This is a genomic window from Pseudovibrio sp. WM33, from assembly GCF_001623165.1.
Classification (GTDB): Bacteria; Pseudomonadota; Alphaproteobacteria; order Rhizobiales; family Stappiaceae; genus Pseudovibrio.
This window is the reverse complement of record NZ_LMCK01000015.1, coordinates 26,360-84,030: the sequence shown is the minus strand read 5'-3', so window position 1 is coordinate 84,030 and position 57,671 is coordinate 26,360. Positions and strand designations below refer to the sequence as shown.

The window sequence follows — 57,671 nt, the reverse complement described above, 5'->3', positions numbered from 1 at the left end:
TAGTCGTGGGCTTGATATTAAGAGCTGCGGAGAGGGCATAGGCGAGCCCAATGGCAGCCTCTATTCGAGCAAATGAATTTAGATTTAATCGAGCTGAGGCTCTCAATGAAGCATGAGCAGCAGCTCTGACTGAGATACGGTTTGCTTTTTTGAGCCAGTTTTCCTGACCAATATTGAGATCGAGATCACTAAGATCCAGCTTTGCAGACGGTATTTTAAAAGCCAGTTTTGGAAGAAGTTTGGAAAAAATGCTCAACTTTGCTGTGAGACGGGCCCACGCGCGAGGATTTCCAGAAAACAGATTTTCGCCAAAGGCTGATTGCAAAAGGCCGATGATATTGAGTGCAGACAAAATCCTGAAAGTAGCTTTTAGATCGGCTTTGAACCCAAGGTTCCAACGGCCAAAATCTCCAAGCGTGTTGGCAAGTGCTTTGACATCAGCTTTGGCATTCATATTCAGATTCTGTTTCAGACCTAGATCAACTAGTCCCATGAGAGGCAATGAGATTCTTACTTTGGGAAGGATGAGATTCAGTTTGCCAAGACTAATATTCGCATTCCCAAGATTAAAAGGGTTTAGTCCCAATCCTTTAATTTGCAAGACCAGCTGTGCTGCCAACCCTAGCTTGGCCAGAATATGACCAGGCAACGACGCCAAATTTGCAGCAAGTGGCAACGCAAATTTTGCACTCGTCTGTGCAAGCTTTTTAAGTTTGAGTTTAGCAGCAGGCAGACTCGCAGATTCCGTCAACCTTAAGGCGAGATCAGCCGCTGCCGCCAAACGCTGGTTTATGCTTGAACTTAACTGTAGAAGCTCTGCCAGACTTAGGAAGTTATAGGGATGAAATCGTAAAAGTGAACTTAAGGGTGTTGTTCGCAGTGATGGTCCGATAATGCGCGGTATTTTTGTAGCTTCTCCTGCCTTCAATACGAGAGGAACAAGCAGGTTGAGATTGACGTCGGGAATGATGTCTGGGCAAAAACAGAAGCAAGGCAATGCGGGGCGCTCCTTCGGCTTGTTCCCGTAAACAAAGGTCGCCCCATGCTACAAAAACTGCAGCATGGGGCGTTTAGATCAGATGGAAATCTTCTGTTCGATATCTTTCAGTGCAGCTTCAATCGGCTTTTTGATTGAAACTGATACACCGAGTGGGTTTTTCTCGAGCAAGTCGATCAGTGTATCTGAGGCCATATGCTTGTTAAGCGTTGTGATACTCGCAGAGAGCTTCTTCGCAACAGCAACTTTCTGCTTTGGATCAGCTGCGCCCCAGTCTTTCAGATCACCGAGCACCGCATCCAGATTCCCTTGGAGGACGCTGGCTGCACCAGTCAATGCTTGAGACGGGCCCTTAGCCTGAATGAGCCGCATACGTGGGTCTGTATGGGATTTCAGCTTGGCGAGAAGGCTACCAATTTCTGTTTCAACATTTGCACGCTGAACCTGGAACTCTTTGATCGCGGCGAAGACCTCTTTCTGGTCGACCTTCTCAGGTGTTGGAGCCTGCGTCAACAGAGCAAGCATCGCTTTCACGCCTGATTGCGTACCGGGATCGTCCAGCGCATTGACGGAGGCTTGAACCGCTGCAAGTTGCTGCCTCAGCTTGCCATTATATTCCTCATCCTTGCCGAGTGCTTTCTCAACTTTATGGGTGAGTGCGGCCAAGATCGACGTCAGCTTGTCGCGCAGAATTTCTTCTTGTGCTGCGTCTTCTGCGGCAGCCGCAGCGGCATCTTCAGCAAATGTGTCCTCATCTTCTTCAGTATCGTTCAGATTTTCGCCACTGGCAGCCAGCTCTTCATCGGTAAAGGCTTCATCACTGCCGGTGTCTGAAACTTCATCAGTCTCATGAGAGAACGTATCCAGCATATGATCTGGAGTCTCTGCACCTTCGTCCTCTGCGTGATCAGAGTGAACGGTGTTACCCTCTTCATCCTTCACATGGATCTTGAAATTTAGCTTTTGGCTGATTAGGAACTTACGCATCATCTTGATAAGCCCTTGGGTAGGTGGCTTACCAACGCATTCGATGGTCATTTCCTTACTTTTGATGGTCACAACCCCACACATGCTCTTGGGGTTCTGGGTCTCCTTCTTCACCGCGACCAAAAGCATCTTTGGCTTTTTCCGCGGGTGAATTATCAAAGCGTCGTCTTCCTTTGGATTCTTGTTTGGCGAATAAGCAAAGTTGACTTCTTGCTTACGTGCCTTTTGAATGCCTGCTTTTAGCTGTTGTAGTTCTTTAGGGTCCATTGGGTAACCTCGACGTTTGATCTTCCGACTACTTACTAAACTTCCTTTTGTGTACTTTACATAAAACTGGTCTCGACGGTTTTAAATAAAGAGTACTGTCTGGGCGTACGTCATCAGTGTTGAGCGTTTCAAAATCAAACATGGTACACAATCGCGCGATTACTTTAATGCCAAGGAAGGTGACGTAGCTGGCGCCCGTACACATTCTCGGTCCTAGACCAAAGGGAAAATAACTCCCAAGTGTCGCCTTTGCTTCTCCGCGCGAAAATCGATCAGGATCGAACATATCTGGATTTTCCCAGAATGAACGATGGCGATGAACAACCCATGGACTGATGATTACCATGGATTCTTTAGGGATTAGAGTGTCCCCGAGTGTTGTGTCTTCTCGTGCAACGCGGGAGAGATAAAGCACAGGAGGATAAAGACGCAGGACCTCTTTAAAGACGTCACGCGTAAAACGCAGGCGGGGCAAGTGCTCGTACGAGATACGGCCACAAGCCGTAACCAGCTGCACTTCTGTTCGAATGCGCTCAACAATCTCTGGGCATTGCGCAAGAATATAGACAGACCAACACAGCGCTGCAGACGTTGTTTCGTGGCTGGAGAGGAAAATGCTCGCGACCTGGTCAACAAGCTGTGACTTCGTGAACCGCTTGCCAGTCGATGGAACACGCGCATCCTGAAACACTTGAAAGAAGTTTTGAGCATTCGGAGGCTTGTTGTGCATGTGCTCGTCAATGATCTGTGAAATGACGGCACGCACGTCTTCTGCAGTCTTCAAAGCTGCTTCCGTAAACGCCGGCGGAGTTCGACCGGTAAAGCGCTTCAGGTCCAGTGCAGTGCCTGCAACTTGTTCCTCGTACTTCATAATAGAATCAAAGCACTGATATTCGAGTTGGATCTCAATGGGTTTTGAAAACACGCAACGGAAATTAACATCAGCAACCAGAAAGTTGATCTCTTCAGCGAGTTTGACGGCTTGACCAGTTTCAGCATGTTGCAGCATACGTTCAACAAACGAGCTGAGGGCCTCCTGCAGATAGCCAAATGAGATGCGGACGCTGGTATTTGAGAAAATAGGCGCAACCATTTCATGCTGGTCTTGCCAGTCAACACCTTCTGCAGAAACCAGACCATTATGCAGGATCGGCTTCAACAGCTCCGCAATTCCACCACCTTTTGGGAAAATCGCTTGTTGTTCTTCCAGAACTCTGGACAGCAACTTAGGCTCGTTTACGAGGAACTTACGCGGGTCATCATCGTCAAACTGAAAAATCGCGCACTCGTAGAGCTCCTTTGGGATGACGCCAAGGGGGTCAGAGCTCAAATAATTACTGAAGTTTCTCCAGCCTTCTGCGGCTTCTCCCGGATAGGGTGCTGGCGGACGATATAATGAAATCTTGTTTTCCATTATCTACATTCATGTTGCGGCGGAAATTAGAATACTTCCGCACATTTCCCAACATCATCAGCGCAAGCCGATAGGAGAAGTAGGTGAGAACCCATGCGCAATAGTGCTTTGCGGGAATATAGAACAGCCCTCTTAGAGATTTGCTTTCGGGACGCCGCAAATTTTGTTTGATTGCTAATCAAGAGAAAATACTCTGAGTAGCCAATGGCTTTGGTCTCATCTGACACAGCGGTAAAAGTAAGAACTATAGGGCTTTAGGCCTGATGTGGTGACAATAGAAAGCAAGGCAAAGCCACCAAAATATGGTTGCAGAAACCGTCTTCTAACCTTACTTGAATCTAAAAGAGATCCCCTCAGGGGAGGTGTTGACGTGTTATGACTTGGAAAAAGATGAGTTTGGAACGCCCGTACTGTTGCGCAGGATCAATCGGCATCCAAGCTCCACACGACGGGCACTGCGCTCGCCATCAGGCAGGGTTAAAGCTTCTTCCAGCAGATTCAACGCGACATGACCGGTCTCTTCCATGGGGACATGGATGGTAGAGAGGGAAGGGCTGGACAGTTTGCCAAATAATGCATTGTCAAAGCCCATAATTGAAATGTCGTTGGGAACGGAGTAGCCGTGGTTCTGTAGGGCATTCATCGCACCAAGTGCAACGTTGTCAGTTGAGCAAAAGAACGCAGAGTAAGGGGAGGGACCATTGTGTTTGCTCAGCCATTTTCTGAAGTTGGTCTCCACCACATCCTGCTGATTGTCACCAACATCAATAATGTCGGAGACAGGAACGTTGAGCCCAGCTTGTCTGAAGGCATCCAGAAATCCTTCAGTCCATTGCTTTGCGACGCGTCGATTGCCCCACGTGAGCAATGCAATCTTTTTATGGCCCAATTCCAGCAGGTGAACAGTCGCCAACTTTGCCCCAAACCGGTTGCTGGGAGCAACAGTATCCACTCTCATCGACTGATCTTGCCCACTCAGAATAACGGAGGCAGACGGCAGTTTGTAAAGCATATCGATGAGACATTACCTGTCATCCTGCATGACTGCGATGCCTTGGGGGCGGTGTTTCGCAACGGCCTCAACAATATTGTCCGGATTAGTTTCATTTTCTTCCTCGATCTGAGGATTGAGGCGAATACCACGGCTTTGGCATTCTTTCCTGAAGGCGTTCAGCCTGGTCCAGGCCACGAAGTTGCGATCGTATTTAAGGAAAGCTTTCTTGGTGCCAACCAGCAGCACTGTAGAGAGCAGGGAGATAGAAGCTTTGCGTCTCCGCTTGGCAAGATAACCTGTCTCACGCGCAATGCCTAACACACGTTCTTGCACTTCACTGCCGATAGGAGCAGAAGCGTTTAAAACGTGAGAAACAGTGCTGATTGACACGTTCGCAAGCTTTGCGATCTGCTTGATACCCGTTGCCACGCGACTTCCACCATTCATCAATAGGACAGGCAATTATTGAATGAAAATCTTTTCATGTGCAACGCCTACGTGCGCGCTGCTGTGTATCACTGAGAGGAACAGATTGATGAATTTTACTTATCCAACATGCATTTGATACTTAGACAATTTCACAATGACAATCGTTAGTATGATCTAACAATACGAATAAATTGAAGAAAATATACGTCGCTCAACTCGTGGCTGCGAATGAGCCAGATTGAGTGATGACCTCAAAGTAAGTTGAAGGACTAATCATGAAAAAGTTTTCATAAAGGCGTCTTGTTGTCAAACGGGACTCCTGTCGCCTTTGCCGGGTAACTGATTGTCAACAAGGTCATATTCGGGCTGCAGGTGCAGAGAGGTGGGCTTGTTGCATTAATAGAAGTAATGCGTTTTGACGGGGAGGATCTGGCAAAACGTGTTGGGGGAGAATTTGATGAAGAGCGTTACACTCACGTCGATTGCTGCTTTGACGCTGCCATTTCTGGCCGCCAATGGCTGGGCCTATAACGAGGCGCCCATGCTCAAGCAGTTGGTTGAAGCCGGTCAATTGCCACCGGTTGAAGAGCGTCTGCCGAAAAATCCACGCGTCGTTCCTGTCTACGACAGCATCGGCATCCATGGTGGCGTCCTGAAGCGTGCGTTCAAAGGCCCAACCGACCGTTGGGGGCCAACCAAGCTCATGGAAGAGCGTGCGGTTGAAACCTACATGGATGGGGACAAGAACCTGTCTCTGGTTCCTGGTTGGATCGGCGAATGCTCTGCAAGTGAGGACGCCCGAGAGTTCACCTTTACAATCCGCGAAGGTCTGCGCTGGTCCGACGGCGCACCTGTCACCACCCGCGATGTACGGTTCTAGTATGAAGCTGTCTTTCGCGGATGATTACACTTTCACCGTCTCCTTTGAAAAGCCATACCCGCTGTTCCTGACCGTGCTGGCCAAGGAAAGCACAGGCCGTCCGGGTCTGGATCGCCCTAGCTTCATCGAACCATTCCGCTACCTCAAAGACTACCACCCAGCCTACGCTGTTTCTGCCAAACTGGAGGCAGCCATTGCCAAGAATGGCGTCAAGAAGTGGACGGATCTCTGGGATTCCAAGGGCCAAATTCAGGCGTGGTGGTTTAACCCGAATATGCCGGTTCTCACCGCATGGCGCGTGAAAACACCGCCGCCCTCCGATACAGTGGTCATGGAGCATAATCCCTACTATTACGGCGTGGATGCAGAAGGAAATCAGCTTCCTTACATCGATCAGATCGAACACCGCCTGTTCCAGGACCCGCAAGCCATCAACTTCATGGCTATTCAGGGCGAAACCGACCTCCAAAACCGCCACATCAATGTGGCCAACTTCACCATTGAAAAATGGATCAAGGCGCTGACATGGTCGATCATTCCGAACCTCAACTCCAAAGATGAAGTCAAGCAGGCTCTGTTCGAAGACATTCGCTTCGGCGAAGCACTAAACATCTCTGTTGACCGCGAAACCATCAACGAACTGGCGTTCTCTGGTTTGGGTGAGGCGCGTCAGGCTTCGCCGATCTCTGGCTCTCCATTTTACGATGAAGAAGCTGAAGCGCGTTGGACAGAGTATGACCCGGACAAAGCCGCAGAACTTCTGGAGGCGATCGGCCTGACCGAGCAAGATGGGGATGGCTATCGTCTGAACCCAAATGGTCGTCGTCTCAGCCTCGTGCTGGAAACCCGCTGGGACATCCAGGGTGAGCTGCTCGAAGTGGTCCGTACCTACTGGCAGAATGTTGGCATTGAAGTTCTGGTGCGTATTATCGATCGCACCTTGTATCAGCAGCACGTTGATACGGCAGACTTCGATCTGGTCCTCGATATGTTTGATCGTTCCTCCGTCATTACAGCTGGCCCGCTTCGTTTCCTCGGTCGCTATGGCTTTGCACCAAGCTACTTCAACTGGTGGAGCACCAACGGTAAGGCCGGCGAAGAGCCGCCGAAAGATCATCTGATCAGAGAAGTCTGGAAAGCTTGGGAAAGCGCCCAGACCGCACATAACCTTGAAGAAGCAATGCCTATGCGCAGCAGATGGTGACCTTGCACAAGCAATACGGCTGGCATGTGGGGCTCGTTGGAGAAACGCCTGCAGTCTACGTGCGCAAAAACAGCCTGAAAAACTTCCCTGCGGGGTTCGTCCACGACGACGCTTTACGCGGCGTTGGCCTCGCATATCCGCAGCAGTTCTATTTCTCCCAAGATTAACCTGCCTTGCGGTTGAACTGGCGGCGGCGATTCCGATGCCGCCACCAGTTCACAACTTCAATGCTTCCTTGCAAGTACAATAAAACGGAAAAGGGATATAGCAGGTTATATTGCGCATCGCCTACTGTGGTCGATCCCGACATTGATCGTTATTACGATTGCCACATTCGTTATCATTCAGCTTCCACCGGGTGATTACGTAACAGCATACATTGCAGAACTGGTAGAAACTGGCGAAGTTATTGATGCGGAAACAGCTGCTCACATACGTCATGAGTTTGGTTTGGACCGTCCAATGTACGAGCAGTTCCTCACATGGATCGGCGGAATTCTGCTTCATGGTGACTTCGGGCTGTCTCTCGACTGGAAACTCCCGGTATCTGAGCTGATCTGAGACCGTATCGGTCTCACCCTGCTGATCTCCATGCTCTCATTGTTGATGACATGGGCGATCGCTATTCCTATCGGCGTATATTCCGCCACGCGTCAGTATTCATTCCTCGATCATCTGTTCACCGTTCTTGGCTTCCTCGAGCGCGGTATTCCGGACTCCCTCCTCGCCTTGGTGCTGATGTGGATGGGCTTCCTCTACTTCAACTTTCACGTTGGTGGATTGTTCTCGCCAGCCTACGAAAATGCACCGTGGTCCTTTGCCAAGTTCGTTGACCGTCTCTCCCACCTCTGGGTGCCGGTGCTTGTACTGTCTACCGGCGGTGCTGCTGGCCTGCTGCGCATCATGCGCGCCAATATGCTGGAAGAGCTGGGCAAGCCGTATGTTGAGACCGCCTACGCACAAGGCTTAAGCGAGCGACAGGTCGTCTGGCGCTACCCTGTGCGCGTTGCACTCAACCCGTTCATTTCCACCGTTGGCTGGGCTTTGCCTGCACTCATCTCTGGCGATGTCATCACAGCCGTGGTGCTGAACCTCCCAACAACCGGCCCACTGCTTCTGCGCTCCTTGCAGAATCAGGACATGTATCTGGCTGGTGGCTTCATTCTCATACTGAGCGTCTTCACCATCATCGGCACGTTGCTTTCAGACATCTTGCTGGTGCTGACCGATCCACGCATTCGTCATTCGTGAGGGCACTATGTCAGAGCAAACTTTAAGTGATACTGCTGTTGAACCTGCAGTCGAGGTGAAGGAGAACTCCTCCTACACCGCTAAGCCACTGACCCTGAGCTAAATGGGGGACGCTCAGCACTTTCTCCCGCGATGGCGGCGATATCGAGCGCATTCGCTTCTCCAACTGTACAGTCCAGTGTGAGCAAACGCCGGACGGGTTCTGGGGCAGTGGAGAGGCCATCACCATCAACGCCTTGCCACGTGTGGCAGGTGATGTCCCTGGCTACGTGCGCGATGTATCTGCCGATGGCATCACGGGGCGAGCACAAGGGACGATTAACATTGTTGGTCACGAAACCCAGAAGATCGAGAGTGTCTCGCTCAGCAACATCCAACTCACATTGGAAACCGGCAAGTTCTCGGATGCCTACTATCTCGATCTGCGCCCAAGCCCGCACGATGTGAACCTGCTTGATAATCCCGAGCAAGGCCGCCGCAACGCATGGGTTAAAAATGAGGCAGGGCAAGTCCTTGGCCTTGAACCCTATCTGAACGGATTGCCGGGCCTCTGGCTGGATCATGCCAACAACGTCCGTTGCAATGATGTCGTGATCCACAGACCCGCACCGCTGCCGAAGGGCTGGTCGACGGAAGAGGCGGAACTCGGCCACGTAACCAACGTTTGCTTCAGCAAACCTGCAAGTTCTCACTGTGTTGTTTAGGAATAGGACATATGCTGAAACAGTTTGATTTGAATGGAAAAACCGCAATCGTAACCGGCTGTGACACAGGCCTCGGTCAGGCTATGGCCGTTGGTCTGGCAAAGGCGGGCTGTGATGTGGTCGGCGTCAACGTGGTTGAGCCAAAAGAGACAGTGGACTTGATGGCGGAAACTGGCCGCAAGTTCTTCGATCTGCGTGCTGACCTGAGTAACAAGGAAGCGCTGCCGGGCATCATTGCTGATGCTGTCGCGGCCACTGGTCAGGTTGATATTCTCGTCAACAACGCAGGCATCATCCGCCGCGAAGAGGCTCTGGATTTCTCAGAAGACGACTGGGATGCGGTGATGAACCTCAACATCCGCTCACTCTTCTTCCTCTCTCAGCTGGTTGCAAAGCAGTTCGTGAAGCAGGGCAACGGTGGCAAAATCATCAATGTTGCTTCCATGCTTTCCTATCAGGGCGGTATTCGCGTGCCATCCTACACCGCCTCCAAAAGCGCTGTTCTGGGCCTGACCCGCGCGCTGGCAAACGAGTGGGCAAAGCACGGCATCAACGTCAACGCAATCGCGCCGGGTTACATGGCGACCAACAACACCACCGCCTTGCGGGCCGATCCAGACAGAAACCAAGCGATCCTTGAGCGCATCCCGGCAGAGCGCTGGGGCGAACCGACGGATGTCGCAGGACCATGCGTCCTGAGGCAGCCTCGTATGTCAACGGCTTCACCATTGCTGTCGATGGCGGCTGGCTCGCCCGCTAACTGAAACACAAAGCCAAAAGCAAATAACGCGCAGTTGAAAAACTGAGCGACTGGAAAAGTGCGCTCAATTGCCGAATTTTAGGAGATCACCATGGAAGTAAGACAAGCAATTCACAGCGACCAAGCTAAAACATTGGATACAGAAGGCCTGCGCCGTGAGTTCCTCATTGAAAGCATATTTGCTGCCGATGAAGTCACCATGACCTACAGCCACGTAGATCGCATCATCATAGGTGGTGTGATGCCACTGAACACAGAAGTCGTATTGGTGGCAGACTACGGCAAGAAGCTGGGCGTTTCCTACTTTTTGGAACGTCGCGAAATCGGCTTCATCAACGTGGGCGGCCCGGCTGTCATCACAGTAGATGGTGAAACCTACGAAGTCGCACAGGAAGAAACGCTTTACATTGGTATGGGCGCAAAAGATGTGTCTTTCAAAAGCATCGATAAGCAGAACCCGGCCAAGCTCTATTACAACTGCGCCCCGGCTCATAAAACCTATCCAAACAAGAAGGTCACACTGGCAGAAGCCTCTCCGGTCACTCTGGGCGATGCTGAAAACTGCAATGAGCGCACGATCAACAAGTACTTCGTGCCGGATGTACTCCCAACCTGTCAGCTGCTCATGGGCATGACCAAACTGCATCAGGGCTCCATCTGGAACACCATGCCAGCGCATACCCATGATCGTCGTATGGAAGTATATTTTTACTTCAACATGAAGGAGGATGCCGCAGTGGTGCATATGATGGGGGAACCGCAGGAAACCCGCCATTTATTCGTTCACAACGAACAGGCAGTGATCTCCCCAAGCTGGTCCATCCATAGCGGTGTCGGCACCCAGTCCTACACCTTCATCTGGGGAATGACCGGTGAAAATCAGGAGTTCACCGACATGGACCACATTGCAGTTCCTGATCTGAAGTAAACAACATCTAATCTTTGAAATGACTCAAGCCTCGCTCTGAAAAGAAGCGGGGCTTTTTGCTTGCCTGAAGGATGTTCGGTTCAATATCCTCAAGATCTAAGTATGGAAAAATAGGCGCAAATTGTCTCAGTTGTCGGACAGGCTCTTGCTTTTAGCGTGCTTCAGGCGGCCAGAGTGCATCCGCAATAAAGCCATATAACCTCTGATATTTTTGCACTTACCTCTCATTGTTCAGGTCAGACGCTCTTTCAGTATGCCTGAATTAAACTGGAAGAATTCCAGAAATTGACTCGCGCAAACGTTTGCGCAAACGGTTGCGTAACCCATGCGCGCCTGCTAACGTCTCTTCAATCGAGACAACGCGGAGGAACTGCTGCAATGAAGAAGGGTGTACTTTTAAACGCTCCGGTCTCTAGCATTATCTCTCATATGGGCCATGGGGATGGTCTGTGTGTTGGAGACGCCGGGCTCCCAATTTCCAAGGATGTCGAGCGCATCGACCTTGCCATTACAAAGGGTTTGCCAGGCATGCTGGAAACGGCAAGCGCGATCACAGCTGAGATGCAGGTAGAGCGGGTTGTCATTGCTGAAGAGCTGATTGAACACCAGCCAGCCTATCACATGCGCTTGCAATCATTGATTGCTGAAATCGCAAAGTGTCAGGGCAACAGCGTAGAGACCACAACTGTCTCTCATGAGGAATTCAAGGCATTAACTGGTAAATGCCGGGCGGTGGTGCGCACGGGAGAATGCACGCCCTACGCCAATGTGATTTTTTATTCAGGCGTAACGTTCTGAGGGAAATCTGAGATAATTCGGGCTTTGGGAGAGGACACCCAGTGACAACCCTTCTTGAACTTCAGGGAATTGAAAAATCCTTCTCCGGGATCAACGTGCTCAAATCCGTTGATCTGACGATCCAGGCTGGGCGCGTTGTGGCGCTGGCCGGTGAAAACGGAGCCGGTAAATCAACCCTGATGAAAATTATATCGGGCATCTATCAGCGTGATGCAGGCACGGTGATCTATAAGGGCAATGAGGTCAAATTCACCACGGCACGTCAGTCCATGGATGCCGGAATTGGCATTATCCACCAAGAGCTTAATCTGCTGCCTGAACTGTCCGTTACTGAAAACATCTATCTGGGCAGGGAACCCACCAAACTGGGCAAAATCCAGTGGGATGTGATCGAGCGGGAAAGCAAAAAGTACCTCGCTCAGCTGAAGCAGGATATCGATCCTAAAACGCCACTGGGCAAGCTCTCCATCGCACAGCAGCAAATGGTTGAGATCGCCAAAGCGCTCTCGCTGAACGCTGAAGTGATCATTATGGATGAGCCAACAGACGCGCTCACCGATATTGAGACAGCAATCCTGTTTGAAGTCGTGGACGAGCTGCGGGCGCAAGGCAAAGGTCTGGTGTTCATCTCACACCGTTTGGGCGAAATCTTCCAGATGTGTGATGACATCGCCATCCTCCGTGACGGTGAAATGGTCCATCAGGGGCCGGTCTCTGAAATCACCGAGGACGACCTGATTCGCCACATGGTGGGCCGTGAACTCTCCGATCAATATCCATTCGTACCAGCCGTTCCAGGTGATGTACGTATTGAAGTTGAAAAGCTTACTGCCCACGGCGCAAAGGAAGTCTCCTTTACTGCACATGCAGGTGAAGTTGTCGGCTTTGCAGGCCTTGTTGGAGCAGGGCGCACCGAGCTTGCAAAGGCGATCTTTGGCGCCAATCCAATCCAAAGCGGCACCGTCAAAATCGACGGCAAGGAAATCCGCCTCAAATCACCACAGGATGGTGTGAAAGCGCAGATCGGTTACGTCACTGAAGATCGTAAACAGGAAGGCCTCGTTCAGTCGCAGGAGCTTGGCGCGAACATGTCCCTCACAGGGCTGGACCGGTTCTGCAATGCGCTCGGGTTCGTCAACAAAGCCTCTGAAGCCGTCACCATCAGCGAATACATCGAAGCGTTCGCCATCAAGACCAGAGATGCAAACACAATCATCTCCAATCTGTCAGGTGGTAACCAGCAGAAGGTCTCCATCGCCAAGTCACTGGTGCCGGAACCCAAGGTCCTCATTCTTGATGAACCCACACGCGGTGTGGATGTTGGCGCAAAACGCGAGATCTACACGCTCATCAACAAGCTGAAGGCAGAAGGGCTCTGCATCCTGCTGATCTCCTCCGACATGCCAGAGCTTCTGGGTATCTCTGATCGCATCCACGTCTTGTCCAGCGGCAAGCTGACCGGATCGTTCGCACGAGCCGAAGCCACTCAAGAAAACATTATGCGCTGCGCCGTTGCTGGCCAAACAAACGGGTAAAACAGATGAAGCTCAACGACTTTATCAGTGAAAACAAGTCTCTGATTGGCCTTATCATCCTGATGGCCGCAGTGTCCTTCGCCAATGCCAACTTCCTTGGCATCGACAACATGCTCAACATCCTGCGTCAGACCTCGATCAACGCAGTCATCGCCATGGGCATGACCTTTGTGATCCTGACGGCGGGCATCGATCTGGCGGTTGGCTCCATTCTGGCCTTCGCTGGTGCCATCTGCGCAAGTCTCATTGGCATGGATACGCCGCTCATCATCGCACTGATCGCCACCATTATGGTTGGTGCGGGCCTTGGTGCAACAAGTGGCGTAATCATCAGCTACTTCAACGTTCAGCCGTTCATCGCAACGCTGGTTGGCATGACCATGATCCGCGGCGCGACGCTGGTCTATACGCAAGGCCGCCCAATCTCTACAGGTTACTTTGATGTGGCTGAAAGCTTCTACCAGTTCGGCGGTGGCTATATTCTCGGCATTCCGAACCCGGTGATCCTGATGGTGGTCATCTTCGCGCTCTGCTGGTTCGTTCTCAGCCAGACCCGTTTCGGTCGTTACGTTTACGCCATTGGCGGTAATGAAAACGTGGCTCGTCTGTCCGGTATCAATGTCAAAAAAGTCAAAATTCTTGTCTACGCCCTCAGCGGAGCGCTCGCTGCACTGGCAGGCATCATCCTGACAGCTCGCCTTGAATCTGCCCAGCCGACTGCTGGTCTGGGATACGAGCTCGATGCGATCGCAGCCGTGGTTCTCGGCGGCACAAGCCTTGCTGGCGGTAAGGGGCGGATCTTTGGCACCATCATCGGTGCCCTCATTATCGGTGTGTTGAATAACGCACTGAATATTATGGATGTTTCATCCTACTACCAGATGATCGCGAAAGGTGCGGTTATCCTTCTGGCGGTTGTCGTCGACAGCCGTGGCAAATCAAACGCGTGAGCAATCAAACTGAACCTCGGGAGGTTTCTATGAAAAAACTAGTAAGTTTGGCAGCAGGTGCTGCTCTTCTTCTCGGCTCCACAGCAGTATCAATGGCACAGGACACACTGGCTCTGGTCGTGTCCACCCTGAACAATCCGTTCTTTGTGACCTTGAAAGAAGGTGCTGAAGCACGCGCAAATGAGCTCGGCTACAAGATTGTTGTTCTCGACAGCCAGAACGATCCAGCAAAAGAACTGGCAAACGTGGAAGACGTGCTGAGCAAGAACGTTTCGATCCTGCTCATCAACCCAACAGACTCTGACGCTGTTTCCAGTTCCATCCGCGCTGCAAACCGCAAAAACGTACCAGTGGTCACACTCGACCGTGGCGCAGCACGTGGCACGGTGGAATCCCACGTGGCTTCCGACAACATCCTCGGCGGCGAAATGGCTGGTGAGCTGATCGTTGAAACCCTGCGTGGCAGTGGCAAGATTGTTGAGCTGGAAGGTGTTCCAGGTACTTCTGCTGCACGTGATCGTGGCACTGGCTTCAAAAAAGCAATGCACGGCGCTTCTGGCATCGAGCTTGTTGCTGTACAGCCAGCAGACTTCGACCGCACCAAAGGCCTGAACGTGATGGAAAACATCCTGCAGGCACAGCCAGAAATCGATGCTGTTTTCGCACACAACGATGAAATGGCTCTTGGCGCAATCAAGGCAATCGAAGCGGCTAACCGCGACATCCTCGTTGTTGGCTTTGACGGCACCGACGATGGCGTAAAAGCTGTTGAAGAAGGTACAATGCTGGCAACTGTTGCACAGCAAGCTGGCATGATTGGTTCCATCGGCGTAGACACTGCGGACAAAGTCCTCAAAGGTGAAAAAGTCGATGCGTATACCCCAGTTGCGCTGAAGCTTGTTACCAAGTAAGTGCAAGTAATCTGAATAAGATCGGGTTTGGCGTAAGCGCCAGGCCCGACCCTTAGAACCGGAGCGGAAATGGTCAGTATCAAGGATGTTGCACAAGCTGCGGGGGTATCCGCATCTACAGTGTCTCACGTGATCAACGAGACGCGCTATGTTGCACCCCTGACCAAGCAAAAAGTCGAGGAAGTTATTCAGGCTCTCGGCTTCCAGCCAAGCATGATGGCGCGCGCGCTCAAGGTAAAGCGAACCAACATCATCGGCATGCTGGTTTCAAGCAGTTCCAACCCTTTCTTCGCAGACGTGGTACGCGGTGTGGAAGAGGGGTGTTACCAACACAATTTCAGTCTCATCCTGTGTAACTCAGGTCATCAATCTGACAGGCAGCTGGCAAACCTCAATACCTTGCTTCAGCGCCGCATTGATGCCCTTCTGGTGATGACCACCAAAACAGACCCTGCGCTTTACCAGCAGCTCAGCAAGCTCGGCAAACTGCCAAAGGCAATCCTCGATTCTGCTCCGCACCCAAACGCCTGTACTTTGCAGGATGACTCCGTATTAGGTGGCAGGCTGGCAACAGAACATCTGATCAAGAGCGGCCTGACCAAAATTGGTTGCCTCATGGGACCGCAGGATCATCCGCGCTCCATTGAGCGTTACAAAGGCTATAAATCAGCCATGGAAGCGGCAGGTCTACCTGTTGAGGCTAAATGGCAATCCGCCGGTCTTCTCACCGCATCTGGCGGCTATGAAGGCATGAAGCAGATTTTGGAGGCTGATAGCCAGCCCGAAGGCATCTTTGCCTTCAACGACTTGATGGCGATGGGGGCCTATCGCGCTATTCAGGAACGTGGTCTGCGCATTCCCGAAGATATCTCCGTTATCGGATACGATGATGTTGAGTACGCGTCCTACATGGCACCCACACTAACAACAATCAAACAGCCCAGCTTTGAGCTTGGGCTGAGCGCTGCAGAAGCGCTGATCAATCATCTGGAAGAAAAAACAGAAATGCCACCGGTCATCAAGCTGGTGCCGGAACTGATCGTCCGCAGCTCTGTTGTTAACTAGGAAGTATTCATGTCCATCGTCATTGTCGGTTCCATCAATGTTGATATCACAACCCGTTCTGACCGGCTGCCACAGCCGGGCGAGACGCTGCATGGACACAGCTACGCCATCAACCTGGGCGGCAAAGGCTGCAATCAGGCTGTTGCAGCATCAAAGCTAGGTGGTGAGGCCAAACTGGTAGGCCGCATCGGTAAAGACGGGTTTGGCGACATCGCAGCCCAGCACCTGAAAGACATGGGCGTCTCAACCGAACATGTGCATTTGGATGAAAACCACGGCACCGGCATCGCGGTGATCGGTGTGGACGCAAATTCCGAAAACAGCATCACCGTGATTGGTGGCGCAAATCTTGCCGTTGACGAAAGCGATCTGAAACGCACATCAGATGTTCTGGAAAGCGCTAAAATCATGCTGATGCAGCTGGAAATTCCGGTCGCAACGTGCCTGAGCGCCGCTAAAAAAGTCCGCGCCTCAGGCGGTAAAGTGATCTTCGATCCAGCGCCTGCACCCGTCGATGGTCTGCCGGAAGGTTTCCTGCAAAACGTAGACGTTGTAACGCCGAACGAGACAGAAACCGAAATCCTCACAGGCTTCCGCCCATCCAATGCAGCAGAAGCAGCCCATGCTGCAAACCTGTTGCGCGAACAGGGTGTTGCAGCTGCCGTTGTGAAACTCGGCGCACGCGGCGTTTACTTCAAGGATGATGAGAGTGAAGGCTTCGTGGAGCCGTTCAAGGTGAACGCGATCGACACTGTGGCAGCAGGAGATTGCTTCAACGGCGGTCTGGCGTATGCGCTGGACAGCGGCAAATCTCTGGCTGAAGCAGTCCGTTTCGCAGCTGCTTGCGGCGCTCTCTCCACCACTAAACATGGTGCAGCCACATCTGCGCCAACTCTGGCTGAAGTCGAAGCCCTGATGGGCGCCTAAGGCTTATCAAAAAAGTAGAGTTGGGGTTGGCAGCCTTTTCGCAACCCCAACTGAATACACGCTAAACAGATGTTTAGCCGCGACCGCGATAGGTCGGCACGCCCTGTTCTGGAATCCAGACGCCTTTTGGCTCTTCACCGGTCTGGTAGAACACATCAATCGGAATACCACCGCGCGGATACCAGTAACCGCCGATGCGCAGCCAGATCGGGTTCAACGTGTCAACAAGGCGCTTACCGATGGACACAGTGCAATCCTCGTGGAAGGCACCGTGGTTGCGGAAGGATGTCAGGAACAGTTTCAAGGATTTGCTCTCAACCAGCCACTGGTCCGGCACATAATCAATCACCAGATGAGCAAAATCGGGTTGATTGGTGATCGGGCACAGGGAGGTGAACTCTGGCGCTGTAAAGCGAATTGCATAAGGCGTGCCCTGCTGCGGGTTTGGAACCCGTTCCAGAACCGCTTCTTCAGGGGACTGCGGCTGAACAGTATCACCGCCCAGCATGGTCAGATTTTTATAGATATCGTCGTTGCTCATTGTTCTCTCGAATTCTTCGTTCTCATGCATTTCCGTCATCAAAGGCTGATCATCAATTTGCCGGAATATGCTTTAAACGCCGCGCTTGTTGCCCCACAGCAGCACATGCAACTGTGGCAGAATGCGTGGCTTGAACCATTGGTCGGAAACAGTTTTGTCCACCAGCCAGTGCATGCGATCCATGATGCCGTCCATGTCAATGGTCGCATCATCATCCTCGGGTGGAGGAGGGGTATGATTCCCCGGTTGCAGGTACATCGGCAGATAAGGATAGCGCTCACCAACGTCCTTGGCCCAGTCGTAATCGACATCATCAAACACAACCACTTTGATCACACAGGTGGCAGAGTTGAGGGCCGCGTCCAGGCAGGCATCGAACTTGTCCCAATTGACAGTTTCACCAGAGGAAGGCGGCTTCGGGCTCAGCACCAGCGTGTCCAGATCTGCAAACCAGTCCCGTGCAACTGATCCCTGTGTCTCGATTGCGAATTTGTAACCCTTCGCTTTACCGAGTGAGATCAACTTTGAGAAATCCTGAATGGCAGGGTTGCCGCCAGAAAGGGAAACCGTGATCGGTTGATGACCGGACAGTTCCTCAATCTTGTGCCAGACGTCCGCACTGTCCATCTGGTCCCAGGTATGACGATAAGCGCTGTCCACCGCATGCAATGTATCACACCAGCTGCAACGATAATCACAGCCGCCAGCGCGTACAAACACGGTCGGTTCACCAATCAAAGCACCTTCGCCTTGTATGGTTGGCCCGAAGATCTCACTGATACTGAGTTTACTCATGGCCGATATTCCGCCCATGTTTTCGGCGTTTCACTCACACGCACAGCGCAGGTCTCCACCCAGTGCCCTTTGCAGAACTCGTAGATGGTCTTGGCGAGATACTCAGAGGTGACCTGATCGTGTCCGAACACCTCATTCAGGTGGCGGTGATCCAACTCATCATCAATGAAACGCTTGAGCGGCTTCAACTCAGTGAAGTCCACCACAAAACCGTGTTTATCCAGATTCTTGCTGGCAAGTTCAATCACCACAATGTAGTTGTGGCCATGCAGGCGCGCACAGGGATGTCCCTCCGGCATTTCGCAGAGTTGATGCGACGCCGAGAAGTGAAATTCCTTGGTGATTTTGTACATTATGGTTCCGCTCGTTCCACCACGGATTTCCAGTAGTCGGGATCCGCGTATTCTGTTGGGTCCTCAACACCTGCCAGATCAAAGGCTTCTCGCCGTTCGACACAGGTGCCGCACCGCCCGCAATGTTTCTCTCCGCCTTTGTAGCAGGACCACGTGTCCTCAAACGGCACGTTGATCCGGGCACCTTCTTCAACGATGGCACCTTTGGAGATTTCTACAAATGGCGTGTAAAGGCTCACATTGGCATAGCCGTCCAGAGCCAGCTTCTGCATGGCTTCAAAGCTTTTGATAAAGCCAGGGCGACAGTCCGGGTAGATGAAATGATCACCCCCATGAACCGCCGCAGCCACAGCATCGGCCTGCTGAGCAGCCGCAATGCCAAAGCCGATAGACAGCATGATTGCGTTTCGGTTGGGAACCACAGTGACCTTCATGTTCTCTTCGGCATAATGGCCATCGGGAACATCAACATCATCGGTTAGAGCGGAGCCGCTTAAATGCGCTCCTATCTGGCTCATGTCCAGAATATGATGTGGCACACCAAGTTGCTTTGCAGCATGCGCTGCATAGTCCAGCTCTTTTTTGTGCCGTTGGCCATAGTCAAAAGAGACGAGGCCGAGCAATTCGTTTTCACGCGCAACCTTGTAGGCAAGCGTGACCGAATCCAATCCGCCTGAGCAGATTACGATAGTCTTCATAAGGTTTAGTCCTTGTTTTCGCTGTTGCCGGGTAGGCTGCGACCGGCACTCATTGCTGAGCAAATCGGTAACTACCAGACTAAAACCTCAAGGAAAAGGACTAATTCACCCTCCGCATACATCTCATGGATAACCTGCTGAGTATAAATGCAAATCACACTTTAGAGTTGCGTGTAATGTGCCCTGCGACCACATGCGGTGCCGCAGGGTTCGTATGCATCAGGACGCGAGGGTCAGCAGTTTAACTTCAAGCTGCACCAGAACGGGCCTCAGGACATTGATGTCATTGTCCAGTTCGCTGAAGGGATGCCGCCTGTAAAGCTTGACCGCCTTGTCGCTGTCGAGCCGTGCCAGCAAGGGCCGCACAAGGCGTAACGCCTCTTCGCGGGCCTTTTTGCGCTCTTGAAGTGATTTCTTGCTGTCGCCGATGACCTGCGCATACGTTCGCAGCTCACCTGGTATGATTGGCTTTGATACGCAGGTGGTGAACCGCTTTAAACTGCCCGCATTGACATAATCTTCGCCAGCTTCTTGCTGGCTGGCAACACCGGTGATGAAGTCGCCTTCAGCAAACGCCTTTGCAGATTCCATACGCGTGATAGCTTTCTCTGCGGCTTTAACGACATCCTTGGCGATGTCTTCTCTAAAGCCTGTCAGCTCGCCGCGCATGGCATCATACATGCCCTTCAGCTCTTTCAGCCGGTCCATGTTTTCATCATAAGAGGAGTTTACTGCGCATTCCTGTTCAAGCAGCTTTACCTCTGTCAGTAGATCTTTGAAACGGGTCGGATCGAAAGTGGCCTCGTCAATACGGGGGAAGCCCTTCAAAAGTGCCTTTGCACCTTTCCAGCTCTTGGACTTCGCGGTGAGCATATCCAGCTCATCCTTCATAGGGCCGGAGGTTTCATTGAATTTGCCCTTGGCAACCTTGCGGTCAATCTCAAGCTGAACACCATTTTTGTAGTCTTCTTCGATTTTCTCAAAGAACTCATCCCGCTCAGGGGTGGTGACAGGTCCATCCACATCCTCGCCAAGCAGCGCTACACGAGCTCTCAGCTCTTCAACATACTTGTCCGCTTTAATCTTGACGGTATTCACCTGTGAGATGGCCTCTTTCACATCATCAACAGTGGCAGCGTTATGAGCGGTGACTTTCGCCTGTTTCAGTTCCAGCTCCAGTTCACCGTGATAGACTTTCTCCTGCTTGGGCTGCCAGATCTTCTTGAATCTCATGGCAAGCTCAGGGCGAGCTTTACCCAGCCTGGCAAGCAAGCCCGGAATTTCCTTGAATATCTTCTCAATCGGTTCCAGCTTCATCTCAAAGACCTCTCTGAAGGCGAGGGATTCCTCGAGCTGTCTCAGGAGTGGATGAAATCGTGTACCTTCCAGCTTGTTGCACCGACCGAGAGCCTTGTTGATGTTCATATCCGGTGCTTGTTCGCGTAAGAGACGGATATCCTCTTCAAGGTTCATCTTAGCTTCAACGTAATAAATCGCTTTCTTGCCGGATTTGGTGGTTGCAACTTTATCAAGCATCTTCTGCGTGCGTGTTTGAAGGTCATCATATCCGGTTGGATTGGAGTTGATGCCTTCCAGAATGTCTTCTGTCTTGATAAACTCTTCAAGTGCAATGGCTTCCATACCTGTCACACCCGATAACCGCATTTCATCCAAAAACTCAAAAGATTCCAAAAGCTTGTTGATCGTCGCACGGGGAACAGCCTTAACATCCTTGCCGCCGGGTCGCTTCGGCATTGTTGCCATGACATCTTTATCCAGCCCTTCAGTATCAACAGCGCGAGCACGGGCTTCAGTCTTGCTTTCTTTGGTAACCACCTGATGGTCTGCATCAAACACGACAAACTTCTCAAGCTGTTTTCGATAAGCTTGGGTGCGTACATCCAGATTTTTCTCGGCCCATTCCTCTTGTTTGATCCACCTTTCACGGCGTTCAGCCTTAGCCTTGAGACTCGCGATAACGCGCAGGGTTGATGAAAGGTCGCGGGAACTTTCACTTTGATAGTCACGGAGTTCTTCAAGCGTATCTGATGCAGCAGTTGTTGGCTGCGCCATGGTCATGCTTTCGCACAGGGTCTCAATATATTTGGCCGAGCTGCGCAGTTCCGGCAGAGCTTTTTTACAGGCCTCCGCATCAGACATAAGCTCTGTCCAGCGCGCATCGGATGGCCGTGACACCGCATCCTGATACTGGTTCATTTCAATGAGCAGGCTTGTTCCCAATCCAGTATAACCAGCGTCCTGCAAATTGAAGATGATCTCCTTCACCTTCTTAACATCCTGACCAATCAGAACCTGATCTTCGTTACTGACATAGGTTGCTGGATGCACTTGGGCATCTCGAAGAAGGTTTTTCATGTCTTTGAGCTTGCGTTCCACCTCAGCCAATGTCACTTCGCAAGCAGCAAAGTTGTAAACACCGCTTTGAACCAGGGCTTTGCCTAAAAGCATCCCAACCAGCTCATTCGCGGTTGTGAAAGCCTGTTTCTCCATATCCAAGCCCGTGAAGATCTGAACTTCCAGAAAAAGCTCTTCTTTCTGCAACCTGAAAGCTGCGATCTGGTCGCTGATCACCTTGCCGAAGGTCCTGTCAGGAGCATCAGGCATATCGACCATTTCAAGGGGATTGTTATCGAGTAAGGTCAGCTCCTCTTTAAGTTCATAAACTCGTTCAATATTCTCAAATGCCAATGTAGAAGCTGCATCACTTCGTACTTGCTGCTCAGCCTGACGACGGTCATCTTCATCCATTCGGGCTGTTGCCTGTGCAAGCTCTTCCCGTTCCCGTTCCCGTTCTGCTTCATAAACTTCGCCAAATGCATCTGCCCAGGTTGGAAGCATTTCGCCCCATAGCTTATAGATTTGCTGAGCCCAGGTTTCCTCGCTCTGGTTCATTTGGTCTTCTGCAGGAATAGGACTGGTGTCAGTGCCAGTATCGGTATTTTGATTTCCGGGCATCGGAGGTTCACTCACCTTAATTATGAGAGGTACTCAAACAGGAAAACCAGCGGGCAGACGCACATGGCATCTCCGCAAGGCTCCACTCCAACAAGTCGTCGCGCACACGCGCACCAGATTGTTATGACGGACCCAGATGAAATATGCGTTGTGATAAATGGTTCGGTTTTCTCTTATTCTTGATCTATTTCTGCAACGCATAGCAACAACGGGGAACCGCAAACACCACGCCAGACTTTCTTAGGACAACAGCGTATAATCTGAGCACAATCCAAGCCTCCGTGAGAAGGAATGCCCTCATGAAAGCAATGGTTCTGACCGAAATTGGAAAGCCACTTGTTTTGCAGGAACGTGCTGCGCCACCAACACCGCGTACCGGCGAAATCCTGATTGAGGTTGAAGCCTGTGCGGTTTGCCGGACAGACCTTCACGTCGTGGACGGCGATCTCACGAAACCAAAACTCCCGCTCATTCCCGGACACGAGATTGTTGGTAGAGTGCGTGCATGTGGGGCAGGTGTTCAGGATCTCAAAATCGGCAGTAGAGTAGGCATCCCCTGGCTTGGGCACACGTGCGGCTGTTGTTCCTTTTGCCAAAATCATCAGGAAAACCTCTGTGATCACCCCATTTTCACGGGCTACACACGCGATGGCGGCTTCGCGACCCACACCATCGCAGACCGGCATTTTGCATTTGAGCTGGATGAAGACGCAGATCCGGTATCGCTTGCGCCACTCCTGTGTGCCGGGTTGATTGGCTGGCGCTCTTTAAAAAAGGCTGGCAAAGGCAAAAAGATAGGCATCTACGGCTTTGGTGCCGCTGCTCACATCATCGCGCAAGTCTGCATCTGGCAAGGCCGTGATGTCTATGCGTTCACCAGATCAGGCGACACGCAGGCGCAGAACTTTGCAAGAGAGCTTGGAGCCACTTGGGCAGGCAGCTCTGAAGACCAGCCACCCGAAAAATTAGATGCGGCCATCATTTTTGCCCCCGTGGGGCCACTTGTTCCAACAGCGCTGAGAGCTCTGCGCAAAGGTGGGCGCGTGGTGTGCGGCGGCATTCATATGAGCGACATCCCGCAAATGCCCTATGCATTGTTGTGGGAGGAGCGGGAGGTTGTTTCCGTTGCCAACCTGACCCGAGAAGACGGGCTGGAGTTCTTTCCCCTCGCCAAAAAAGCAGGCGTGCAAACCCACTGTATTCCTTACAAACTGGAACAGGCCAATCAGGCACTGGAAGATTTGCGAGGGGGACGACTATCCGGCGCAGCTGTCCTCGTGCCGTAACACGAAGAACAACTGCGTCTGGCCAAATCAAACAGGATCAGGCTTGGTGCCCGCCTGCATAACCACTGCGTTTTGCGGCAGACCAGCCTTTCAAACTACCCTCTGCCGGTTTGAAGATCTCGACAAGCAGCGGATAACACGGCGTATTGTCGTCAGAGTGACTGCTGCCGCAATCACCACCCGGACAGGTAGAAAGGGCACCCAGAAGATCGATCTCTGCAAAGAACTCAATAAAATCACCCGGACGAACAGGGCTGGCTTTCATGAAGTACTGGTGGGTGTCACGGGTAAAGCCCGTGCACATGAAAACGTTCATCACATCATGCACATGAGGCTCAGCGCCATCTATCGAGAGACCCTTTGCATCTGCCAGTGCACGGGTCAGGTTGGAGTGGCAACAATGGTTGTAATCCACGTTCTTGAGCATGTGGTTGGTGTAAGGGTCGCAGCGCGTCCCAATCACATCATGGACGCCCGCACCATCCTCATCCCAGCCGTACCAGTCCAGCGTATCCTGTGTAATCGTCGCCATAGGGCGCAGATACGGCATGGTGCTCCAGAGCCGGTCTCCGGTTGAAAGGTGCGAGGCGTGCAGCTGACGGGTCTTGCCGCTGAAAAACCGCTCATTAATGTCATTGGCATTCCACAAGTTGAGATCGCCAACCTGCGGGCCTTCAACGCTCACAATCCGGAAGAAGTGACCAGCAGGCACCTTGAAATGACCGCCATCACGCGGCGGCACGACAACGTCCCCGATTTTCTCCAGGCTCTCCTTTGCCTGCTGATAAAGCTCAGCGTTATAGGCAGGCAAATGATCTACTTCGTAACAAACAATAGGAGACTTGGAGCGACGATCTTCGGAAGGAGCAGGGATGTCGGTCGTAATCGAGCGGGAGGCGATTTTTGTCATGAGCCAATGATCCTAAAAAGAGCAGAATTATTGGTTCTGATTGAACCCTCCAAATCTCAATTAATATATTGATTTAATTTCACTGATCCCTTCAGTCCCGGCACCTTTCGAAGGGACCATGAAGCCAGACAGTTAAACCTTGCATCTGGCTTGAAAGAGCGGATCGCCGCACCGCCAGGCAATGCAGCGATCCTCATGTTGGCCAAGCTCTACTTGGCCGGGGCGAACTTGCCGGAATGCCGGTTAACTTGCTGAAGCAGAAACTTAAACAGTTTTCGGAAACCAAGGCCGGAGCGCATCTGGAATTCTTCATAATGAAACAGGCGCATTGGGTACTTCAGGGCTTTCAGATCCCGTATCAACGCTTTGCGCATAACTTCTGGACCACAAAACGCAATTGGCATCACATCAAAGAATTTTCCCTGCAGGATTTTCAGCAACCGCGCGTCGATGTATTCGCCCATGTCAGACTCAAAGTACTGTACATGAAGGTTCGGCAGACGGCTTTGCAGTGCGTCCAGCTCCTCCTCAAACGGGTTCTCCAACCGGTTGCGGACACCATAGTAAAGATAGATCTGTCCGGTCTCATCACCCCTCAAAGTCTGCGCCCATGACAGAAAAGGTGTGATCCCGACACCGCCCGCAATCCAGATCTGGTCTCGATTGGAAGCAATTGGGCGGAACCCGCCATATCCCTTGCTGATCTGAGCTTTTGTGCCGACCTGAAGCTCGTGCACACGAGATGTGTAATCACCCAGTGCAGAAATGCAGAACCGCAGTCTTCCGTCTTCGCGCGGTGCAGATGCAATCGTGTAAGGATGTACTTCGCCCATGCCCTCCTGATCAAAGGAAAGGTAAGCAAACTGACCGGCATCATGAGAAATAGGCTTGCCTTCAGGTTTCAGTGTCACACTGGTGATGCGCCCGTAAATCTGAACATCTTCTACCTCATAGGTCTTTGTGCGCCCGGCCATGCCTTTGTAAGTCAGGTACAAGAAGGACGCGACACCGGCAAAACAGAAGAAGGCGACGTAAAGACCAAGCGGATCACTCCAAGAGAACACGTTGGGGATCATCAGGAAATGCGCAGCAGCAAGGGCGAAGAAAATACCGATCAAACGGTGGGTCCAGCGCCAGATATTATAGGGGATGAAGGTCGCCAGAGAACCAAGGCCGAGGATTAAAATACCATTATACCCGATCTCACCCAGCTCTTTCGCCAGTCCATCCGTATCGCCGCTTGAAAGGGCATCTGCATCAATGCTTTCATGCAGGAAAGCAGCAGCAATTGCGAAAATAGCCAGCCATTTATGCAAGACATATACGCGATCCAGCGGGCCAAACAGAGCCTCAACGCCTTTCATCCGTGTGGCCATCACCTGAACCAGCCCCATGAAGATCAGTGAGACCATGCCAAAATACTGGCTCAGCAAGGCACCTGAGTCTGCTTGGCTACCAAACTGGGAGAAAATCAAAAGGGGGACTAGGATGCTGGCGATAATAAAGGTCAGGCCAATCGGTTTCATTCCGGTACGCTCATCTGAGTTGACGATGCGCACTCAGATGAAACTCTGGCTATGAAAGGTGAGTGACACCGTTGGGGGGCATCGCACACCATTCATAATCAGATCACCCCAAATGAAGCTACAGATGCAGCCTCGGAGTAGGTTTCAATCTGAGTGCTTCCCCTAAATTCACTTGGAAGCTGAAACCTACCTGAAGTTTACGACACTACTTTCTCAGCTTGAGCATAAAACAGGCTCCGCCCAGTCGCTCACTCTTGCCAAGGGATATCTCGATCCCATTGCGACGACACAGAGTTTGCGTAATAGACAGGCCAAGGCCCGCACCTGAACTTGATTGCCCCGGCATGCGGAAGAACCGCTCAAACACCTTCTCACGGTACTTCTCAGGCACACCCGGTCCGCTGTCTTCAACACTCAGTTGAATATGATCATCACCGCGCTCAAGAACCACGATCACCTCACCATCAGACGGTGTATGCCGGATTGCATTGCCAATCAGATTACCAAGCACAGCGCCCAGATCTTCCGGATCAACAACAGCTGCCACATGTTCTGATTGAAGCAGTTGCAGCTCCACATTTTTATCAAGTGCCGCATGGGCCTGCTGTGCAAGGCTTTCCTGAAGAACAGGCAGCAAGTCGTGCTCTGTTATCTCTTTGTGGGCATCCTGACCTGCACGAGCATGTTCCAAAAGCTTGGCGGCAAGATGCGTGGCCCGGTCAACGCCTTCAATGATGTTGTCAAACCGCAGCCGTGTCGCATCATCTAGCGCGTCCCGCTCAATCACCTGACACTGGGCTTTCACCACGGTCAGCGGTGTTCTGATCTCATGCGCCGCATCATCAATAAACCGCTGCTCGCGCGCAAGGTAGTCTTCAATCTTGTCAAACAACATGTTCAGGGAGTTTACAATCGGCACAAGCTCATCTGCCTGCTTCTCCGTTGTCAGCTTGCCAAGACTCTCAGGCTCCCGAGTTTGCAGTGTCTCAGAAAGAGTGGTGAGCGGACGTAACCCGCGTTTGACGATGAACACTGTCGCTATAATGGAAAAAACAAGCACAAGTGCCAGCGGAACAGAGACTGTTATAATCGTCTGCTCGGCCAGCTCGGTTGCTTCATCAATAACAACGCCGATAATGTAGAGCTGATCTGTTTTCTGACCAGGAAAAGTCCAGACCAGCCAGTCCTCGTCGTTGCTCTCAAACTCCTGCGCACCGGGCCTAAGATCCTGCGGGATTTTGACCTTATCCGTAGACCTGTAAATGTCGTTGCCATCTCCATCGCGGATTACAATAAAGTACTCACCAAGGACATGGTCATCTTCCAGATAATCTGGAGAGATGCTGTCTCCTTTAAGCTGGGCAATTACGCGTGCAAGCTGAAAAGTCTGCGCGTCATGGGTCTCATAAAGCTCCTCCTGCGTCATATCGTAGACAATGGCAGAGAAAATGCCCCAAACCACAAAGAGCAGCGGGATCAGCAGGATCAGGATCCGGCTGCGGATTGATGAAAGTTTCATGCCGGGATGTCCTCATCCACGATATAGCCAACCCCCCGGATCGTTCTGATCAGCTTTGGGGTGGTCTTGCGGCGGATCTGAGAGACATAAACTTCAAGCACATTGCTCTCCGCATTCTCCTCCCAGCCATAGAGCTTTTCCATGAGGTCTGACTTGGAAACCACACGGCCACGACGCTCCAGCAGGATTGTCAGCAGTCTAAAGGCGAGGGGCTGCAGCACAACCTCAACGCCTTCGTAGCAGGCCTTTTGCTGATCCAGATCAAGCGTTAACACCCCATGTTGCAGCAGCATCCGCGTCCGTCCGGCAGACCGGCGCACCAGCGCCCGGCATCGGGCCAGAAGCTCTTCCATATCAAACGGCTTGGTCAGATAATCATCCGCACCCAGATTAAGCCCGTCGATCCGGTTCTTGGTGGTTTCCCGAGCAGACAGGATCAGAATAGGCACATCTGCCTTGTCATCACGAACGGCCCGCAAAAACTCCAGTCCATCCTGTCCCGGCAAACCCAGATCCAGAATAACCAGGTCGAATTCTCCGGTTCTCAGAGCGTCTTCTGCCAAAAGACCATCATCGACCCAGTCTACTATAAATTCATGCCGCTCCAGAAAAGCTTTGATCGCATCCGCAATCAGCCGCTCGTCCTCAACCAACAATACGCGCATGTGTTCCTTCCACTAGGGCGAAGTGCACCCAATATTTGCCTCAACTCTTTCACATCTACAAAGAACATGAAACTGAATTGTGCCTGAAGAAATCTCTTAGGCCATTATGAAACTAAGGAAAATATGAGGGGCTTGCGGTCAGGACTATGAAAGGTGCAAAACATCAGTAAGACCCGTAACGCACCAGCTGGCTGAAGGCCTCGATGATCTCTTCAACGCTTTCCTCAACGGGTTTTTCAAAGGTGTCGACCACAAGGCGGTGCTTCTTCCACGGCTCATAGCGTCGCCGCTGCACATCCTCCCAGCTAGGCAGGGACATGGCGGAAATATCGTTGTGTCTGGTCTCAACACGTGTCTTGTGCTCAGCCTCATCAGAGCAGATCACCTCAATGTTGAGCGCTTTCACCTTAGCGCCAAGCGCCGCTTCCAGCCAGATGTTGCGGGTAATCTCGATCGGATTCACCGCATCCGCAATCACATTGTTGCCCAGCAACAAATTGTCTTTGGCAACGGCTGCTGCTGCAACATAACCGGCATCTTCTGCTGGTGAAATCGCAAGAACGGAGGTCTTGAGGGCAGCCTCAAGTGAATCAATACGTAAATGAACGGCTTGCAGGCGCGGAGAAAGGGCCTTTGCCAAGGTCGTTTTACCAACACCAGGCAATCCCGAAAGAACAAATAGAATAGCCATGCCGGGCTCTTACCAGCCCAAGGTTTCATGAAGCTTTCTTCATGAGAGGCTAAATTAGGGCGCCCTTAAGCAATCCCACGCACTTCCATCGGCGTCTTACCTGTCCAGCTGTGAAATGCGCGAAAGAACGAGCCGGTATCCTTGTACCCAAGCAGATAAGAGATTTCCGGAATGCTCAGCTCACTACGCACCAGATAGTGCTGGGAGAGTTCAGCGCGGGTTTCACTCAAAATATCCTGAAAGCTCTTGCCTTCTTCCTTCAGCTTGCGTTGCAAGGTCCGCTTGCTGGCGTTCAGGTTCTGGCTGATCACGTCAATGGTGTTCTGCCCCGCTGGCAGGCTTTCCAGCAACGCATTCTTCACCCGGCGGGACATCTCGTCAGAACTGCCCGTGCTCTGTAATTTCTGGCGCAGCCCATCTTCAAACGTGTCCCACATGCCTTCCATCTGTGTGATCAGCGGACGAGTGGCATCCTGCAGGGAAAGGGTGATGTGCGCCACCGGAGCAGGGGTTGCCTTCACCCCGCATTCCGCTTCAACAGCAGACCAGTCCAGATCTCCAACAGGGCCTCCCACACTGAGCGGCACAATCTGCTCTCCGGTAAAGGTGCGGCTGCAATTGGTGAAGTAGACAATCTCGAACTGAGCCAGAATTTCAGGAAACGGTTCCGTCGGATCGCTGGAAGTAAACAAGATTGACACTGTGCTGTCCGTACGCTCAACTTCCAGCCGGATCGGCGCAATCAAAGGCTTAAACAGCGCAAGACGCTTCACGCCTTCCTCAATGTTTGGACTGCAGGAAAACGCAAAGGCGTGTGGAACAAAACTGCCCTGCTTGATGGTGTGCCCAAGTTTGATTGCCAGATCGTTGCCGCCATATTCCTGATGCAACGCATGCCAGATGGCGAAATATTGCGCCTGCGTGATGCCCTTGGCCGCCGGACCCAGCTGCTCAATGGAAACTCCGGCACGGCGCATCACCCGGTCAACAGACAGGTCAAGGTACTGAATGATTTGCGCCATCATGGCAGCGCCTGGGTAAAGATGTGCGTGTTTTGTCATGCTCGGCTCGGTCTCATTGGTGTTGCCACTCTTTCATCTCGAATTTTTGCTAGGTGTGCCAGTACCAATTTACATAGTGGCGCGATATGGCAGTACTTTGGCGCGATTTGCCACTGAAAGCGAGAGAGGCGAGTGCTAGGGATAACTACAGATCATTTGTTTCAGGCTCAAAAAGCAGAAAAGCGCATTCCGCATACAACACTGCCCCATTCAAACAATGCCTGAGATTATTGCTGACCCAGCCAACCGCTACGGATCAAAAAAGGGATTTTTTTTGATGGCAATTTCTTTAAAGCTGAACGGCCAGACGCATAAGGTCGATGCCGAACCAGGAACCCCGCTTCTTTGGGTGATCCGCGATGAACTCAAGCTCACCGGAACAAAATTCGGGTGTGGTGTCGCCTCATGTGGGGCGTGCACCGTTCATCTGGATGGCGAGCCGGTCCGCTCCTGCCAAACGTTTATTGAAGATGTGGAAGATTCTGAGATCACCACAATTGAAGGCCTGAAGTCCACGCCAGCACAAGCCGTGCAACAGGCATGGACAGAGCTGGACGTGGTCCAGTGTGGTTACTGTCAGTCCGGCCAGATCATGTCTGCCGTTGGCCTGCTCTCTGAAAACGCAAAGCCGACACTGGAAGAAATTGACGATTACATGGACGGCAACGCCTGCCGATGCGCCACCTACCAGCGCATTCGTTCCGCTATCGTACGTGCATCAGAAATTATGGAGGCTTGATATGAGCGTGTTGTCCTCTCGTCGTGGCTTCCTCAAAGGGGCAGCAGCCTCTGCTGCCGCCGTTCTTGTTATTGGTGTGGCCCCATCCGGCTCTATGGCCGCTGCAAATGCTGCAGACACCACCATGCTCAATCCGTTTGTAAAGATTGCAGCAGATGGCACCGTGACTGCGATCGTCAAACATTTTGAAAAAGGGCAGGGCCCGGCAACCGGCCTCACCACACTCATTGCAGAAGAGCTGGGCGTCAGCATGGATGCGATAGAGTATGAGTTCGCCCCATCCAACCCGAAGCTTTACAACAACACGGCATTCGGACCTATCCAGGGTACTGGCGGCTCCACCGCCATGTTCAACAGCTTCAAGCAGTATCGTCAGGCAGGCGCTGCGGCCCGCGACGTGCTGTTGCAAGCCGCATCACTGGCTTGGGATGTGCCCGCCGCCCAGCTCAAGCTGGAAGATGGCGTGATCTCAGGTGATGGCAACAAAGCGCCAATCGGCGAGTTCGTAGCCGCCGCGAGCAAGCTGACAGCACCTGAAAACCCGCGCCTGAAAGATCCATCCGAGTTTAAGTTGATCGGCAACGCCAGTGTGCGCCGCAAGGACACACCGCCAAAGATCAACGGCACCGCCAAATACGCGATGGACATCCAGCTTGATAATCAGATGGTCGTCACCATCAAGCGGGCCACCCGCAAAGGTGCAACTGTCACGTCCTTTGACGACAGCGCCGCAAAGGATGTCAAAGGCTTCATCCGTGCAGCCACACTGCCCAACAAAGCTGGCGTTGCGGTTTACGCAGAAAATACATGGGCCTCTCTTCAGGCCCGTGAAGCTCTGGAAGTCACCTGGGACAACTCAGCAGCTGAAAGCCGCAGTTCTGAAGACGTCTACAAAGAGCTGATGGCTGCGCTCAACACAGCGCCGGAATACAACCTGACCAAAAACGATCAGGCCGAGATTGCAGGTGCGATTGAAAACGCAGACAAGGTGGTGGAAGAGACCTTCTACTTCCCACTGCTCGCACATGCGCCAATGGAACCGCTCACCTGCACCATTGAGGCGACAGAAGATGGCGGCGTTATTCTGCATGACGGCTGTCAGATGCCAACCTCACCACATGCAGCGATTGCGCAAATCCTTCAGGTGCCTATGGACAAGGTGCAGGTCAACACCATGTTCGCTGGCGGCTCGTTCGGTCGCCGTGCAACACCAACGGTAGACTATCAGGTGGAAGCCGCGCTTTCCTTTGTGATGACGGATCGCCGCCGCCCGGTCAAACTGGTGTGGTCTCGCGAAGATGACATCACCGGTGGCTACTACCGCCCGGCATTTGCGCACAAAGTTCGTGTTGGTCTTGATGCAGATGGCAACATCGCTGGTTGGGATCACCGCGTGGCAGGTCAATCCATCTCCAAGGGCACCCCGTTTGAGGCGTTCTCGGTTCATGATGGGGTCGATCATCTTTCCGTAGAAGGCGTCACCCCGACGCAGTACTCCATTCCGCGCATGTTTGCTGGCCTAACGGACATCAAACCAGCCACAACCGTTTTGTGGTGGCGTTCTGTTGGTCACACCCACACCGCCTACGTCATGGAAGCCATGATGGATGCCGTTGCAACAGCAGCGGGTCGTGATCCGGTTGAGTTCCGTCTGGCACATCTGGCAGGCGACACGCCAGATCAAAAACGACTGACGGGCGTTCTCAAACTGGCTGCTGAAAAAAGCAACTGGGGCAAAGACGCTGAGGGGCGCTCTCAAGGCGTCGCGGTCCACAAATCCTTTGGCAGCTATGTTGCCGAAGTTGTCGAGATTTCAGGTGATGCAGAAAACGGCGTAAAGATCGAAAAAGTCACCTGCGCAGTTGATTGCGGCATCCCGGTCAATCCGGATGTGATCAAGGCACAGATGGAAGGCGGCATCGGCTACGGCCTTGGCCACGCCATGCGCGATGAGATCACGCTGGAGAATGGTGAAGTTATCCAACAAAACTTCCCGGACTACGAACCGCTCCGCATCGGAGATATCGGCGAGATTGAAACGCACATTGTCCTCTCCACACAAGCCCCCACAGGCGTCGGCGAACCGGGCACACCACCATCCGCTCCAGCACTGGCAAATGCCATTGCAGCGAAAGGACCACGTGTGACCGAACTCCCAATGACCAAGGCAGGCGTCACCTTCGCCTAAACTGATTTGGCAGAGCAAAAGGCAGGCTGAACATCCATCAGCCTGCCTTTTGTGTGTTTTACAAAAAAACGCAGCTCACACGTAAAAAACGCAAACCAACGCACAAAAACACGATCATTTTTCAGCTCACAACTTATTTGGTGTGTAAAGCGCACTAACGCTCTGTTTTTTATAAGTAAAATCAAATCTATTCTGATCTGTGAAGCGAAAACAACTTCTTACAGATGAAACCTTTTCAGTTCACTTTGTGAACCTTCAATTGTCGCAAATTGAAGCCTGCCTGCACCCTATGTTCCCCTTAAAAGCGCGGAGCAGTGCTCCCGAATTCTGTCTTTATCCCCGTTGATGGAATGGGCTTTGGGAGCTGAGCAATGGATTTCCTGCAACAAACCTGCAAAAGCCTTTATCTGGCTCCAAACTCTGGCGACAACGCCGGTGGTTTTGCGTTTGTTGTCAGCAAGGTAGCCACCAGAAGAGCCAAACTCCCCAAGCGCATTTCGCTCAAAGACGCGCTCACCAGCAAAACTTACTCAGGTTCCTTCATCTACTGCCCGGACCCACTTGAATGTGGAGGCAAAGAGAGCAGTCAGCAGGACCTGGTATCCGGCCTGCATGCCTACTTGCAAAGCATGAATGTATTGCGCGGTTTCATGTGGCTTCCCAGAGGCTTAACGCCGCTTCCAGTCCCTCATGACTATACCGGCCAACGCCCGGCCTTCTTCTCCATTAATGCAGCGGGAACAGTGACAACCAGCAGTCTGTCCTACCTTCTGGCACCCGAACTCACCATCGAGTTCTATTCAAGCGCTTACATTGGTGTTTCTGAAGATGAAGAGAACCTCCAACTCTCGGAATCTGCCATCCAGTTGGGAGGATATCTCAGTCCGGACACGGGGTCGGTGAGCAAGGCAGACATCCGCTGCTCCGGTCCGGATCGCGGTGCCATTGTGTTTGATGCCGAGTTCGAGCGCGGCGCCCTTCATGATCAATGGAATCTGGGTTTTCAATGGGTTACGAAAGGTGCGGAGACCAAAACCGGCGTCAATGGTCAACGCTTCGCCTTGGGCACAGGCGACAATGGCAGCCGTAATCCTCTGCCTATGACGCTCATTGTGGACGTCACCGACGCGCTGAACATCTATCCGACGCACAATCGAACAGATCCCAACCGCTGCGCCTTCTATTTCCGCGCCGAAGAGGAAAGCGGGCAGGGTCCAACCCTGAACAGCTTCTACCGGACCACCTACGGCGCTCCTGTTGTTTTACAGAGTATCACCGCTGACAGTCATATGACTGATGCACAGTCTGCAGGAATTATACTCACCCCGAGCTACGAGAATACCTCATCGCTTCATAGCTTTATCGCCAGTCCTGTTGGTGATTTCCTCGTCTGCGCACCGGCCGCGAAAGACGATACAAAAGCCCGCTTCATGTGCGGATTGGGCGGCACAGAGTTTCTGGAAGTCCCTGGCGCAGCAGAACACGCGCTCTCTGAGGGAGCACGGCTGCGGTTTATACCCAATCAGCCTGCCTATGCGCCGGTTTTCCCGTTGCCTGTGTCGTCTCCCGTTGGACGCCCCGCACCCAAAGGAGCACCGCTCAAAGGCAACTACAAAACGTCGTATGTGCAGGTGTTCCCGCCAGATAATGCCGCAGAAAAAAGCGGAACATCCATCACCTATGTGGCGCAACCTCACGGCAGCGCACTGCACGGTTATGACGATGAAATCTGGCAGGAAAACAAGGAGTTGCTGGGTACTGTCAGTCCAGCCTACACACTGCCGCCAATGGAAGATAAGGCCTTCCCCATGTTCCCCTACGCCGGCACGGATGAGGGCGACCCGAGTTACTCCCAGTGCGATGTCGCCCTGTTTGAAAAAAGCATCATTGCTCCGACCCGCCGCAAGGTGATTGCATCTCTGACCAACGCTCAATCCAACGCCAGAGAGGCTAAGGCGCAAACAGGAGAGGGGGATGCAACCCTGACAACCCCACTGGGCGTGATCGCCACGCTGCAATCACCCACAGACGCCAGTCACTGGAAGGAAGTCAAGCTCGCTCAAATCAAAGTACCAACACCTTCCGATTTTGCCTTCAAAGATTTATCCCCCAAACTCATAGAGGCCTTCCAGACCAATCAGCTGTTTCTGGTGGCTGCAAACCCATCAGAATTAGGTGAAGCAGGCTCAACCTTCCTCAACACGCTGAACATCGAAGACTGGCAAATCGAAGCCGACGTCGGCAATTCACCAGATTTCGGCGACTACGCCAACATATTGATTATTAAAGGAATACGCGGCCCACTCTTTGACCCGAAGGGCAGTGAAAAAGACAACCTCATCTCCAATCCGCAAAAATGGACCCAAAAAGAAACCTTCGCCGCTCCAACAACCGAACGCCAAAACACACCAGACAAAGCCCAGCTGGTCAATGTCTCCTCATGGCTTCAGGATTACTTCAAAGCAGCCTATGAAAACCCGGCAACAGAGTACTTCGAAAGCTTCAACCAGACTGCCGCTGATCCCAACTGGACCGGCGTACTTATGCTACGCGCGCGTATCAAATCACCGCCCGAGCAATTGGCTGGGATTGTGGCTGGCGTGCGCGATCCGGCAAAGTTTTATGCCCACCACCTCGCCATCCGCATCAATCAGATCAAGGCAGGTGCAAGTGGTGAAAAAATCGAAATAAAGAAGCAAAGCTCAGTCTATGGGCTGATTTACTATGAAGACAGTGATCTCATTGTACCAAAGGGAGCGACAAGCCCGGAGCCAGTTGTGCCCTCTGCAACGCGCACATATGATTTCATCCTGCTCTCGCTCAAAGTGCTTTTTGAGAACTCGGCAATAAAGAAGTTCTCCTCCTTCGCACAGCTCTCCATGACCAGGATTTTTGGCAGCGAGACCGCCAGTTCAAAGCCCGTTTTACCGACAGGCCAACCACAGCCCAAAGGCAGCCAGTACAAGTCGCTGATTATGAAAGCAAGCTATCAGGACAACAACAACCACCCGTCCTACACCATGGCCGCAACCCATCCCTATCTGTTCACGGTCGACAACAACATCCTGGAGCAGACAGAGTTCACATCCGCGCGGATGAACACGATCTCCAGACACGGAAAAACGCAGGAAAATCAAACAGAACCACTCATCCGCTTCGCCTTTACTGGCTTCCTCGATTTCGCAATCCTCAGTACAGGCAAGAACGAGACGGTCGACTTGTTCTCCTTCGGCAATGAGCCAGACCAGCAAACCAGCCAAAATGGGCTGGCGTTTAACGAGCTCGGCCTGCAAATGAGCTTCACGCAAGAAAACGCCTATGAGAGCCAGAAGATCACTTGGGACAGCTCTCAACTGACATTCGACAGCAAAAACAGCACGCCTCGCAGCGGCAGCCTTGTTGCCACTATGCCATTTCAACTGAAAGGGTTTGTCAGCTCCGACAGCGCAGATAAAACGCCAGCTTCCATGGGATACTTGGATGTTGTGACCAACGTCCGCCAGCAAGGCCTGTCAGACACATGGAACGGCCTCAAGTTCGAGATCAGCCTCGGCACCGCCGGAGACCTCGCAGGCAAACTGGGCCTCACCGCTGATTTGCTGCTGGCATGGTCACCAGACTCCACGGGCGAAACCTACAAATCCAAGACTGCCATTCAAATGCCGGGCTCCTCCAACGGTGCCTCGCTCATCAGCTTACAGAACGTGCTTTCCATGTCCTACGGCCCGATCCAGCTGCTCTACACCGAAAACCCCAATAGCAAAGAGGCTGATGCCAGCAAGCAATACATGTTTGTTCTCAATGAGATCGCCATCAAGTTTCTGGGGCTGGCCAAGATCCCGCCAAGCGGCGCCACATCGTTCTATCTGTTCTCCGAGCCAGATGAGAGCAACGAGGGCTCGGCCAAAACCACAGGTCTGGCCTGGTACGCGGTCTACAACAACGAGCCCGCCGACAGCAAATAAATCACTCCTTCAATCAGCACTGGTGCAGCAAGATGAACGAGCACAGTCCAATCGAACCACTCGAGCGCGTAGCCACGCCAGACGAAGAGAGCCTGTCCTCAGAGCTTGCCAATCTGGTGCAAATGTTCGCCTCTGCTGCACAGGATTTGAATGCGACGCTCTCCAACCACATCCTTGGTCGGCTCACGGATTTGCTGCGTGGTAAAAAACTGCGCTACTTCCTCTCTCAAGACCAAAGATCAGGCAGTGCCGCCAATACCATCAACCTCCTAAAGCGAATGATTTCCTTTGGATTTCAGGTAGATGTGGACCTGATTTACGACAGTGGCCAGAAAACGATCTTACAGGAATTGGCGCAGCTGCTACCCGGCTTTGACCCGACCACCCGCGCATCGATGACGCTGGACGGCGTTACAATCACCTTTCACGCTTATCAGGAATCCACCGTAGGCGAGATAACCCATCGTTCCGTGCCGGGCCTGTCTGGCACGATGCCGCTATGTCTATGTGGCGGCGGTAATATTCCCAACATCGACAACACAAGCATCGCGACTGCAGTGAAATGCAGCTACTTTGTCCTGCTACAACCCTATCTCTGGACAGCCGAAACCTGCACGCAGGCTGGGGAGGCCTGTTCCGCCAACTCCTTGGTGGTGCTACCGGGCCTGAAACAGACCATAAACCTCGATGATCAGCTCGTTCTGCAAGGCTCACAGTTTGCCTATCGCAGTTTCAAACATGACCTGACCACAAAGCTCAACTGGGCGGACCTGAGAAAGACCCCGGAGGTCAACACCAAGGCATTAAGTGCGGCGCAGAACATCAGCAATGCCCTTGGAAAATCAGGCCAATCCGGCATCGAGTTCTTTCCGGTTGCGAGCCTGCCAGGCTCATCGATAGACAAAACATCACTTGTCGGCAATGCAGAAGGGATTGCTTTTGAGCTCATCGCCGCAGCCGCCCTTCTGCAAAAGCAAAAAGGCTTTACCAAAAAGCCCGTTGTCATCGCTGTTCTGGATGATTTGAGCAATTCCACATGGCAAACACTTGCGCGATACTTTCCTCAAAAGAACGCGGTAAAGCAGGGCACAAGCACGTCTCGTGATGAGCTGACAAAGAACATCAACGCTTACTGCAAGAACCAGCAAGTGTTCCGAAATACCTCTGGCTCAGGTACTGGTATTTACCTGAATAAAGACCTGTCAGGCTCTGCTGGGGCTGCTTTCCTCAGCAAACTGAAACCAGGTGCAACGGTTGTCACCACCTTGTCTGATCTGCCGCCAGACGCGATTGACTATTTGTATGGCGCAGCCACATTGCCAAGCGTTCTGGAAGGTACTCAAAGCGCCAATCTGGCTGTAAACCTGGGTAAGCCGTTCTTCAAACTCGGCAATTTCACGTCCAACCCTTATCCAAGCACATTTGGAAACGGCAAGGGCAAAGCCGCCAGCAGCACAACACCAACCACCGCAACGCTTTTAGATACCTCAAAAAACCAGATTGCTCTCGGAACATCCGCGTTTCAAGAGGGCTACAAAGCAACCATGCCGCCCAATGAACTGGCGCAAACCATATCGGATATGGTGACCCAGTTTCGCTCAGAAAAGGGTGAGTACTTCGAGTATTTTGACGGCCTCAAACAGTATTACACCGCACCTCAAAACGATAAGCTCTTACAAGCGCTCGGTTTTTTAGCGGCCAGATTTGCTCTTGTTTCAGTCGCAAGTGGCGTCTCCGACAGTATTTTTTCTGATCTGCAAACACTGCAAACCTCGCTGACGGAAAATACAAAAAATGGGATGCTCGCTCTGATCCCCAATGTGCTGAAAGAGGGACCGTTCCACACCTTCCTGCAAACGGTACTGGGCTCAGGCGGACTGACAATTGGCTCCGCAAAAAGCCCTGTGACGATCAAACCCGTCTACACCTCAAAAAAGCTCAGCAAGATCATCGTACAGGGAAAGACCTCGGATTTTCTCGGCACAGAACTGGAAGTCACACTTACCGTCTCCAGCACAGGGCGAGCGAGTAAAAACCAACGCAATTACAAAGTCCAACTCCAACTCTCGTTGGAAAAGCTTGAGTTACCAGGCGTCGAATGGTTCGCACTGGAAGACACAGGTCTGTCCGTTGAGTTTTCCAGCAATGGTGCGCGTCTCACAGGCGGTGTGCAAACTTCCATTGAGGTCGGCGATACGCTCATTCCATTCAACATGGATTTCCCAAGCTCTGCCAAAAACAAGATGGTGGTGCAGGGGGCATTTGCAGAGGAGGCAGCCCCGTCACTGAACTCCCTATTCGCACTCATCGGCGGGATGAACTTTGCAAACTCGATCCCCTCAGAATTCGCCGACCTGAATGAGCTGAGTGTGGATGGCCTTCGCTTCAACTATGACTCAAAAAACAAGAGAATAGAAAGTTTTCAGGTTTCCCTGAAAGACAGCAAGGAATGGGATCTGTTTGGTGGATTGAACCTGAAGAACCTGAGTTTTGAGATCACCGCTTCACAGCCAACCGGCAAGCGTCAGATAAGCTGGGTGGCATCCACAGATGCTATGATCGCTTCAAGCAGCAACCAAGCAATTCTCGATCTTTCTGCCACCTATCCGCAAACCACAGTAACGGCAACACTCAGCCCGGATGGGGCAAACCTGCCTGTCTCGGGCTTTGTAAATGCACTGCTGCCAAGCGGTTACCACCTTGACGTTGATGCCGATATTGCAAACCTGTCACTGGAGTATTCTCCGGGGCAGAACAAGAACAGCAGTACCTATTCCGTTGAAGCTGGCGTGAATCTGAAAGGCTGGCAGATCACCTGGCCACCCGCAAAGTTTGAGCTCAACGACATCTACATCCAAGTCAAAGGCGTTGGAACCAACTCGGTAGGCTCCATCAAAGCCTCTACAACGCTGTTTGATGGTCTGCCAAATGTTCAGCCCGTCCCGGTTAATGTGACAGCCACATTTAACACGCAAAACCATCTCTGGACGTTCCGCGGGGAACAGGGCGACACATCCATCAAGATCAGTCAGATCATTTCTGCCTACCTTGGAAGTGGCTGGGCGACCAGCGCTCTTGATATCGACGTCTCAGGCCTAAATGTGACCTTCTCAACGGGCACCGGAACATCAGCGGCCTGCTACGAGTTCGGGGGCACTGTTGATCTCAAAAATAACGGACCAGACTGGCTTCCGAGTGATGCGACCTTCACAGCAAAAATTGGAGATACGGGGGGGCGTGAGCTGCTGTTACCCGGCAGTAAAGCATGCATTCCGGTACTTGATGACCATGACGAGGTTATCTTCATTACCCCGGAAAGATCATTGGTCCGGTATGAAACGGCAAAAGCAAACGGCAAATATGCCTTGCTGACTGCCGACATCCTTTGGGAAAATATCGAACTCACGGTATTTTACGAGTATGCCAAAACCCATTCTCACTTCGGCATCACATGGGGTCAGTTTTCGGCGGAAGTAGACGATGATCAGACTGCGACGATCAAGTTCACAGATACTACTACACTTGGTGCCATGGTCGAAACCTTTGTGGAATGGATGACCGGTGCCAAGTTTGGTCTCGCTGCACCTTTTGACCTGCTGAATGACGTCAAACTTTCCGATTTCGAACTCAAATGGAATTTCAAAACCGGAAGCGTTGAGTTTGATGTGAAGATCGGCCCCATCGATCTCTTGATCGCCTCAGTAACGGGTATCTCGCTCATCTATCAGAAGGGGGCAGGTGTTTTCGTTCAGCTGGAAGGTGATTTTCTCTGGCTGCCTCATACCGGACTAGAAACAACAAAACTGCCGCCATGGAGAGCTGATCAGCCCTCTACGACGCCAAGTCCCGGCGGCGCAGGCAACAAGTATCTTGACCTGCGTTTGCTCGCTGGTGGGCAGCATGTAGACGTCAAAGGTCTGCAAGATGTCACCACGGTACAGCAGGCTGTCGATATACTGGCGGATCTTCACAAACCTTCAGTGGGGCAAGTGCCGGATATCGGCTTTGCTGGTGATATCAACTGGTTGTTTGCAACTGACTTCGGTGTTTTGAGGATCGATTCCAGCAAAGAGCTGGGGCAAGAACATCAAGGCGAGCTGGAAAAGAGCGGCCCAAAGTACACCTTCACACTTCAGGTGGTCCTCACAGACCCCAGCCTTTATGCGCTGCGGATTGCTTGCAGTGGCAAAGCAGCAAAGATCTTTTCCGGTCTGGATTTTCAGGTCATCTACAAAAAAGTCTCACCAGGGCTAGGCAAATTCTCCGCTTCAATCGAACTGCCAGAAATCATGCGTCGCATTGATGTTGGCGCCGTCACAATCACACTGCCAACATTCGGCATCGAGGTTTACACCAACGGCGACTTCCAGATTGATGTGGGATTTCCCTGGAACAACAACTTCTCGCATTCTTTCTCAGTTGAAGCCATTGTCCCACCAGGCATCCCGGTAAAAGGCGGAGGAGGGTTTTATTTTGGCAAGTTACCAGCCGCATCTGTAAAGGGACTGCCCACATCCAAGCTGGGCTTCTTCAACCCCAATCTGGTCTTTGGTTTCGGCGCGCAGTTGGGGCTTGGTAAGTCTATTGAAATGGGCATTCTAAAAGCCGGTTTCAGTTTGACTGCTTTTGGTATTTTGCAAGGCATTCTAGCCAAGTGGAACGCCTATGATGATACGCATTCAGGCAGTGGAAGTGCATTGTCATTGCAGGGAGAATACTTCTTCTCCCTCACTGGCACCTTCGGTATCATCGGCAAGCTTTATGGCTCCATTGATTTTGCAATCATCAAGGCCTCGGTCAACATCAGGATCGAAGTCAGCGCCCAGATCCAGTTCGCCTCATATGAGCCGATCCCGCTGACAATCTCGGCTAAAGTGGATGTCCGTGCATCCGCGAAGATTGATCTAGGCCTCTTCACCATCAAAGTGAGCTTCAGCTTCTCCGCACACGTCCACACCACGTTCACACTAGGTGCAATCCAGAACCCGAAAGACGCGCCCTGGCTGGATCATTCAGAAGCCTATGAAGGCCTGCTCGCAGCACCGATAGCGGACCGCCTAACACTCTACAGCCGCTTGCCAATGCTGACGGGGGCCTATGAGACGGTTCCCGTTGAGTTCAACTGGGCAAACCTGCAACCCGCCGCAGACCCCTCTCAAAACCCACTGGATATCCATCTGGGTTACGGCTTGACCCTGGCAAAGGATGAGAATTGGTCATCCTCTGAACAGGCCCGTCCACCCCAACTGCCATGCTACGTCGCCAATCTGTTCATTACAGCACCAGCCCCCGCAACGCCGGAAGACACGGAACTCTATGAGAAAGCAGCAGGGCAGCAAGCTGATACTGGTTTTGAGGCTCTGGCCAAGATGGTGACCCGCTGGCTTATAGCTGCCACGATGGGTGATGAAGGCCACAGTGCAGACCAGATCGACAAAAACATGATCAGTGCGGTTGAGATCAACGCCATACTGGATAGCCTGAGCGGATTGGAAACCTCGCCAGACGCACCGACGCAGCAGGACATCACTTCCTTCCTACAGCAACAATTCATGCTTGATATTGGCTTACCCTCACGCCAGGGTGAAGCGCAGGCAACCTATTTCCCAATGGTGCCATCGCTCAGTATCGCGCTGGAACAAGGCAGCAAAACGGCGCTCTCCTATGCCTTTGCAGACTACAATACGATAACCACCAAATATCTGAAGGACTTAACAGATTACTTTAATCAGCTCAGTGTTCAGGTGGAAAAAGAGAGCAAGAAACCATCCTCTGAAGTAGATTCATCTGGCGATGAAATGTCAATTGCATCATATATTTATGAGAACTATTTCATGCTTATCATGAAGCAAATGATGCAAAGCCTTTTGAGCGGTCTGCGCGACTTCAATTATCCACTCACAGCTGGAGAAGCACCCAATGCCATTGTGAGTTGGATCAACAAACAAGGTGCGTTTTCTGGCGCAGATTTCACACTCACCGATCTCTTCAAAGCCAACAACAGCCACCCTCTGACAGAAGGTGCGGACGTCACAATCCCAACAGCACCGCTTGTCATACCGGCGGGCAGCTCCTTCCAAACGCTGTCCAGTAACAACCCATACAAGGCGATTGTCGAAGCCTCTGACCTCATGTGTAAAAACAAGAAAGTCGCTGGCCTTTTACGCAGTGGTGCGCAGATCGATTACACAGCATCAGATGGAACTGAGAAGAAGCACATCATCTCTGGAGGGCAAACACTGTGTGCAGTCGCCTCTGCTCTTGGGATCACAATCGACGAGCTGACCAACAGCGACACCATACAGCAACAAGAGAACCTTCTGGTTGTCGGATCTACTCTGCTGATGCCTGCATTCACGCAAAAGGCAGCAGACGCAGACACGCTCTCATCCATCGCGCAAAAGTTTGAAACCGATGTTGAAGCACTGGCAATAGATGCAAACGGAGAGGTTGCAGATCTGTTTGCTGGTGCATCAGGCTCCAACGCAGGATCAGATGCTGGCGGTCTGAGCATCGTGCATCTACCTCAGTTCCCTGTTGGAGAGCTCATCAAGGAAGTTCAGCGTACAGGTGGCATAACCCACCTGTCAGGCATGGCCTCACGCTATTACTTCCACGGCATGCGTCTGCCAACAGATGGCATTACACCACTTGTTGAGGGCATCTGGGTTGAAAAGGATGAGGCTGGAAAGCTCAGTCTGCCAAATGAGGCTGGCCTGTTCGCTCTGTCCGGTCAACAGCTCGCCATTCCTACACCTCTTACAAGCAGTCTCTCCTTGCTGCTGAGCAAGCCAAAGGATGCAGATTGGATCACACTTGGAAATGACCAAACCACCCTGAAATACGATGTGGATGTACCATCAGACAGCGAGGCGACTGCAAGCAAGGACTATCAACGCATAGAAGCCGTCACGGCCTACGGGAAGACAGAGTACCTGTCGGCTGGACCAGAGGAACTATCTCTCCTTGCAAAGGTTGAGCAGCAACCAAGCGCCTTCCCAATCCCGCACTTCATCAATTGGCAAAGTGCAGAGCCTATCAACGTTCCTACACACGACCCTCAAAAGCCATCCAACACCCAATATCTGCGTCTGTGGACACTTTCTGCAGCACTAACGACACTTGGTGCCAACAGCGCGCAAAACAGCGCTGTTGTGCCTCCTCAGCTCCTTGTTGAACAAGTGTCGATGGATGCTGCTACGGGGAAGGCCATCAAAGCCCCACTGACGAACTATGGCTGGGCATCAACAATTGAGTTCTCCATCAAGAAACTGCCAGTGCAAACATCGAGCGCTCCAGCGGCAGAAGCCAAAGCGGCGCCGGATGCGGCCTTGAAAACAACCTATGAGCTGAATGGGGTGAGTTCGGCTGGCGTAGTCATTCTGGAGCGATTGCTGCAAAGTCTGCCTGAGGATCATAGCTTTGCGTCTCTCACGCTCGGTTACAGCAAGGGCTCACAAAGCAGCGGTACACATTTTGTGGGTGAGGGCGGCAGCAATGTCACCTTCGGCCTGTCGCAAACCAACCTCTCCACGGTGATAAATCCAACCGGAGAGCTGTTGTCTGAGGCGGCAAAGGAAAGCCAGAGCCCGACGCTTCTCAATACGCCCATGTCACTGGTCAAACTGCTTTGGGAAGCTGGCGTCACCAACTCTGGCGGGTTCTATCTCTATTACACAGCAGATGACGGGCAGACAGGATTGCCGCCAGATATCTTTAACGAAAAAGGTGAGGCGACGCTGTCTCTGGTCATCATCCATGAAGATCAGGAGTACATGCACGCCTACATCAACGGGCTCGCAACTGCACAGCCAATCGCCGGCTCAGGTACATCATTGACCGCAGCTGCCAAAGGCGAGTTGGTGGAGCACATGACCACTGATGATGATACACTGGCAAGCATTGCACTGCGCTATCACTCCAACCTCAACTCACTCATCGCCAACACTCTGGCTTCAGGTCAGGAAACATCAGCGAACGGCAAAATCCAGCTGATACCGGGCAAAACCATCAGCATCGAGCAAGGTACCTATCGGGTTCCTCAAAGCGGTGATGTATCCTTCGCAAGTATCGCCTTGCGCTTTGGGACAAGCGTTGAGGCCCTGAAGCAGGTAAACCCACGCCTGACTGGCGAAACAGTTCCAGCAGGTGCACCAATACGGTTGCCTGTGATTGAACTGACAATTGGCTCCAAGACTTTGAGCAACGACTTGTCGAGCTGCACATGCCTGTCAGACATCGCAGATTACTTTGGCACAGAGCCCATCGTTGTTGCCAGTACAAACGCAGAAATGGAGCAACTGCTCGTCACCGGTCAAATACTCACGGTGCGTGCTGGCCCGCTGACTGTTCAACCTGGTGAGCACCCCGGTGTTCAGGCGATTAATGCGCAACGTGAGCAGGCGCCGGAGATACCCAAGGGTGGAACAGGAGACGACTATGCTACGGCCTTGCTCCTCAACAACTACAGCCTGCTGGCCTATAAAATTCTGGGAAATCAGGACTTCAAACCAAGCAATATGGGCCTGCCCATTGGTGCTTCAGGCAAGTCCACCTCGCCCAATGAGGGAAAGATCCGATACGTTCTGGAAGCGTCTGCTGGCGATGCGGAAATGTATCATGGCGTAATTTCGTATCTCAGCCTTGTAAAACCCGAAAATGCCTCAGAAGGGACAGCACTGAACCCGTACAGTGCCAACGGATTGCTCCTGCAAACTCAACTCAGCTGGAACGACTATTACGGCAATACAATTCTCACGGTATTGGACGAGCCCACAAAGCCCGCAGGAAAGCTGAACAGCAAGCCGGCGCTTCAGGGCTACACAGATCAGATCATCCCGCTCTCTCAGTGGCCCTCGACCTCTGCAAACTGGACAGTGCAGCCTGAGGGTAGCGCCGAAACGACCCCGGAAAACTTCACGATCCTCATCACCTTCAGCTTTGATAGTGGGCCGTTCATCCTGCAAAAAGGTCAAAACCCGGAGATCGCCCAGCAAAGAGCGCACTCAGCACTGGTCATTGTTGAAGATATGCTGGCCCAGTTCAATGACCCCAACGGTTTTGCAATAGAGGTCAACTCGACACTCTCGCTCAACACCTATCAGCTCTCAGCACACGAACTTGAGCAGCTGGTCGGCTGGTGGCAAGACATCGAGCAATTCTTGATCAAGCAAAGCAACCCGGAAGAAACTGATACTTCTGAAACAATTCCGCCGCTCTCATTGCCTGTAACCGTGTCAATGAGCAGCCTCAATCAGGAACCAATCATTGAGATCACAACACAGCTTGTCTTCAAACGAACCCACGGCATAGCGGTCGGTGATTACGCAGCCGATCCGTTGACACGATCTGTTGCCAACACCATAGCAATCAGAACATCCGTCAGTGCGCCGAAATCTAAAAAAGGTGGCGCAAACTCCGAAAAGCCGACGAAGCCAAAGCCAGACATTCTGGCAGAGTTTGCGCAGTGTGTAGCGCAGTCTATCTATGGTCCGGATTTCATGATGATGGTCGCCTCCGGCATCAACCGATATGCGCCGTCTGCTGGCGTGTCTTCCAACGCAACCTGGGGCGTTCGTGTCGGCACAGAGCAAGGAGATCCAATCTCCTTCCACATCTCAGATGAAAGCCAGCCAGAAATATACGCACCGCTTCCGGTCAATAACACGCTGATCTCCCGCAGTGCCTCGGTTTATCCCTACGCCGGACTGGACGACTTTGACGCAAGCACAGGAAAGTTCACAAGTACTCCGATTCAAAGCACCTTCTCGAATGTAGAGATGGACGTTTGGCTGAAGCAGTACTTTGAATTTTTTGACGCGCTGCTGTCTCCAAAATACTCCTCCTCAATCCTGTTCATCGACAAACTCGCAGCCAATAAACCGCAGAGTGTCTCCTGCGCTGGTGAGAGCCCTGCAGTTGTCAGCGGCTTTATGGAGGCATTGACGGAGCAAAAGAAAAGCCTTGCACAGATCACAGCACGCATGCTGGCACCTATCTATCAGGACGGCACCAGTACGCGGCTAGCCTCCGCACAAGAAACCTTCAAACAAACGTTGCTGGAAGAGCTTTCCAACCTCTACACAACACAAGCTGTCCTCTCATTCGGGGCGGATATCACTGCCAACATTCCGCTGACAGGCGATGAAGAAACGCCGCAGCTTTACGGCAACATCAACCTGAACAGCGTGGCAGACTGCCCACCGGATGCACAGGAAGACGCGCAGGAGCCAAAACCTGCTAAATCCCTTTCAAGCCTCTTCTCGCTCACGTCTGCCAAATTGAAATTGCAGGATGGTGCAGAGCAACCGCTCACCTTCCTGCTTCAGGCCTCAGAAAAACTGGGAGAGACAACGGAATGCCTCGCTCTGGATCTGAGCTACAAAGTCACGTCTCTCGAACATCAGATCAGCCCGGTTCAGGGCATAGTCGACTACAAAGCCTCAAGCTGGCTCTCTCCGATCCAGGCGGAAGGCACTCCTGTTCTTGAAAAGCCGCTTGGGTCTTTCAAAGTGCCCATCTTGCTGCGCAGTTTCCCGGAAACACCGCGCATGGTCTCTCAAGCGGGCCCTGCCTATGACACGAAGGCTAAGAAGCTCTCCCAGATCACCAAATGGAACTACGAATACACTTACGGCCTGAACTTCCATTACCTTCAGGACAAAGCTCATGGCCAAATCCAGTTCAACCTCAAAGACAAACCGCAAGGTGAACTCACCGGTTTCATGGATGCCTTTGCCGAACTCGTGCAGTTCATCACTATCCAGAACAACCTCACCACGACGCTGGACCAATTTGCTCCAATCATAAACGCTGGTAATCAGTCAGCCGATGCCATCGAAAAAGCGGCTCAGGCTCTGGCTGTGATCATCAAGGTCAACGAAGACATAATCTGCAAAGCAAACGCCAGCAGCAGCTTTGCGATGCTTGCAGCAACCTCACAAAAAGAGGGCAGCGAAACAGTCAGTTTCAGCATTCTGGAGGAAAATCAGGATTATAGCACTCCAACGGAGCAAACATCTCAGCGTTGGATCGTGAAATTGATCCTGGAAGACTGTACCAAGCCTGCCGGATTAACCGGAGACCCTGTGGTCGAAATCCCGGATTGGACAAGCCACCAGGACAATTGCGAATGTGTAGATGGAAAGCAGACCTACACCTACTATTACACCCAGAAAACGAAGAGCAAGCAGACCTATCTGACACAGGATATTGCGCAGCCCTTGAGTGATCGTCAGGTCGTCATGCCGGGCATGCAGGTGCTCGCGCGGCAAGATGCGTTGGCTTCCATGTACATGATCCGCAACAGCTATATCCACGGCAAAATCACAGATGGCTTTGTATTCAGAACGCCGACGGCCACCTTTAAAAACCCGTTCCACCCAACATTGTCCAGCTTTCAGCCACTCAACATTGCATACCTCGGCAACCCCACAAATGAGCCTTATCAGCGGAGCCTGAAGGAGCATCTGGAACATCTCTTCTACATGCTGTTTCATGGCGAGTATGCTGGCGACATTACGCTGCAGCTTAATATCGGTTACAGCTATCATCTTGCGCAAGGCCTCACAGAAGAGCCAATCGATCTGCCAATCGCTCTTCTGCCGCCAACCCCCGTCACTATCCAGAACAACGGCGAACCTAAGGGCGATATCCTTGAAAACCTTGCCAACTCAATCACGGCGTGGGCACAGGCGCATAAACCATCCTGCAATGCAGCTCAGCTGAACATTGCCATGAATATCATGTCCAATCTGACGGAAAACCCCATGCCCTTGCTCAACCTGCAAAACCTCTACCTGTGCACCGATGACATCATTCCACCTCTGCCATCTTATGAAAGCGAAACAGAAGGGGTGTAAGACACTCAGATAAATCCGGGAAAGGCGTGCCGATGCGCCACCGAATGTGTCATGCTGGCAAGAGTGATGATATCAAACACAGGTCGGTTGATACGCGCTTGCAGCTGATGCGCATATGGCGGCAGATCAGTGCATTCCAAAACCACGGCACCAATATCCGGTGATCGCTCAATCATGTCATCTGCCGCAGCAAACAGCTCTTCTGTCACCTTGCCAAGGTCCATCTGCGTGCGTTCGCCGCGTAAGATCACAGCAGAAAACTCAGGGGCATCATCCAGTCCCTGAACCACAATCGGCACATGGGCAGCACCCACACCTTCCAGATGCTTGTCTGTCAAAGAGGCAGCGGACGCGGTGATGACCCCAACGGGTGCATTGGTCATGTGGTAGGCAAGGGAAACCTGTATGAGCGAGGATACAAAAACCGGAACAGAAACGGCCGCTGCGATTTCCTTTTGAAAGATCGCCAGAAATCCGCAGGATCCGGTGATTGCATGTACGCCCTGATCTTCAAGACGCTTGGCGGCGCTGAGGATCGGCTCAAGCAACTCAGGTGAGGGATCAGCTAGTAGTTTCTGAACCGTCAATCCATGTAGGACTTCATAGGTCGTTGTAAACGGCAGGCTCGACGGGTTCTTGATGTGACCGGGAGGTTTCGGGAAATAACTCTCCAGTGAAAGAACGCCGATTGAAACGCCGCAAATGTTCTGGCCACCAGGATGAATGGTCATGCGAAATCCTTTAGTACCGTGTCACGTGATAGGGGGTCATATTGATGTTGGGGGTGGTGCCGGTCACCAAATCAGCAACCAACCTGCCGGTTTTCGGGGCCATCATCAGGCCGTAATGACTGTGTCCAAACGCGCCAATCAAATCCGGAAATCCGTCAATTTCGCCAATGCAAGGCAAACTGTCGGGCAAGCTGGGACGTTGTCCGGACCATGTGCTGATGTCATCCATCCGCAAGTCTGGCAGCAGCTTGCTGGCAAGCCCCACCAAACCATCCAGCCGTTTCTGGTTGATTGGCGCATCAAGCCCGGCAAACTCAGCCGTTCCGGCAACCCGAATGGCGCTCTCCATGGTGGAGGCGACAAACTTCATGTCCATATCCATAATGGAATGCGTGAGGGCAACACCGGGATTGCTGAAAGACACATGGTAGCCACGCTCAGCCTCCATCGGCACCTTGACCCCAAGTGGTTTCAGCAGCTTGGCAGACCAGACGCCCATGGAAAGCACCAGTTTCGGTGCAAAATGCTCGCCTGTCTCCGTCACATATCTCCAGCCGCCGCCGTCTTTTGGCGTGATGGAGTGCACCTCGGCTTGCTCAATGGTTCCGCCCATCTGGCGTAGTTTGTCGGCAAGCACTTCACCGATTTTACCGGGAGAGACAGCCCGTGCCTGTCCTTTGATGAGAACGGCGGCCTCAAACTCATGAGTTAGAGCAGGTTCCAGATCTCGCAAATCCGCAGCGCCAATCTCCTCAATCTCAGCCCCCACAGCGCGGCGCATGGCATAATCCGGGCCATTCAAGTTAATCTGGGAGGCATCCCGAAATGCATGTACATACCAGCTGTCTTGCAGCAGATTGTCGTGCCCTGTGCCGGTAAGGTGATGGCGGTAAAGCTCAATGCAGTCATGATTGAGAGCATGCATGGCATCGCCAATCGGCTGAATGCGCTCCTGTCGTCCCTCATAGAGAAAACGCAGGCCCCATGTAGCCACGCGAGGCAGGTAACTGGGCTTGATCGTCACCGGACCTTGCGGATCCATAAGCCAGCCGGGCACCTTCTTCCAAAGACCCGGCATGGACTGTGGCACCACAGACCACGGCGAGATAATCCCCGCATTGCCAGCAGAGGTGGCCTGACCGGGAGCATCCCGGTCAACCATGTGCACGCGCAAACCTTTCTCGGCCAGAGACAGAGCACAGCAAATGCCAACCAACCCCGCACCAAGCACAGTGACATCAGGTACTACAGCTTCTGTCATTGTGTCGCCGCCTGCAAGTTGCGTTGGCTGGAAACCTGCTGGAACAAGACAGGCGCGATGATGAGAATTGCAGCCAGATCAGACCCCAGACTTGGAGCAACCAGCATCAATCCGCCAATAGCCATCAGCACACGCCACAGACCGTTGAGCGGAGCCATGAAGTAACCGGAAACGGCTGTTGCAATAGCAAACACACCCAGCGCACAGGTCAGCGTGACTTGCAAGAACGAGACGAGGGTGAAGTACTCTGGCAAAACAATCAGCATGGTTGGCGCATAGACGAACACCATTGGCACCATGAGTTTGCCAAGCCCCAAGGTAAAGGCACTCACACCAGTCCTGAACGGGTTCGCCCCTGCAATGCCCGCCGCAGCATAGGCCGAGGCGCAAACCGGTGGAGTGATCTCTGAGATGACGCCGTAATAAAGCACGAACATATGCGTTGCCAAAGCGGGCACACCCAGTTGTGCCAGAGCCGGTTGAGCCACCGCGACAAGCATAATGTAAAGCGCTGTTGTCGGTAGACCAGCACCCATCAAAATACAGGCAATAGCGATCAGAACCAGAGACAGGAACTGCTGAATGGAGGCTTGCCCGAACACTTCCAGAGAGGTCCAGTCAAGCAGTGGTGCTAGTGAGGCCGCCATATCCGCAGCGCCATTGGTGACCATAAAGCCAAGACGGAAGCCAACACCGGTGGTATTGATCACACCGACCACAATACCAACAGCAGCAGAGGCAGCGCCCACGGCCAGTGCGTATTGCACGCCCACATGGCAGCTGTCGAACAGGTCTTTAAAGCTCTGCCGTTCATTGCGGTGCAAACAGCCCAGCAAGGTCAGCGCCCCAAGCACCCCGGCCATCGTTGGCGAGAAACCTTCACCGGAATATGGCGAGGCCTTCCAGAAAATGAAACCCAGCAAGGCAAGTGGCACAGCCAGAGACAGCGGCTTATCGATGGCACAAAAGCCAACAACAACACAAAGCGAAATACCAATAAACGCAGCCATGTTGGGCGAATAGCCAGAAAACAGCACCACGAGCAGTCCGATGAGTGGCAGCACTGTAAACCAGCCCTCACGCCAGACCTGCACAAACTGCGGGATCTGGTCCTTAGGGTAGGCTTCCAGCCCAAGGCGTTTTGCAGTGAAGTGCACGATGGACATGACGCCGATATAGTGCATCAGGGCAGGCACAATCGCTGCAATCACGATGGTGGTGTAAGGCACTTCCAGATACTCGGCCATCAGGAAGCTCGCAGCCCCCATGATCGGCGGAGTTATCTGTCCGCCCGCACTGGCCGCTGCTTCAACACCGCCTGCAAAGTGCCCCGGATACCCAAGCTTCTTCATGTTGGGAATGGTCAGCGAACCGGTGGAAACCGTGTTGGCGATGGAAGAGCCGGAAATAGTGCCAAAGAAGGCGGAGGAGACAACGGAAACCTTCGCAGGTCCGCCTGTATAGCGTCCGGCTAGGATCATCGCATTATCAACGAAGAACTGCCCAAGCCCCATGCGCTGCGCCACAACACCAAACAGCACGAAATGAAACACAACAGTTGAAACGACCCAGAGCGTAACGCCAAAAATGCCTTCAAACGGGAAGTACATGTTGTTGACGAACTGCCGCCAGTCAACGCCCGGATGCTTCAGGATTTGGATCGGAATATATGGCCCCAAAAGCGCATAGCCGATGAAGACCAGAATGATCAGCGGCAGCACGATACCAATGGTCCGGCGCGCGATCTCCAGCACTGTTAAAATGATGATAGTGCCGAAGAAGATATCCGGTCCGGCTGGGTTGCCTTGTCGCAAGGCCTGCTCAGAAACCTGAATGCCAAAAAGGTCAAATCCACGCCAGCTGAACCACAGATACAGCGATCCCATCATCGCCAGTATCATGATCACCCAGTCAAGCAGCGGCACATTACCAAAGCTCAGGAACTTACCGGGCGTATTGGCCAAGGCACGATCAGATTTGAGGAAGGGGAACGCCAGAAAAATGAAGAAATACAACCCGGCCAGATGGATGCCCATGTGAACATAATCAACCGGCGTGCCAAATCCGGCGGTCCAGAAGTGATAGAGCGCATAGGCAATGGTCGCCCAATAAACCACTTTTGTCAGGATTGGCCCGTTGTCACGGGTATGGAGAGCGGAGTCATACTTTTTCTCCAGCTCTTCCAGAGCCTTGTTATCAAGGTGCGATTGTAGGGGCATGGAACCCTCCCGGGTCTGGGGTGCGTCATGCGGTGGTAAGAGCGTGTTGGGCTATCTCTTCCCAATACCAACAGCTGCGCAAACAAAAGCATGCGGCAAGGCTGAACCACCGGTGGCGACAGAAGGCAGCGGAAGAACACTCCCGCTGCCGTTTTAAGTCAGACTGTGATTAATCGAGCAGGCCAACTTCTTTGTAGTAACGCTCAGCACCCGGGTGCAGCGGCACGCCAATACCATCAATGCCATCAAGCGCGCTCTTCATGGTGATGACCTTGCCCTTCGGATGTCCATTATCCAGCAGTTTACGGGCGGTCTTGGACCAAAGCGCCTTGGTGATCTCGTAGACCAGTTCCTCATCAATATTAGCATTGGTCACAAACATGCCGCTCACTGCCACCGTGTTGGTGTCATGCGTCACGCCCGGATAAGTGCCAGCAGGGATGGTGGAAGGAATGTAGTAGGGAACAGTCTTGTTCGCCTGAGCAACTTCAGCCTCAGTGAAGGAATAGAGATCCATGCCCTTGGTGTTATCCAGCTGGATCATGGCAGCAACCGGGGTTCCCGCAGCATAGAAGTAGGCATCCAGCTGACCATCAGCTGTCCGCTCCGCGCTTTGAGAGTTGTTGAGCTCTGCCTCATCAATATTGTCACGATTGACGCCGTGATCACCGAGAATGAGCTCAACAGCAATCTGCGTTCCAGAACCTGCCTGCGCAATTCCAACCCGTTTGCCTTTCAGGTCCGCAAGGCTGTCCAGCTCACCACCCTTTGGCAGTACAAGATGCAAGTCCTCAGGGTAAAGGTTCGCAATCACACGAAGGTCTGGTTTGGCGTTGCCCTCATACTTGCCAGAGCCGTGATAGGCGAAATGAAGTGTCGCAGCACCGGTCAGGCCCGCTTCCATCTGGCCCGCCTGAATGGCGTTCACATTGTGCGCAGACGCGTTGGTTGACTGCGCGATCGCCACCAGATTTGGAACACCGCAGTTGCCGCCCTGATCACACGGACGAGAGCCCGGAGGGTTGGAAATTGCGTTGGCAATGATCCCGCCAATCGGGAAGTAGGTTCCGCCAGCACCACCTGTACCAATGCGGAAAAATTTGATGTCCTGCGCAACCGCTGCACCACTGATCATCGTGCAAGCAAGCGCAATCCCGGCGCATTTACTGAATAATCCCATGAGTATCCCCCCTCTAATAAATTCAGATAAGCCCAATTTAAGGTGATAGGTATTTATAATTATTGGCCTCATGGTGGTTAGCCTTATTCATAAAAGCAAATTCGAAATATTATGGTTATGATAGATTTTGTTTATATATTGAGGTGCCCATGAACCTGCAGCAACTGGCGGTTTTCCGCGAAATTATGAAAACCGGATCGGTCAGCCGCGCTGCACGAAACCTTCATCGCACCCAGCCCGCCGTCAGCGCATCGCTCAAAGCACTAGAAGATGATTTGGGAATGCCGCTCTTTCTGCGTGAAGGGCGCCGACTGATTCCTGTCCCGGAATCCCATTATTTGCTCTCGGAGGCCTCAGGCATTCTAGATCGTTTGAAGACGGTTGAGCAAAACCTCAGCAACATGCGCGATCAGGTGCAAGGCTCGTTGAGTATTGTTGCCATGCCCGGTCCATCCTCCTATCTGCTGCCCGAGTTCATCAGCAACTTCATCGAGGACAAACCGCAGGTGAAGGTCACTCTGGCAACCCGCAGCTCACCGCAAATCCTCAACCTGATCGCCGCACAAAGCTTTGACATCGGCTTTTGTGATGCAGCTGTAGGCACGGAGCAGGATGTCTTGTCTCACAACACCACAATCCCATGCACCTGCCTGTGCGCTGTTCCAAAAACATCACCGCTGGCAGATAAAAAGGTGATCCACGCAAAGGATCTGAACGGCGTGCCTATGGGCGTGCTCCAGCCCAACCATTCCACCTTTGAGGCCACTAAGGTTGCGTTTCAATCCAGTGACGCACACTTTGATATCCGCATCGATACTCAATATTTCCTGCCGCTGTTCCATTTCGTCGAAGCTGGACAAATCTGTGCAGTCGTGGATGTTTTGAGTGCCGTCAGCTACCAGCGCAGCCGGGGGGATGCCTCGAAGATCGCGTTCTTACCATTTGAGCCGACAGTACCGTTCGGCTACTCCATCCTCGTGCCGCACCAGCGTCCACTGTCCCGATTGGCAAGCTCTTTCGTCTCCTCCTGGCAAAACTGGGTGGAACAAACCATCAATCAGCCAATCAGATAGCAAAGAGCAGCTACAGTTAGCGCTCCAACAAGGACCGCGCAGGCAAACCGATCTACTTTGCCATCAAACACTCATATCGGCTGGAAGGGCGTAATGGACGAGGTTTGCCAGAAAGAAAACGAGACTGCAGAACGGGTCTATAACCAGCCTGTCTCTCCCTGGGCATTGGAAAATCTGCCCGGCGATCCCATGATGTGGATCCTGATCGTCAGCGAAATCCTCGTGTTTGGCGGAGCGCTTTGGGCCTTTGCCGGCAACGAACTGCTCAATCCTGAGATTTACCGCGAGGCACGCACGCACCTCAATGTGCCTCTTGCCACGTTAAACACAATCATCCTGCTCACCTCAGGCCTGTTTGCTGCCATCGCGGTGCGCTTTGCCAAAATCAAAGAGATCGTGAAGACAAGATTGTCACTGTTGGGGGCAGGAAGTCTCGGTGTCGTGTTCATCGCGCTCAAGATTTTCGAGTACAAGGAAAAGCTTGCCCTTGGCCTCAATGTTGAGACCAACACATTCTATACGCTTTACTATCTGGTCACCGGGTTCCATTTGGCGCACGTGATCTTTGGCCTGATCATACTCGGCATCATCGCCCTGTGGCCGACCGAGGACAACATGGAATCGGGCACAGCCTTCTGGCACATGGTGGATCTGATCTGGGTGATCATTTTCCCCATTTTCTATCTTATGGGGCAGGGGCTGTAATCATGGACACCAACAAAACACCCTCTAAAAGCATCCAGATGAACGATCTACTCAAAGCCTGGGTGGTTCTGGTCGCGCTCACTCTGCTCGGCTACGGTCTCAGCCTGTTCAGCAGCGAATTGCTTGTCTATGTCGGCCCGCTGATCATCGCTGCGCTGATCCTGTTTAAGGCGCGGATCATCCTGACCCGATACCTTGGCCTGACCAGATGCCCTGCATGGCTCTCCACGCTCACCTCAATGATTTTCACTTTAACAATGATTTGTGCAGCCCTGCTCACCTACGGCTCAGCAGCGCTTACGCAATAAAGACCTGAACACACCTGCCAAAAGCAGAAACTGGACTGGCTCAGGAAAACTGGAGAGCCTTCTGATACGATAAATTGAGGAGGACTTCATGGGTCGAAAACATTATACGGAAGAGTTTAAACGGGAAGCGGTACGGCTGGTGGAAGTGAGTGGTCGGCCCATTCCTGAAATCGCTGCCGATCTTGGTGTGGGACGAGCTACCTTGAACCGCTGGATCAAAGAATTTCGGGATCAGGATTTGCTGTCAGGGCCGCATGAAGACGCAAGTAAAGAATTAGCCAGATTGCGCAAAGAAAACGAGCTATTACGGCAAGAGAGAGATTTATTAAAAAAGGCGGCAGCGTTCTTCGCCAGGGAAACAAGTCGATGAGATATCAGTTTATCGATGCACAGAACGCGTCTTATTCGACTGCTAGCCTCTGCGCCTTTATGAGTGTCAGTTGCAGCGGATATTATGCTTGGAGAAAGCGGCCTGCTAGCGCCAGACAACGTGAGGATATGGTGCTCCTTGCTCATATCAAAGACAAGTTTGAAGCCTCAAACCGAGCTTATGGCTCACGGCGCATTGCAGCTGAACTTAGCGCTGACGGCCTTAATGTAGGTAGGCATCGCGTGGTTCGCCTGATGCGTGATAACTCTCTGAAAGTGGAGAGGAAAAAGAAATTCAAGAGAACTACAGTCAGTCATCACAACAAGCCTGTAGCCCCTAACCTTCTGGAACAGGACTTCACTTGTACCGGCCCCAATCAGAAGTGGGGAGCTGACATCAGCTACGGTGCGCCTCGTCTCGGATTATCCGAGGAGGCATATGTTTGGAATGCAACTTTAGAAAGGAGAATGAGATCATGCCATGTCTCCCGCTACGGGGGGATAAGAGCCGAAACGGCGGTGACCTGTTGTTGCTGACAGGGTGACGTAGCCCGTGGGAAAAGGGGATTGAGGCAAAATCCGTTACGCCGAGATGGTCCTCCAGGCTGAGTATTGGAAAGTTGAGGAACACGAACCTGTTCACTCGTATCTGTGGGTTGGAATGTCACCTACGCCCACGCGGATTAAGGGGCGTACCATCAAAGAATAGCTCCACATGTAGCGCGAGCTGATTTGCATCCGGGGGTAAATGTATGGCTTCCCGTATGGGCTGTGATGAGAACGTAGCCAGAGCACAGCATTGATGGCGACTTGCGGCAAGCAAGGGCAAAGACTGCGACCGGCGACTTCCCCAATACGCTTTTAAGTCCAACATATGAACGAGGGAAGGCATGGATGGAATGCTAAGGAAGCAAACTCCGATGACCACTATGCTGGCGGAGCTCCCGTAGTAGTCTGAGGCAGGGAAAGCCTGTTACACGAGACCGGACTGAGCCGGTCTTAAGGCGAAGGGGAGCAGTTCAAGTTGTTTGGCGTTTGTTATTAACTGAC

The 57,671-nt window shown here is 52.4% G+C and carries 40 protein-coding genes and 3 pseudogenes (2 of these 43 running past the window's edge); 23 read left to right on the top strand and 20 right to left on the bottom strand.

Annotation, left to right across the window (positions count from 1 at the left end; genetic code table 11):
* On the top strand, positions 1–3 hold the 3' portion of the coding sequence (locus PsWM33_RS03730; RefSeq protein WP_063299259.1) for a protein kinase domain-containing protein. The gene continues 681 nt to the left of window position 1, outside the view; 3 of the gene's 684 nt are visible here — the last part of the coding sequence; its start codon lies beyond the left edge, outside the window; the stop codon is at positions 1–3.
* Here PsWM33_RS03730 and PsWM33_RS03725 read toward each other — a convergent pair.
* The 5 genes from PsWM33_RS03725 to PsWM33_RS27900 all read right to left on the bottom strand — a co-directional run.
* Positions 1–997 carry the 5' portion of a hypothetical protein gene (locus PsWM33_RS03725; RefSeq protein WP_208994375.1) on the bottom strand. The gene continues 32 nt to the left of window position 1, outside the view, so 997 of the gene's 1,029 nt are visible here — the first part of the coding sequence; its start codon is at positions 995–997; the stop codon falls past the left edge of the window. The two genes, PsWM33_RS03730 and PsWM33_RS03725, sit on opposite strands and share 35 nt — an antisense overlap.
* Positions 998–1,075: 78 nt before the next feature.
* On the bottom strand, positions 1,076–2,251 hold the full coding sequence (locus PsWM33_RS03720) for a hypothetical protein (protein ID WP_063299258.1): 1,176 nt from the start codon (positions 2,249–2,251) through the stop codon (positions 1,076–1,078).
* A 28-nt stretch (positions 2,252–2,279) separates the two neighbouring features.
* Complete coding sequence (locus PsWM33_RS03715; RefSeq protein ID WP_063299257.1) at positions 2,280–3,665, bottom strand: cytochrome P450; 1,386 nt, start codon at positions 3,663–3,665, stop codon at positions 2,280–2,282.
* A 373-nt stretch (positions 3,666–4,038) separates the two neighbouring features.
* Positions 4,039–4,623 (bottom strand): LacI family DNA-binding transcriptional regulator, encoded by a 585-nt coding sequence (locus PsWM33_RS27905; protein WP_208994374.1) that lies wholly within the window; start codon positions 4,621–4,623, stop codon positions 4,039–4,041.
* Between the two features lie 66 nt (positions 4,624–4,689).
* Entirely contained in the window at positions 4,690–5,088 is a 399-nt protein-coding gene (locus PsWM33_RS27900; protein WP_208994373.1) for a LacI family DNA-binding transcriptional regulator, read from the bottom strand.
* Between the two features lie 457 nt (positions 5,089–5,545).
* Between PsWM33_RS27900 and PsWM33_RS28615 the strand changes: the two genes are divergently transcribed.
* The 13 genes and pseudogenes from PsWM33_RS28615 to rbsK all read left to right on the top strand — a co-directional run bounded on the left by PsWM33_RS28615 (position 5,546) and on the right by rbsK (position 17,001).
* Entirely contained in the window at positions 5,546–5,968 is a 423-nt protein-coding gene (locus tag PsWM33_RS28615) for an ABC transporter substrate-binding protein (protein ID WP_208994372.1), read from the top strand.
* Position 5,969: 1 nt separating this feature from the next.
* A complete protein-coding gene (locus PsWM33_RS03705; RefSeq protein ID WP_208994371.1) occupies positions 5,970–7,172 on the top strand; it encodes an ABC transporter substrate-binding protein in 1,203 nt (400 codons plus the stop codon).
* Complete coding sequence (locus tag PsWM33_RS27890) at positions 7,166–7,339, top strand: hypothetical protein (protein WP_208991886.1); 174 nt, start codon at positions 7,166–7,168, stop codon at positions 7,337–7,339. The genes PsWM33_RS03705 and PsWM33_RS27890 overlap by 7 nt, the downstream gene beginning before the upstream one ends.
* 97 nt (positions 7,340–7,436) lie before the next feature.
* Positions 7,437–8,423 (top strand): annotated as a pseudogene (locus PsWM33_RS03700) (ABC transporter permease).
* Positions 8,424–8,659: 236 nt separating this feature from the next.
* Positions 8,660–9,127 (top strand): hypothetical protein, encoded by a 468-nt coding sequence (locus tag PsWM33_RS03695; protein WP_208994370.1) that lies wholly within the window; start codon positions 8,660–8,662, stop codon positions 9,125–9,127.
* 11 nt (positions 9,128–9,138) lie between these two features.
* Positions 9,139–9,887, top strand: a pseudogene (gene kduD / locus PsWM33_RS03690) (2-dehydro-3-deoxy-D-gluconate 5-dehydrogenase KduD).
* 91 nt (positions 9,888–9,978) lie between these two features.
* Complete coding sequence (kduI, locus tag PsWM33_RS03685) at positions 9,979–10,815, top strand: 5-dehydro-4-deoxy-D-glucuronate isomerase (RefSeq protein WP_063299256.1); 837 nt, start codon at positions 9,979–9,981, stop codon at positions 10,813–10,815.
* Between the two features lie 378 nt (positions 10,816–11,193).
* Complete coding sequence (gene rbsD / locus PsWM33_RS03680; protein ID WP_063296785.1) at positions 11,194–11,613, top strand: D-ribose pyranase; 420 nt, start codon at positions 11,194–11,196, stop codon at positions 11,611–11,613.
* Positions 11,614–11,654: 41 nt separating this feature from the next.
* Complete coding sequence (locus PsWM33_RS03675) at positions 11,655–13,148, top strand: sugar ABC transporter ATP-binding protein (RefSeq protein ID WP_063299255.1); 1,494 nt, start codon at positions 11,655–11,657, stop codon at positions 13,146–13,148.
* Between the two features lie 5 nt (positions 13,149–13,153).
* Positions 13,154–14,098, top strand: a complete 945-nt coding sequence (gene rbsC / locus PsWM33_RS03670) for a ribose ABC transporter permease (protein WP_057465239.1) — start codon at positions 13,154–13,156, stop codon at positions 14,096–14,098.
* A gap of 29 nt (positions 14,099–14,127) precedes the next feature.
* Entirely contained in the window at positions 14,128–15,009 is an 882-nt protein-coding gene (gene rbsB / locus PsWM33_RS03665; protein WP_063296788.1) for a ribose ABC transporter substrate-binding protein RbsB, read from the top strand.
* A 69-nt stretch (positions 15,010–15,078) separates the two neighbouring features.
* A complete protein-coding gene (locus PsWM33_RS03660; RefSeq protein WP_063299254.1) occupies positions 15,079–16,074 on the top strand; it encodes a LacI family DNA-binding transcriptional regulator in 996 nt (331 codons plus the stop codon).
* 9 nt (positions 16,075–16,083) lie between these two features.
* Positions 16,084–17,001 carry a ribokinase gene (gene rbsK, locus PsWM33_RS03655; protein ID WP_063299253.1) on the top strand — a complete coding sequence of 306 codons (918 nt, stop codon included), beginning with the start codon at positions 16,084–16,086 and terminating at the stop codon, positions 16,999–17,001.
* 73 nt (positions 17,002–17,074) lie between these two features.
* On the opposite strand, the gene queF is transcribed toward rbsK, so the two are convergent.
* The 5 genes from queF to PsWM33_RS03630 all read right to left on the bottom strand — a co-directional run bounded on the left by queF (position 17,075) and on the right by PsWM33_RS03630 (position 22,364).
* A complete protein-coding gene (queF, locus tag PsWM33_RS03650) occupies positions 17,075–17,542 on the bottom strand; it encodes a preQ(1) synthase (RefSeq protein ID WP_057465235.1) in 468 nt (155 codons plus the stop codon).
* Between the two features lie 72 nt (positions 17,543–17,614).
* A complete protein-coding gene (gene queE / locus PsWM33_RS03645; RefSeq protein ID WP_063299252.1) occupies positions 17,615–18,355 on the bottom strand; it encodes a 7-carboxy-7-deazaguanine synthase QueE in 741 nt (246 codons plus the stop codon).
* Positions 18,334–18,690, bottom strand: coding sequence for a 6-carboxytetrahydropterin synthase QueD (gene queD, locus PsWM33_RS03640; RefSeq protein WP_063299251.1), 357 nt, complete (start codon positions 18,688–18,690; stop codon positions 18,334–18,336). The genes queE and queD overlap by 22 nt, the downstream gene beginning before the upstream one ends.
* Positions 18,690–19,388, bottom strand: coding sequence for a 7-cyano-7-deazaguanine synthase QueC (queC, locus tag PsWM33_RS03635; RefSeq protein WP_063288558.1), 699 nt, complete (start codon positions 19,386–19,388; stop codon positions 18,690–18,692). Before queC ends, queD begins: the two co-directional genes overlap by 1 nt.
* A gap of 219 nt (positions 19,389–19,607) precedes the next feature.
* Entirely contained in the window at positions 19,608–22,364 is a 2,757-nt protein-coding gene (locus PsWM33_RS03630; protein ID WP_063299250.1) for a hypothetical protein, read from the bottom strand.
* 299 nt (positions 22,365–22,663) lie between these two features.
* On the opposite strand from PsWM33_RS03630, the gene PsWM33_RS03625 reads away from it, so the two are divergent.
* Positions 22,664–23,650, top strand: a complete 987-nt coding sequence (locus PsWM33_RS03625) for a zinc-dependent alcohol dehydrogenase family protein (protein WP_063299249.1) — start codon at positions 22,664–22,666, stop codon at positions 23,648–23,650.
* Between the two features lie 37 nt (positions 23,651–23,687).
* Here PsWM33_RS03625 and PsWM33_RS03620 read toward each other — a convergent pair whose 3' ends face one another.
* From PsWM33_RS03620 to PsWM33_RS03595, 6 genes are all read right to left on the bottom strand, one after another.
* The gene (locus tag PsWM33_RS03620; protein WP_063299248.1) at positions 23,688–24,560 is read right to left on the bottom strand and encodes an urea carboxylase-associated family protein; all 873 of its coding nucleotides are present in this window, start codon (positions 24,558–24,560) and stop codon (positions 23,688–23,690) included.
* A gap of 209 nt (positions 24,561–24,769) precedes the next feature.
* The gene (locus PsWM33_RS03615) at positions 24,770–26,086 is read right to left on the bottom strand and encodes a ferredoxin reductase family protein (protein ID WP_063299247.1); all 1,317 of its coding nucleotides are present in this window, start codon (positions 26,084–26,086) and stop codon (positions 24,770–24,772) included.
* Between the two features lie 205 nt (positions 26,087–26,291).
* Positions 26,292–27,605 (bottom strand): ATP-binding protein, encoded by a 1,314-nt coding sequence (locus tag PsWM33_RS03610; protein WP_063299246.1) that lies wholly within the window; start codon positions 27,603–27,605, stop codon positions 26,292–26,294.
* Positions 27,602–28,270, bottom strand: coding sequence for a response regulator transcription factor (locus tag PsWM33_RS03605; RefSeq protein WP_063299245.1), 669 nt, complete (start codon positions 28,268–28,270; stop codon positions 27,602–27,604). Before PsWM33_RS03605 ends, PsWM33_RS03610 begins: the two co-directional genes overlap by 4 nt.
* A gap of 163 nt (positions 28,271–28,433) precedes the next feature.
* A complete protein-coding gene (locus tag PsWM33_RS03600) occupies positions 28,434–28,961 on the bottom strand; it encodes an AAA family ATPase (RefSeq protein WP_063291973.1) in 528 nt (175 codons plus the stop codon).
* 65 nt (positions 28,962–29,026) lie between these two features.
* Positions 29,027–30,022: an AraC family transcriptional regulator gene (locus PsWM33_RS03595; protein WP_063299244.1), complete on the bottom strand. Its 996-nt coding sequence runs from the start codon at positions 30,020–30,022 to the stop codon at positions 29,027–29,029.
* 277 nt (positions 30,023–30,299) lie between these two features.
* On the opposite strand from PsWM33_RS03595, the gene PsWM33_RS03590 reads away from it, so the two are divergent.
* The 4 genes from PsWM33_RS03590 (at position 30,300) to PsWM33_RS03575 (ending at position 48,775) form a co-directional block, all read left to right on the top strand.
* Positions 30,300–30,761: a (2Fe-2S)-binding protein gene (locus tag PsWM33_RS03590; protein ID WP_057465391.1), complete on the top strand. Its 462-nt coding sequence runs from the start codon at positions 30,300–30,302 to the stop codon at positions 30,759–30,761.
* 1 nt (position 30,762) lies between these two features.
* Positions 30,763–32,949 carry a xanthine dehydrogenase family protein molybdopterin-binding subunit gene (locus tag PsWM33_RS03585; RefSeq protein ID WP_063299243.1) on the top strand — a complete coding sequence of 729 codons (2,187 nt, stop codon included), beginning with the start codon at positions 30,763–30,765 and terminating at the stop codon, positions 32,947–32,949.
* 371 nt (positions 32,950–33,320) lie between these two features.
* On the top strand, positions 33,321–36,914 hold the full coding sequence (locus PsWM33_RS03580) for a hypothetical protein (protein WP_063299242.1): 3,594 nt from the start codon (positions 33,321–33,323) through the stop codon (positions 36,912–36,914).
* Positions 36,915–36,946: 32 nt separating this feature from the next.
* A complete protein-coding gene (locus PsWM33_RS03575; protein ID WP_063299241.1) occupies positions 36,947–48,775 on the top strand; it encodes a LysM peptidoglycan-binding domain-containing protein in 11,829 nt (3,942 codons plus the stop codon).
* A gap of 5 nt (positions 48,776–48,780) precedes the next feature.
* Here PsWM33_RS03575 and PsWM33_RS03570 read toward each other — a convergent pair whose 3' ends face one another.
* The 4 genes from PsWM33_RS03570 to PsWM33_RS03555 all read right to left on the bottom strand — a co-directional run bounded on the left by PsWM33_RS03570 (position 48,781) and on the right by PsWM33_RS03555 (position 54,166).
* Positions 48,781–49,506, bottom strand: a complete 726-nt coding sequence (locus PsWM33_RS03570) for an aspartate/glutamate racemase family protein (protein WP_063299240.1) — start codon at positions 49,504–49,506, stop codon at positions 48,781–48,783.
* A gap of 10 nt (positions 49,507–49,516) precedes the next feature.
* Positions 49,517–50,767, bottom strand: a complete 1,251-nt coding sequence (locus PsWM33_RS03565) for an NAD(P)/FAD-dependent oxidoreductase (RefSeq protein ID WP_063299239.1) — start codon at positions 50,765–50,767, stop codon at positions 49,517–49,519.
* A complete protein-coding gene (locus tag PsWM33_RS03560) occupies positions 50,764–52,986 on the bottom strand; it encodes a TRAP transporter permease (RefSeq protein WP_063296805.1) in 2,223 nt (740 codons plus the stop codon). Before PsWM33_RS03560 ends, PsWM33_RS03565 begins: the two co-directional genes overlap by 4 nt.
* 169 nt (positions 52,987–53,155) lie before the next feature.
* Positions 53,156–54,166 carry a TAXI family TRAP transporter solute-binding subunit gene (locus PsWM33_RS03555; protein WP_063299238.1) on the bottom strand — a complete coding sequence of 337 codons (1,011 nt, stop codon included), beginning with the start codon at positions 54,164–54,166 and terminating at the stop codon, positions 53,156–53,158.
* A gap of 149 nt (positions 54,167–54,315) precedes the next feature.
* Between PsWM33_RS03555 and PsWM33_RS03550 the strand changes: the two genes are divergently transcribed.
* The 4 genes and pseudogenes from PsWM33_RS03550 to PsWM33_RS28315 all read left to right on the top strand — a co-directional run.
* Positions 54,316–55,239, top strand: coding sequence for a LysR family transcriptional regulator (locus PsWM33_RS03550; RefSeq protein ID WP_063299237.1), 924 nt, complete (start codon positions 54,316–54,318; stop codon positions 55,237–55,239).
* Positions 55,240–55,332: 93 nt separating this feature from the next.
* Positions 55,333–55,944 carry a cytochrome c oxidase subunit 3 gene (locus PsWM33_RS03545; protein ID WP_063299236.1) on the top strand — a complete coding sequence of 204 codons (612 nt, stop codon included), beginning with the start codon at positions 55,333–55,335 and terminating at the stop codon, positions 55,942–55,944.
* Positions 55,945–55,946: 2 nt separating this feature from the next.
* The gene (locus PsWM33_RS03540) at positions 55,947–56,252 is read left to right on the top strand and encodes a hypothetical protein (protein ID WP_063299235.1); all 306 of its coding nucleotides are present in this window, start codon (positions 55,947–55,949) and stop codon (positions 56,250–56,252) included.
* A gap of 88 nt (positions 56,253–56,340) precedes the next feature.
* Positions 56,341–57,026: pseudogene (locus PsWM33_RS28315) on the top strand (IS3 family transposase); the annotation flags it as partial.
* Between the last annotated feature and the right edge of the window lie 645 nt (positions 57,027–57,671).

What these genes read in the sequence shown, in the direction of transcription:
- PsWM33_RS03570 (WP_063299240.1), bottom strand. Translation starts at nt 49,506, where the DNA reads ATGACCATTCATCCTGGTGGCCAGAACATTTGCGGCGTTTCAATCGGC.
- PsWM33_RS03605 (WP_063299245.1), bottom strand. Translation starts at nt 28,270, where the DNA reads ATGCGCGTATTGTTGGTTGAGGACGAGCGGCTGATTGCGGATGCGATC.
- PsWM33_RS03720 (WP_063299258.1), bottom strand. Translation starts at nt 2,251, where the DNA reads ATGGACCCTAAAGAACTACAACAGCTAAAAGCAGGCATTCAAAAGGCA.
- PsWM33_RS03600 (WP_063291973.1), bottom strand. Translation starts at nt 28,961, where the DNA reads ATGGCTATTCTATTTGTTCTTTCGGGATTGCCTGGTGTTGGTAAAACG.
- PsWM33_RS03555 (WP_063299238.1), bottom strand. Translation starts at nt 54,166, where the DNA reads ATGGGATTATTCAGTAAATGCGCCGGGATTGCGCTTGCTTGCACGATG.
- queC (WP_063288558.1), bottom strand. Translation starts at nt 19,388, where the DNA reads ATGAAGACTATCGTAATCTGCTCAGGCGGATTGGATTCGGTCACGCTT.
- PsWM33_RS03575 (WP_063299241.1), top strand. Translation starts at nt 36,947, where the DNA reads ATGAACGAGCACAGTCCAATCGAACCACTCGAGCGCGTAGCCACGCCA.
- rbsB (WP_063296788.1), top strand. Translation starts at nt 14,128, where the DNA reads ATGAAAAAACTAGTAAGTTTGGCAGCAGGTGCTGCTCTTCTTCTCGGC.
- kduI (WP_063299256.1), top strand. Translation starts at nt 9,979, where the DNA reads ATGGAAGTAAGACAAGCAATTCACAGCGACCAAGCTAAAACATTGGAT.
- rbsK (WP_063299253.1), top strand. Translation starts at nt 16,084, where the DNA reads ATGTCCATCGTCATTGTCGGTTCCATCAATGTTGATATCACAACCCGT.
- PsWM33_RS03705 (WP_208994371.1), top strand. Translation starts at nt 5,970, where the DNA reads ATGAAGCTGTCTTTCGCGGATGATTACACTTTCACCGTCTCCTTTGAA.
- rbsC (WP_057465239.1), top strand. Translation starts at nt 13,154, where the DNA reads ATGAAGCTCAACGACTTTATCAGTGAAAACAAGTCTCTGATTGGCCTT.
- PsWM33_RS03550 (WP_063299237.1), top strand. Translation starts at nt 54,316, where the DNA reads ATGAACCTGCAGCAACTGGCGGTTTTCCGCGAAATTATGAAAACCGGA.
- PsWM33_RS03630 (WP_063299250.1), bottom strand. Translation starts at nt 22,364, where the DNA reads ATGCCCGGAAATCAAAATACCGATACTGGCACTGACACCAGTCCTATT.
- queE (WP_063299252.1), bottom strand. Translation starts at nt 18,355, where the DNA reads ATGGGCGGAATATCGGCCATGAGTAAACTCAGTATCAGTGAGATCTTC.
- PsWM33_RS03615 (WP_063299247.1), bottom strand. Translation starts at nt 26,086, where the DNA reads ATGAAACCGATTGGCCTGACCTTTATTATCGCCAGCATCCTAGTCCCC.
- PsWM33_RS03545 (WP_063299236.1), top strand. Translation starts at nt 55,333, where the DNA reads ATGGACGAGGTTTGCCAGAAAGAAAACGAGACTGCAGAACGGGTCTAT.
- PsWM33_RS03560 (WP_063296805.1), bottom strand. Translation starts at nt 52,986, where the DNA reads ATGCCCCTACAATCGCACCTTGATAACAAGGCTCTGGAAGAGCTGGAG.
- PsWM33_RS03610 (WP_063299246.1), bottom strand. Translation starts at nt 27,605, where the DNA reads ATGAAACTTTCATCAATCCGCAGCCGGATCCTGATCCTGCTGATCCCG.
- queF (WP_057465235.1), bottom strand. Translation starts at nt 17,542, where the DNA reads ATGAGCAACGACGATATCTATAAAAATCTGACCATGCTGGGCGGTGAT.
- PsWM33_RS03565 (WP_063299239.1), bottom strand. Translation starts at nt 50,767, where the DNA reads ATGACAGAAGCTGTAGTACCTGATGTCACTGTGCTTGGTGCGGGGTTG.
- PsWM33_RS03580 (WP_063299242.1), top strand. Translation starts at nt 33,321, where the DNA reads ATGGATTTCCTGCAACAAACCTGCAAAAGCCTTTATCTGGCTCCAAAC.
- PsWM33_RS03540 (WP_063299235.1), top strand. Translation starts at nt 55,947, where the DNA reads ATGGACACCAACAAAACACCCTCTAAAAGCATCCAGATGAACGATCTA.
- rbsD (WP_063296785.1), top strand. Translation starts at nt 11,194, where the DNA reads ATGAAGAAGGGTGTACTTTTAAACGCTCCGGTCTCTAGCATTATCTCT.
- PsWM33_RS03590 (WP_057465391.1), top strand. Translation starts at nt 30,300, where the DNA reads ATGGCAATTTCTTTAAAGCTGAACGGCCAGACGCATAAGGTCGATGCC.
- PsWM33_RS03585 (WP_063299243.1), top strand. Translation starts at nt 30,763, where the DNA reads ATGAGCGTGTTGTCCTCTCGTCGTGGCTTCCTCAAAGGGGCAGCAGCC.
- PsWM33_RS03715 (WP_063299257.1), bottom strand. Translation starts at nt 3,665, where the DNA reads ATGGAAAACAAGATTTCATTATATCGTCCGCCAGCACCCTATCCGGGA.
- PsWM33_RS27890 (WP_208991886.1), top strand. Translation starts at nt 7,166, where the DNA reads ATGGTGACCTTGCACAAGCAATACGGCTGGCATGTGGGGCTCGTTGGA.
- PsWM33_RS03595 (WP_063299244.1), bottom strand. Translation starts at nt 30,022, where the DNA reads ATGACAAAACACGCACATCTTTACCCAGGCGCTGCCATGATGGCGCAA.
- PsWM33_RS28615 (WP_208994372.1), top strand. Translation starts at nt 5,546, where the DNA reads ATGAAGAGCGTTACACTCACGTCGATTGCTGCTTTGACGCTGCCATTT.
- PsWM33_RS03625 (WP_063299249.1), top strand. Translation starts at nt 22,664, where the DNA reads ATGAAAGCAATGGTTCTGACCGAAATTGGAAAGCCACTTGTTTTGCAG.
- queD (WP_063299251.1), bottom strand. Translation starts at nt 18,690, where the DNA reads ATGTACAAAATCACCAAGGAATTTCACTTCTCGGCGTCGCATCAACTC.
- PsWM33_RS03620 (WP_063299248.1), bottom strand. Translation starts at nt 24,560, where the DNA reads ATGACAAAAATCGCCTCCCGCTCGATTACGACCGACATCCCTGCTCCT.
- PsWM33_RS03660 (WP_063299254.1), top strand. Translation starts at nt 15,079, where the DNA reads ATGGTCAGTATCAAGGATGTTGCACAAGCTGCGGGGGTATCCGCATCT.
- PsWM33_RS27905 (WP_208994374.1), bottom strand. Translation starts at nt 4,623, where the DNA reads ATGAGAGTGGATACTGTTGCTCCCAGCAACCGGTTTGGGGCAAAGTTG.